Annotated in this window: 59 protein-coding genes and 1 pseudogene (2 of these 60 only partly in view); 24 read left to right on the forward strand and 36 right to left on the reverse strand. The window is 62.8% G+C overall.

Annotated elements, in window-relative coordinates:
• From NKI54_RS02600 to NKI54_RS02630, 7 genes are all read right to left on the reverse strand, one after another.
• Positions 1-70: the 5' portion of a DUF2333 family protein gene (locus tag NKI54_RS02600; protein WP_352690595.1), read on the reverse strand. 1,055 nt of this gene lie to the left of the window's left edge; 70 of the gene's 1,125 nt are visible here — the first part of the coding sequence; the start codon lies at positions 68-70; its stop codon lies beyond the left edge, outside the window.
• A gap of 15 nt (positions 71-85) precedes the next feature.
• Positions 86-1,390, reverse strand: a complete 1,305-nt coding sequence (locus tag NKI54_RS02605) for a DUF6638 family protein (RefSeq protein WP_352690597.1) — start codon at positions 1,388-1,390, stop codon at positions 86-88.
• Positions 1,391-1,588: 198 nt separating this feature from the next.
• A complete protein-coding gene (locus tag NKI54_RS02610) occupies positions 1,589-3,499 on the reverse strand; it encodes an AAA family ATPase (protein WP_352690599.1) in 1,911 nt (636 codons plus the stop codon).
• Positions 3,500-3,523: 24 nt separating this feature from the next.
• Positions 3,524-4,669 (reverse strand): hypothetical protein, encoded by a 1,146-nt coding sequence (locus NKI54_RS02615; RefSeq protein WP_352565770.1) that lies wholly within the window; start codon positions 4,667-4,669, stop codon positions 3,524-3,526.
• A gap of 35 nt (positions 4,670-4,704) precedes the next feature.
• Positions 4,705-5,793 (reverse strand): hypothetical protein, encoded by a 1,089-nt coding sequence (locus NKI54_RS02620; protein ID WP_352450536.1) that lies wholly within the window; start codon positions 5,791-5,793, stop codon positions 4,705-4,707.
• A 215-nt stretch (positions 5,794-6,008) separates the two neighbouring features.
• On the reverse strand, positions 6,009-6,398 hold the full coding sequence (locus tag NKI54_RS02625; protein WP_023679507.1) for a c-type cytochrome: 390 nt from the start codon (positions 6,396-6,398) through the stop codon (positions 6,009-6,011).
• A 127-nt stretch (positions 6,399-6,525) separates the two neighbouring features.
• Entirely contained in the window at positions 6,526-7,137 is a 612-nt protein-coding gene (locus tag NKI54_RS02630; protein ID WP_352690600.1) for a thymidine kinase, read from the reverse strand.
• A gap of 237 nt (positions 7,138-7,374) precedes the next feature.
• On the opposite strand from NKI54_RS02630, the gene NKI54_RS02635 reads away from it, so the two are divergent.
• The 3 genes from NKI54_RS02635 to choV all read left to right on the forward strand — a co-directional run bounded on the left by NKI54_RS02635 (position 7,375) and on the right by choV (position 10,461).
• Entirely contained in the window at positions 7,375-8,310 is a 936-nt protein-coding gene (locus NKI54_RS02635; RefSeq protein ID WP_023679505.1) for a choline ABC transporter substrate-binding protein, read from the forward strand.
• 118 nt (positions 8,311-8,428) lie between these two features.
• Complete coding sequence (choW, locus tag NKI54_RS02640) at positions 8,429-9,283, forward strand: choline ABC transporter permease subunit (protein WP_254819158.1); 855 nt, start codon at positions 8,429-8,431, stop codon at positions 9,281-9,283.
• Positions 9,280-10,461 (forward strand): choline ABC transporter ATP-binding protein, encoded by a 1,182-nt coding sequence (gene choV, locus NKI54_RS02645; RefSeq protein ID WP_023679503.1) that lies wholly within the window; start codon positions 9,280-9,282, stop codon positions 10,459-10,461. The genes choW and choV overlap by 4 nt, the downstream gene beginning before the upstream one ends.
• 236 nt (positions 10,462-10,697) lie before the next feature.
• Here choV and NKI54_RS02650 read toward each other — a convergent pair whose 3' ends face one another.
• Positions 10,698-12,107: an ATP-binding protein gene (locus NKI54_RS02650; protein WP_352575764.1), complete on the reverse strand. Its 1,410-nt coding sequence runs from the start codon at positions 12,105-12,107 to the stop codon at positions 10,698-10,700.
• Positions 12,104-12,820: a response regulator gene (locus NKI54_RS02655; protein ID WP_352690602.1), complete on the reverse strand. Its 717-nt coding sequence runs from the start codon at positions 12,818-12,820 to the stop codon at positions 12,104-12,106. Before NKI54_RS02655 ends, NKI54_RS02650 begins: the two co-directional genes overlap by 4 nt.
• A 237-nt stretch (positions 12,821-13,057) precedes the next feature.
• Between NKI54_RS02655 and NKI54_RS02660 the strand changes: the two genes are divergently transcribed.
• From NKI54_RS02660 to clpS, 3 genes are all read left to right on the forward strand, one after another.
• Positions 13,058-13,402: a hypothetical protein gene (locus NKI54_RS02660; protein WP_352469825.1), complete on the forward strand. Its 345-nt coding sequence runs from the start codon at positions 13,058-13,060 to the stop codon at positions 13,400-13,402.
• A 36-nt stretch (positions 13,403-13,438) separates the two neighbouring features.
• Positions 13,439-13,654: a hypothetical protein gene (locus tag NKI54_RS02665; protein ID WP_352450529.1), complete on the forward strand. Its 216-nt coding sequence runs from the start codon at positions 13,439-13,441 to the stop codon at positions 13,652-13,654.
• A gap of 257 nt (positions 13,655-13,911) precedes the next feature.
• On the forward strand, positions 13,912-14,217 hold the full coding sequence (gene clpS / locus NKI54_RS02670) for an ATP-dependent Clp protease adapter ClpS (protein WP_352690604.1): 306 nt from the start codon (positions 13,912-13,914) through the stop codon (positions 14,215-14,217).
• 172 nt (positions 14,218-14,389) lie between these two features.
• Here clpS and NKI54_RS02675 read toward each other — a convergent pair whose 3' ends face one another.
• The 4 genes from NKI54_RS02675 to NKI54_RS02690 are packed head-to-tail and all read right to left on the reverse strand — an operon-like array spanning position 14,390 to position 21,218.
• A complete protein-coding gene (locus NKI54_RS02675; RefSeq protein ID WP_352690606.1) occupies positions 14,390-16,477 on the reverse strand; it encodes a hypothetical protein in 2,088 nt (695 codons plus the stop codon).
• A gap of 3 nt (positions 16,478-16,480) precedes the next feature.
• Positions 16,481-19,303, reverse strand: a complete 2,823-nt coding sequence (locus NKI54_RS02680) for a DUF4159 domain-containing protein (protein WP_023679496.1) — start codon at positions 19,301-19,303, stop codon at positions 16,481-16,483.
• A complete protein-coding gene (locus NKI54_RS02685; protein WP_352456454.1) occupies positions 19,300-20,214 on the reverse strand; it encodes a DUF58 domain-containing protein in 915 nt (304 codons plus the stop codon). Before NKI54_RS02685 ends, NKI54_RS02680 begins: the two co-directional genes overlap by 4 nt.
• Complete coding sequence (locus NKI54_RS02690) at positions 20,214-21,218, reverse strand: AAA family ATPase (protein WP_352690608.1); 1,005 nt, start codon at positions 21,216-21,218, stop codon at positions 20,214-20,216. The genes NKI54_RS02685 and NKI54_RS02690 overlap by 1 nt, the downstream gene beginning before the upstream one ends.
• Before the next feature lie 146 nt (positions 21,219-21,364).
• On the opposite strand from NKI54_RS02690, the gene NKI54_RS02695 reads away from it, so the two are divergent.
• Genes NKI54_RS02695 through NKI54_RS02705 form a run of 3 tightly spaced genes read left to right on the forward strand, consistent with a single transcriptional unit; the run spans position 21,365 to position 23,905 of the window.
• Positions 21,365-21,994, forward strand: a complete 630-nt coding sequence (locus NKI54_RS02695) for a DUF1285 domain-containing protein (protein ID WP_352456465.1) — start codon at positions 21,365-21,367, stop codon at positions 21,992-21,994.
• A 13-nt stretch (positions 21,995-22,007) separates the two neighbouring features.
• Positions 22,008-22,640, forward strand: a complete 633-nt coding sequence (locus NKI54_RS02700) for a CoA pyrophosphatase (protein ID WP_352690610.1) — start codon at positions 22,008-22,010, stop codon at positions 22,638-22,640.
• Positions 22,637-23,905 carry a CCA tRNA nucleotidyltransferase gene (locus NKI54_RS02705; protein ID WP_352690612.1) on the forward strand — a complete coding sequence of 423 codons (1,269 nt, stop codon included), beginning with the start codon at positions 22,637-22,639 and terminating at the stop codon, positions 23,903-23,905. The genes NKI54_RS02700 and NKI54_RS02705 overlap by 4 nt, the downstream gene beginning before the upstream one ends.
• Positions 23,906-23,908: 3 nt before the next feature.
• Here the strand turns inward: NKI54_RS02705 and NKI54_RS02710 are convergent, their stop codons facing one another.
• The 3 genes from NKI54_RS02710 to hemF all read right to left on the reverse strand — a co-directional run bounded on the left by NKI54_RS02710 (position 23,909) and on the right by hemF (position 25,807).
• Positions 23,909-24,094 (reverse strand): DUF1059 domain-containing protein, encoded by a 186-nt coding sequence (locus NKI54_RS02710; protein WP_023679490.1) that lies wholly within the window; start codon positions 24,092-24,094, stop codon positions 23,909-23,911.
• A 280-nt stretch (positions 24,095-24,374) separates the two neighbouring features.
• The gene (locus NKI54_RS02715; RefSeq protein ID WP_023679489.1) at positions 24,375-24,635 is read right to left on the reverse strand and encodes a DUF1344 domain-containing protein; all 261 of its coding nucleotides are present in this window, start codon (positions 24,633-24,635) and stop codon (positions 24,375-24,377) included.
• Positions 24,636-24,892: 257 nt separating this feature from the next.
• Positions 24,893-25,807: an oxygen-dependent coproporphyrinogen oxidase gene (gene hemF, locus NKI54_RS02720; RefSeq protein WP_023679488.1), complete on the reverse strand. Its 915-nt coding sequence runs from the start codon at positions 25,805-25,807 to the stop codon at positions 24,893-24,895.
• A 103-nt stretch (positions 25,808-25,910) separates the two neighbouring features.
• Here hemF and NKI54_RS02725 point away from each other — a divergent pair, with 103 nt between their 5' ends.
• Positions 25,911-26,168 (forward strand): hypothetical protein, encoded by a 258-nt coding sequence (locus tag NKI54_RS02725; RefSeq protein WP_023679487.1) that lies wholly within the window; start codon positions 25,911-25,913, stop codon positions 26,166-26,168.
• A gap of 36 nt (positions 26,169-26,204) precedes the next feature.
• On the opposite strand, the gene NKI54_RS02730 is transcribed toward NKI54_RS02725, so the two are convergent.
• The 3 genes from NKI54_RS02730 to NKI54_RS02740 form a co-directional block, all read right to left on the reverse strand.
• Complete coding sequence (locus NKI54_RS02730) at positions 26,205-26,555, reverse strand: hypothetical protein (RefSeq protein ID WP_156937440.1); 351 nt, start codon at positions 26,553-26,555, stop codon at positions 26,205-26,207.
• A 119-nt stretch (positions 26,556-26,674) separates the two neighbouring features.
• Complete coding sequence (soxR, locus tag NKI54_RS02735) at positions 26,675-27,118, reverse strand: redox-sensitive transcriptional activator SoxR (RefSeq protein WP_352690614.1); 444 nt, start codon at positions 27,116-27,118, stop codon at positions 26,675-26,677.
• 170 nt (positions 27,119-27,288) lie between these two features.
• A complete protein-coding gene (locus tag NKI54_RS02740) occupies positions 27,289-27,747 on the reverse strand; it encodes a tRNA (cytidine(34)-2'-O)-methyltransferase (protein ID WP_352690616.1) in 459 nt (152 codons plus the stop codon).
• Positions 27,748-28,030: 283 nt separating this feature from the next.
• Here NKI54_RS02740 and NKI54_RS02745 point away from each other — a divergent pair, with 283 nt between their 5' ends.
• The 5 genes from NKI54_RS02745 to NKI54_RS36445 are packed head-to-tail and all read left to right on the forward strand — an operon-like array spanning position 28,031 to position 32,693.
• On the forward strand, positions 28,031-28,573 hold the full coding sequence (locus tag NKI54_RS02745; protein ID WP_352586760.1) for a hypothetical protein: 543 nt from the start codon (positions 28,031-28,033) through the stop codon (positions 28,571-28,573).
• 26 nt (positions 28,574-28,599) lie between these two features.
• Positions 28,600-30,489 (forward strand): ABC transporter ATP-binding protein, encoded by a 1,890-nt coding sequence (locus tag NKI54_RS02750; protein ID WP_352586762.1) that lies wholly within the window; start codon positions 28,600-28,602, stop codon positions 30,487-30,489.
• Entirely contained in the window at positions 30,486-32,366 is a 1,881-nt protein-coding gene (locus NKI54_RS02755; RefSeq protein ID WP_352690617.1) for an ABC transporter ATP-binding protein, read from the forward strand. Before NKI54_RS02750 ends, NKI54_RS02755 begins: the two co-directional genes overlap by 4 nt.
• A gap of 22 nt (positions 32,367-32,388) precedes the next feature.
• Positions 32,389-32,514 carry a hypothetical protein gene (locus tag NKI54_RS36440; protein ID WP_502898195.1) on the forward strand — a complete coding sequence of 42 codons (126 nt, stop codon included), beginning with the start codon at positions 32,389-32,391 and terminating at the stop codon, positions 32,512-32,514.
• The gene (locus NKI54_RS36445) at positions 32,511-32,693 is read left to right on the forward strand and encodes a DUF6665 family protein (protein ID WP_502898196.1); all 183 of its coding nucleotides are present in this window, start codon (positions 32,511-32,513) and stop codon (positions 32,691-32,693) included. The genes NKI54_RS36440 and NKI54_RS36445 overlap by 4 nt, the downstream gene beginning before the upstream one ends.
• A gap of 27 nt (positions 32,694-32,720) precedes the next feature.
• On the opposite strand, the gene NKI54_RS02765 is transcribed toward NKI54_RS36445, so the two are convergent.
• Positions 32,721-33,071: a cupin domain-containing protein gene (locus NKI54_RS02765; protein WP_352690619.1), complete on the reverse strand. Its 351-nt coding sequence runs from the start codon at positions 33,069-33,071 to the stop codon at positions 32,721-32,723.
• 281 nt (positions 33,072-33,352) lie between these two features.
• On the opposite strand from NKI54_RS02765, the gene petA reads away from it, so the two are divergent.
• The 4 genes from petA to NKI54_RS02785 all read left to right on the forward strand — a co-directional run bounded on the left by petA (position 33,353) and on the right by NKI54_RS02785 (position 36,951).
• Complete coding sequence (gene petA, locus NKI54_RS02770; RefSeq protein WP_023719206.1) at positions 33,353-33,913, forward strand: ubiquinol-cytochrome c reductase iron-sulfur subunit; 561 nt, start codon at positions 33,353-33,355, stop codon at positions 33,911-33,913.
• Positions 33,914-33,929: 16 nt separating this feature from the next.
• Positions 33,930-35,231 (forward strand): cytochrome b, encoded by a 1,302-nt coding sequence (locus NKI54_RS02775; protein ID WP_352586768.1) that lies wholly within the window; start codon positions 33,930-33,932, stop codon positions 35,229-35,231.
• Positions 35,232-35,319: 88 nt separating this feature from the next.
• A complete protein-coding gene (locus tag NKI54_RS02780) occupies positions 35,320-36,192 on the forward strand; it encodes a cytochrome c1 (RefSeq protein ID WP_352690622.1) in 873 nt (290 codons plus the stop codon).
• Between the two features lie 213 nt (positions 36,193-36,405).
• A complete protein-coding gene (locus NKI54_RS02785; RefSeq protein WP_254819181.1) occupies positions 36,406-36,951 on the forward strand; it encodes an adenine phosphoribosyltransferase in 546 nt (181 codons plus the stop codon).
• Between the two features lie 46 nt (positions 36,952-36,997).
• Here NKI54_RS02785 and NKI54_RS02790 read toward each other — a convergent pair whose 3' ends face one another.
• The 7 genes from NKI54_RS02790 to NKI54_RS02820 form a co-directional block, all read right to left on the reverse strand.
• Positions 36,998-37,468 carry a MaoC family dehydratase gene (locus NKI54_RS02790; RefSeq protein ID WP_352690623.1) on the reverse strand — a complete coding sequence of 157 codons (471 nt, stop codon included), beginning with the start codon at positions 37,466-37,468 and terminating at the stop codon, positions 36,998-37,000.
• Positions 37,465-37,926, reverse strand: coding sequence for a MaoC family dehydratase (locus tag NKI54_RS02795; protein WP_352690624.1), 462 nt, complete (start codon positions 37,924-37,926; stop codon positions 37,465-37,467). The genes NKI54_RS02790 and NKI54_RS02795 overlap by 4 nt, the downstream gene beginning before the upstream one ends.
• Before the next feature lie 133 nt (positions 37,927-38,059).
• Entirely contained in the window at positions 38,060-39,034 is a 975-nt protein-coding gene (gene corA / locus NKI54_RS02800) for a magnesium/cobalt transporter CorA (RefSeq protein WP_352637247.1), read from the reverse strand.
• 217 nt (positions 39,035-39,251) lie between these two features.
• A complete protein-coding gene (ychF, locus tag NKI54_RS02805; protein ID WP_352637245.1) occupies positions 39,252-40,355 on the reverse strand; it encodes a redox-regulated ATPase YchF in 1,104 nt (367 codons plus the stop codon).
• 77 nt (positions 40,356-40,432) lie between these two features.
• Positions 40,433-40,996: a hypothetical protein gene (locus NKI54_RS02810; protein WP_352645069.1), complete on the reverse strand. Its 564-nt coding sequence runs from the start codon at positions 40,994-40,996 to the stop codon at positions 40,433-40,435.
• A 3-nt stretch (positions 40,997-40,999) separates the two neighbouring features.
• The gene (pth, locus tag NKI54_RS02815; protein ID WP_352568009.1) at positions 41,000-41,725 is read right to left on the reverse strand and encodes an aminoacyl-tRNA hydrolase; all 726 of its coding nucleotides are present in this window, start codon (positions 41,723-41,725) and stop codon (positions 41,000-41,002) included.
• Positions 41,726-41,748: 23 nt separating this feature from the next.
• Positions 41,749-42,393, reverse strand: a complete 645-nt coding sequence (locus NKI54_RS02820; protein WP_352575776.1) for a 50S ribosomal protein L25/general stress protein Ctc — start codon at positions 42,391-42,393, stop codon at positions 41,749-41,751.
• A gap of 224 nt (positions 42,394-42,617) precedes the next feature.
• On the opposite strand from NKI54_RS02820, the pseudogene NKI54_RS02825 reads away from it, so the two are divergent.
• Positions 42,618-42,713 (forward strand): annotated as a pseudogene (locus tag NKI54_RS02825) (alpha/beta fold hydrolase); the annotation flags it as partial.
• A gap of 65 nt (positions 42,714-42,778) precedes the next feature.
• Here NKI54_RS02825 and NKI54_RS02830 read toward each other — a convergent pair.
• Positions 42,779-43,528 (reverse strand): SDR family oxidoreductase, encoded by a 750-nt coding sequence (locus tag NKI54_RS02830; protein WP_352456918.1) that lies wholly within the window; start codon positions 43,526-43,528, stop codon positions 42,779-42,781.
• Between the two features lie 207 nt (positions 43,529-43,735).
• On the reverse strand, positions 43,736-44,980 hold the full coding sequence (locus tag NKI54_RS02835; RefSeq protein ID WP_352586780.1) for an MFS transporter: 1,245 nt from the start codon (positions 44,978-44,980) through the stop codon (positions 43,736-43,738).
• Positions 44,981-45,108: 128 nt separating this feature from the next.
• Here NKI54_RS02835 and NKI54_RS02840 point away from each other — a divergent pair, with 128 nt between their 5' ends.
• A complete protein-coding gene (locus tag NKI54_RS02840) occupies positions 45,109-45,990 on the forward strand; it encodes an AraC family transcriptional regulator (RefSeq protein WP_352690626.1) in 882 nt (293 codons plus the stop codon).
• Between the two features lie 97 nt (positions 45,991-46,087).
• On the opposite strand, the gene NKI54_RS02845 is transcribed toward NKI54_RS02840, so the two are convergent.
• The 6 genes from NKI54_RS02845 to lgt all read right to left on the reverse strand — a co-directional run bounded on the left by NKI54_RS02845 (position 46,088) and on the right by lgt (position 51,982).
• The gene (locus NKI54_RS02845) at positions 46,088-47,023 is read right to left on the reverse strand and encodes a ribose-phosphate pyrophosphokinase (RefSeq protein WP_023678427.1); all 936 of its coding nucleotides are present in this window, start codon (positions 47,021-47,023) and stop codon (positions 46,088-46,090) included.
• 253 nt (positions 47,024-47,276) lie between these two features.
• Positions 47,277-47,897, reverse strand: coding sequence for a hypothetical protein (locus NKI54_RS02850; protein WP_352568005.1), 621 nt, complete (start codon positions 47,895-47,897; stop codon positions 47,277-47,279).
• A gap of 54 nt (positions 47,898-47,951) precedes the next feature.
• Positions 47,952-49,103 carry a M24 family metallopeptidase gene (locus NKI54_RS02855; RefSeq protein WP_023678425.1) on the reverse strand — a complete coding sequence of 384 codons (1,152 nt, stop codon included), beginning with the start codon at positions 49,101-49,103 and terminating at the stop codon, positions 47,952-47,954.
• On the reverse strand, positions 49,103-49,975 hold the full coding sequence (pgeF, locus tag NKI54_RS02860; protein ID WP_352586942.1) for a peptidoglycan editing factor PgeF: 873 nt from the start codon (positions 49,973-49,975) through the stop codon (positions 49,103-49,105). The genes NKI54_RS02855 and pgeF overlap by 1 nt, the downstream gene beginning before the upstream one ends.
• Before the next feature lie 70 nt (positions 49,976-50,045).
• On the reverse strand, positions 50,046-51,134 hold the full coding sequence (locus NKI54_RS02865; protein ID WP_352568004.1) for a class I SAM-dependent methyltransferase: 1,089 nt from the start codon (positions 51,132-51,134) through the stop codon (positions 50,046-50,048).
• The gene (lgt, locus tag NKI54_RS02870) at positions 51,131-51,982 is read right to left on the reverse strand and encodes a prolipoprotein diacylglyceryl transferase (protein ID WP_352450498.1); all 852 of its coding nucleotides are present in this window, start codon (positions 51,980-51,982) and stop codon (positions 51,131-51,133) included. Before lgt ends, NKI54_RS02865 begins: the two co-directional genes overlap by 4 nt.
• 131 nt (positions 51,983-52,113) lie before the next feature.
• Here lgt and NKI54_RS02875 point away from each other — a divergent pair, with 131 nt between their 5' ends.
• The 3 genes from NKI54_RS02875 to NKI54_RS02885 all read left to right on the forward strand — a co-directional run bounded on the left by NKI54_RS02875 (position 52,114) and on the right by NKI54_RS02885 (position 53,614).
• Positions 52,114-52,416, forward strand: coding sequence for an accessory factor UbiK family protein (locus NKI54_RS02875; RefSeq protein WP_352469829.1), 303 nt, complete (start codon positions 52,114-52,116; stop codon positions 52,414-52,416).
• Between the two features lie 331 nt (positions 52,417-52,747).
• Positions 52,748-53,248 carry a type III secretion system chaperone family protein gene (locus NKI54_RS02880; protein WP_352690628.1) on the forward strand — a complete coding sequence of 167 codons (501 nt, stop codon included), beginning with the start codon at positions 52,748-52,750 and terminating at the stop codon, positions 53,246-53,248.
• A gap of 6 nt (positions 53,249-53,254) precedes the next feature.
• Positions 53,255-53,614, forward strand: a complete 360-nt coding sequence (locus tag NKI54_RS02885) for a tRNA-binding protein (RefSeq protein WP_352568003.1) — start codon at positions 53,255-53,257, stop codon at positions 53,612-53,614.
• A 12-nt stretch (positions 53,615-53,626) separates the two neighbouring features.
• Here NKI54_RS02885 and NKI54_RS02890 read toward each other — a convergent pair whose 3' ends face one another.
• Positions 53,627-54,619, reverse strand: partial view of a glycosyltransferase family 4 protein gene (locus NKI54_RS02890; protein ID WP_352568002.1) — the 3' portion only. It continues 30 nt past the right edge of the window; only the last 993 of its 1,023 coding nucleotides appear in the window; its start codon lies off the right edge, out of view — the gene reads right to left on this strand; it ends in the stop codon at positions 53,627-53,629.

Consider the following 54,619-nt stretch of genomic DNA (forward strand, 5'->3'; position numbering starts at 1 on the left):
TAAGCAGGCCGATGCCGCGGCCAATCCACTGGAAAATCCGGGTGAAGAAATTCACAATCGGATCAAGCATGGCGATGTCACCCCCTCAGTCAGTCAAGCCGTAGAGGCGTGTGCGAAACGCCACCTTGTCCTTCAGATATGTGGTTTTCAGAACGTCCACAACATGCGATCGCCAGGCGTCGCTGAAGCCTTCATAGTCCCTGTAGAAGCCCGGCTTGTTGAAGACGTAACGCGAAACGAAGTCCTGCGGCACGAAGTCCGAAATCAGCTGGTTGGTCAGCCAGGCGTCGGGATGATCCGGCTTGGCGCGGATGACCAGGAAGCGCTGCTGCGGGAACACGTCCTCGATCTTGAGATGGCCGAGCTGGGCGATCTCGCGCTTGGCGGCGTTGAGGAAGGGAAAATTGCCGTCCCTGGTGATCAGATCGGTATGGCCGTGGATCCAGGTCTGCAGCCAGACCTTGTCGACGTCGGTCAGATTGCGGTCGGGATCGGCGTCGCGGATCAGCGCGCGCACCACCATTTCGGCGCGATGCTCGAGATAACCGGAGGTTTCGATCCATGAGGCGCGCGGCAACTCGAGGCGGCCGGTCGAGGCGAGGAACTTGAATACCTTGTCGGCGTCGTGGATCGAAAGGTAACTCACCTGCCATGGCCGCGAGCGGCGGAAGCCCGGCGCTGCCGGGTCGCTGATCACCGTCGTCACGTCCGGATCGACAAACACATAGAGCCCGCCGAAATGGCTGGTCCAATAGGCATTGTGGCGGAAGATCACCTGGTCCGGCACCAGCGCATTCTCGCGGATGTCGCCGCAGATCTTCGCCAGGTCGACCATGTGGGCCAGCATGGCGTTGTCGCGCCAGGCATCCGGCTCCTGCTTCAGCCGGTCGACCAGCTTGCCGAGTTCGGCGGCCTTGCCGAGCACATCCTCCGCCGACAACACCTTGAACTCGACCTGATTGATCGACAGCAGGTCCTCGATGTCGTCGACCTTGGGGACTGAATCCTCGATCTCGCCGTAGATGACGTCCTTGATCGTCAGCGCATCGATGGCGCGCTGGTTCTTGGACATGAACTCGTACATCAGCAGCGAAGTGTTGGAGAACGCCGTGTGCACCACCGGCAGGTCGATCTGCGACGGCGTCAGGATGATGAAGCGACGGTTGACCTCGTTCGGATCGAGGTAGCTGTAGTCGCCGCATTCCTCGGCGACCTGCGGCGAGAAGCCGGTGCGATCGATCTCGAAGCTTTTCAGCTTGGTCGGCTTCAAGCCGAACGCGACCATCGCCTTGTTGTAGCGCTGGATCAGGTGCGGCTCGTCGATCGTCAGCAGCCGGCCGTAGATCAGCTCGTTGTCGCGCAACAGATCGGGCTTCTTGGCGGGGCTCATGCTTTCTTCTTCCCGTTCACGGGGAGAAGGTGTCCGAACGGCGGATGAGGGGCGCGAACGCTCCTTCTCCCCTTGTGGGAGAAGGTGGCCGACCAAAGCTCGGTCGGATGAGGGGTGTTCCAGCTTGACGAATACCCCTCATCCGTCGCCTTCGGCGACACCGTCTCCCACAAGGGGAGAAGGGGGCGTCGGCGCATCTCACGCATTCCACAGCCCCTTTTTCTTCATCTCCTCGATCTCGCGCACGGCACGCTCCCGCAGACGGGTGTCGCGGATCATCTTGGTCACCGTCGCATCGTCGGACTTGTCGGAATAGCGGAATTCGGAATCCGCATAGCGGTTGATCTCCTGCATGACCATGTCCATCGAGAATGGCCCGCGCAGCTCCTCGATCATCGCTTTCTTGTCGTCGTAACCCTTGTGCATGAAGGCTTCCGGCTTTTCGAACCACTCGTCCGGCAATTCGATGTCCATGGCGCGCATCTTGATGGCATCGGTAACGTTCTTGATGGCGCGACCGGTAAAGCGCGGCTCGGCATCCTTGATCATATGCAGATAAGTGCCGATGTCGGCCATCGTCTTTGGCGCGCCATTCTCCTTCATGTAGCGCTCATAGACGTTCATCAACCCGTCTTCCTGTGGCTTCTCATGCTCCTCGTAAGCTTCCATCACCGCGCGCTGGATCTCTTGCGCCGCATAGAGCTTGTGGTCGCCGAGCGGGATCTTGTGGTTCTTGCCGGCGAGCAGAACGAAGATGTCGATGTAGTCGTCGCGGCTCTGCGGGCCGTCGACCAGCCAGCGCGCGCCGGCGCGCTGGCGTAGCGCGTCGTCGACGTTTTCGGGATAGTTGGAGAACATGCCGAACGAGCAGTTGCCGCGCACCACGGTCGCCGCACCTCCAAAGGCGTCCATCAGGACGCCGGTGATTTCCTGCTGGCCGGCCGAGGCGCGGTCGTCGGACCGGCGTGCCGCCACCTGGTCGATATCGTCGATGGTGCCGAAGCCGATGACGCGCGGGTTCAGCACATTGTTGATGAACTGGCGGCAGTTCTGGCCCGACTTGCCCTGGTAGGAGGAGATCTGGTCGACGCCGAAATTCTCGTAGGCGAAGGGATAACCGGCGAGCTGGCAATAACCATTGAGAAGACCGGCGATCATCTGGATCAAGGTTGTCTTGCCGGTGCCGGGCGCGCCATCGCCGATGAAAGTGAACAGGAAGCCGCCGAGCTCGACGAACGGGTTCAGCTCGCGCTCGAAGTCATAGGCCATCAGCATCTTGGCAAGCTTGACCGACTGGTATTTGGCGATGTGGTTGCCGACGACCTCTTCCGGTTTTTTGAAGGTCATCACCAGCGGCTTTGCCCGCTTACCCGGCGCGACGTCGAAACCGTCAAGGGTAAAATCGTCGACGTCGATGCGGATATGCGCGTTCTCGAACGGGCCGATGCCGTCGAAGCGGCCCTTTCGCGCCAACAGCCCGTCGATGGCGACGCGGGCAAAGGCGCGGGCGCGGGTCATCAGCTCGGCATCGTCCTTCGAACCTGCTATCGCCCTGTCGAGCCCGGCCACGATCGACTTCACCGCATCCTGTGGCGTGTCGAACAGAAAGTCCGGCTCGGGCGTGTCGTTCGGCGCCTCGCCGTCGCTGTCGATCAGCTGGAACAAATAGGAGGCAAGGCTGAAGGCGGAGATGTAGGCAGAGGCCGACAGCAGCTTCTTGAAGGTGGCAGCTTCATCGCCTTCGAGCGGCGCGCGGGCGTTTTTCGCCTGCAGACTTTCGAGGTCCGAGCCTTCGGCGAAGACATCCGATATGGCCAGCGCTATCGCTGTGCCGCGCCGGGCGCGAAACAACAGCGTGTGCTGCTGGATGGTCAGCAACTGGTCGTCGGAATGGACGGCGGCGACGGTTTTGGCGAGCTCGACCTCGCGCGTGCGGCGCACCGAGCCGACCGAGACGGTAGAGACGAAGCGGCGGTTGGTGCCGGCAAGCGCGGTGCCGGACTCGCGCGATGGGTCCTCCAGCACGACGATGCGAGTGATGAAACTTTGCGCAGTGGCACGGTGCTTTTCAATTGCCGCTTCCGGGATGGTGGTCAGGCCGGTGTCCATGGAGGATGCTCCGCGATTTGATGGTCAGACGTCGCTGATGACCTGCCCTTTGGACAGGATGTGGACCTTGTAGCCCGAAAAGATCTTCTGCGCCTCGCCGGCGGCATAGAGCGCCTGATAGGCCTCGTGCGGAATCAGCGCATGGTTCTCATAGCTCGACACGCCTTGCCGCGCGGCCTCGAGATCGTCGGTATTGATGAAGAATTCCTGCGTCGTCTTTTCGCTCGAAAACAGCCCCTTGCGGCCTGGCTTTTCGGCCTTGGAAAAGACCTCCTGGATGGTCCAGGTCAGCAGCCAGGCGTTTTCCGGCTTGCGCACCTTGGCCAGCACTTCGCTCACCGTCGAATTGTTGTCGGTAATCCCTGCAGAATAGAACGGGCCGAGCACGACGCGACGCAGCTGCTTGGGATGCAGCGGCTCGAAATCCTTGTCGAGGTTGACCGCGATGGTCGCCGGCGACAGCGCGTAGGCGGAATTCTTCTCGGTGAAATCGTCGAAACGGTGGGCAAGCTCGGGATTGAGCAAGCCGTCGACCGGCAGCGGAATGTCGACCCTCTCATTAAGTTTGCCACTGGAGTCGACAAGCTGCCGGATCATGTCGTCCGAGGAATCCTCGACCGTCACCATATAGACAAGCGGCAGGTTGGCGCTGCCGTCGAAGCAGGCCCAGTGGACCAGATAATAGGGGCGCAGCGTCTTCGGATTGACCGACACCTTGACCGTCTGGGCCAGCGTGAACGGGCCGAAGGTGGTCTCGCTCTTGACGTCCTCGAGGTAAAGCCGCTCGGCCATCGACTTCTGCAGCGCTTCGGGAAATTCCTTGTGGCGCAGGATGAAGTCCGCCATTTCCTCGCGCAGCTCATCGGCCAGCGGGAGATTGGCGAGGCGCGCATCGGCCTGGAGTCGGTCGTTTTCCAGCTCCAGCAGGTTCTGGAAGACCGGGAAACCGCTTTCGGCGCGCGAGATGCGGAACGTCTCGGTGAAGCCCAGCCGGTTGCGCCAGCACGAGAACGACTTGTCGAGCCGCGCAATATATTCGGCGACGACCTTGGCGACGATGCCGTGCCGGTAGAGCGGCGAGCGATCGTCGCGCATGAACACTTCGAGGCCGCCAAGTGCCGCCGCGATCGCCGAGAAATAGCGCGCCGCAGCTTCGTTTTCGGGGGTCATGCTGCCAGCCCTTGGGAGCAGTGCACGTGCAGCAATTACGACTGCACGTAATTTGCCGAATTGTGCTTCTTCATCACATCGTCGAAGCGGCGGGCGAAGGCATCGTCGGCGAGCTTCTTGCGGCGCTGGATGTCGGCGGTGGCGACCATGTTCTTCTCGTGCATTTCAAGCAGATCGCCGATGTGCTTTTGCGAGGCGGCACCAATGCCGGCCATGGTCTCTTCGGCGGTGTTATCGACCTGGCTGCCCAGCGTGTTGATCTTGTGGGCGACATCCTGTTGGGCGGCGGTCTTCAGCGAATCTTCCAGGGCCTTGTACAGAACGATGCGCTGTTCGGTATCGATGGTCAGCTTGTTGATCAGCGTCGATTGCGCCGCGATCTGGTTGTTGAGCGAATCAACGAAGGTCTGGAACATCGAGGTGTAGCGCTCCAGCGTCTGGCTTTCGGCCAGCAATTCCTGCTCCTTGGCCTGCTTCTCGTTGTATTCCGTGGCCAGTTTTGAGCGTTCGCCTTCAAGCTGCGTGCGCTCCTTCTGGCTGGTCGAGGCGGCGATCTTGTTCTCGATGTCGAGCAGCATCGGGTTGAGTTCTTCGATGCGTTTCTGCACGGTCTCGAGATTGGACATGGTGGTCTTGCGGCGCTCGATCACCTGCGACAGGCTGGCCTCGGAGGTCTTGTAGCGCGTGTCGAGAACCTGCTTCTGCGCCTTGAGGATGCCGACGATGGTGTCGGATTTCGCCAGCAGCTCCTGCAGATTGCCGGCCAGCGACATGTTGCGGACGCGGTCGGTGCGCAGGCGCTGCTTGCGCTGGCTGGAGAAGACACCGACGAAATTTTCCCAGCCGGTGTAGTTCTTCATGCTCTCGAATTCGGCGCCGAAGACGTTGGTGGCGTCCTCCAGGCCGATAATCAGGTCGGCGATATTGCCTTCCATCACCTTCTGCTGCTTCAGCACGTCCTCGATGCGGGCATTCTCGATGTCGAAATTGGCGTCGCCGATCTTCTTGTCGGCGGTGGCGAGCGTGTCGAGCACAGTACCGGACTGCTCGATCTTGGTGCGCATGTCCTCTACGACCTGCTTGGTCTTGGCAATCTCGGCATCGAAATTCTGCAATGTCGCCATTGGGGCCTCCCGCTTCGGCATCGGTTTCGTTTCGCAAACCGCCGCGAATATATGTGCCGGGTTTGGCGAATGAAAGACGGAAGACATGGGATTACAGGAAAACAAAAGAATTTCAGGAGGCCGACCGCAGGATAGTCAGGCAATGATTACGGTGTAACTGCCGTCTGGTCAGACACCGCTTCAACCGCGGCTGGACTTTAGGTCGGGAGCGACGCTCAGGGCTTGGGATCGGCCTTGAGGTAGGCGATGACATTGGCGATGTCGTCGTCGCTGGTCAGGCCGGAGAAGGCCATTTTGTTGCCGGGGACCTTCTGCCGCGGCGCCCGCAGGTATTCGGCGAGGTTTGCTTCGTCCCAGACCAGGCCGGCGGCGCCGGCGTCCTTCATCCCCTGCGAGTAGCGGCTGAGATAACTGTCCGCGGTGCCGGCGGTGCGGCCGACGACACCCAGCAGATGCGGGCCGACCTTGTCGTGGTCGCTCGTGGCCTCATGACAGGCCATGCATCTGTTGAAGACTTTCTTGCCGAGAGCGGCATCGCCGTCGGCATGCGCGGCAAGAGCGCCGGCGATGAGGAAAGCAGCGGCAGACGAAATGGCTCGAAGCATGGGAACTCCCCGACGGCTCTGGCTGAGAGGTTCTGAAATAGCAAGCAGGCCTTAAACAAGCGCCGCACGATGGCGCGATTGGTGAACGAATGTCGGCCGGGAGGTCGGATGAAAGCAATAGCGCTGGTCAGGTTTTGGTGAAGCCGATGAAATCGTCGGGCACGGCGCGGCCCATTTCTTCTTCCCAATGGCGGCGGCAGAGCGAGACATAGACATCCTTGCCGATCGCCACCTGTTCGCCCTGTTTCGCCACCTTGCCGTCGGCGCCGAGGCGCACCACCATCGTCGCCTTGCGGCCGCAACGGCAGATGGTGCGCACCTCGCGCAGGTCGTCGGCGATTGCCAGCAGGGTGCGCGATCCGGAAAACAGCTTGCCTTGGAAATCGGTGCGCAGGCCGTAGCACATGACCGGGACGTTCAGCCGGTCGGCGATGCGGGCGAGTTGCCAGACCTGCTCCTCTTCGAGGAACTGCGCCTCATCGACGAAGACGCAATGGACCGTGGCGTGGTCGTGATGCTCGGCGACCCGGGCAAACAGATCGTCGCCGTCGCGGAACATCTCGGCTTCCGTCTCCAGGCCGATGCGCGACGAGATCAGCCCGGTATCGCCCTTGCGGTAGTGGCCGGCGATGAACAGCATCGTCGTCATGCCGCGCTCGCGGTAATTATACGAGGCCTGCAACAGCATCGTCGTCTTGCCGGCATTCATCGTCGCATAATGGAAGTACAGCTTGGCCATGCCGTCCTTTTAAGCCGAGTTGCAACAAAGCGGGGAGGGGGAGCGCCTACATTCCACCGGGAAAAGGCGACTTCCATCCGGAAAGCGGCGGGCGTGTCGCTGATCGGCCAGCCTGCGCCGTTGTTCGTGATTGCCTTAGTGCTTGAAACCGCAGCAGAATGATGTTTGGCTGACGGAACAAAGGCGGAGATAAAACCGTCGCTTCGCTTCACCGAGAACTGAAATGGGAGAATTTTCATGTCGCGTATGAGTTCATTCGTCGCCGGCCTCGGCCTGGCGGCTTTTCTATCCACGACTGGGGCCTTCGCCGGCGATCCGGAAAGCTGCAAGACGGTGCGTCTGTCCGATGTCGGCTGGACCGACATCCAGGCGACCACCGGCGTCGCCTCGGTGCTGCTCACGGCGCTCGGCTACGAGCCGCAGGTGATCCAGCTTTCGGTGCCGGTGACCTATGCGTCCCTGAAGAACAAAGATCTCGACGTGTTCCTCGGAAACTGGATGCCGTCGATGACCAACGACATCAAGGACTATGCCGCCGAAGGCTCGGTCGAGACCGTCAGTGAAAATCTCAGCGGTGCCGGCTACGGCATCGTCGTTCCGACCTATGTCGCCGATGCCGGTGTCAAGACGCTGACCGATCTCGGCAAATTCAAGGACAAGTTCGACGGCAAGATCTACGGCATCGAGGCCGGCAATGACGGCAACCGCATCATCCTCGACATGATCAAGGATCCGAAGACCAATCTCGAAGGCTTCGAACTGGTCGAATCTTCCGAGGCCGGCATGCTCACCCAGGCCGACCAGTCGATGAAGAACAATGAATGGATCGCCTTCCTCGGCTGGACGCCGCATCCGGTGATGGGCGCCATGAAGATCACCTATCTCGAGGGGATGGGAGATAGCGGCTTTGGTGCTGCCACCGTGCATACCAATGTACGCAAGGGCTACATGAGCGAATGTCCGAACGCCGGCAAGTTCATCGCCAATCTGAAGTTCAACCTGGACATGGAAGGCGAGATGATGGACGCGATCCTGAAGGGCGGCGACGCCAATACGGTCGCGACCGACTGGCTGAAGAAGCACCCGGACGCGGTCGCTCCCTGGATCGCCGGCGTCACCACCTTCGACGGCGGCGATGCGGCGGCTGCGGTGAAAACGGCGCTCGGAAGCTGACCCGACCATCTGGCATGACGAGACAAGGGGCAGCCACGGTAGAAATGGCTGCCCTTTTTCATATCCTGTGACAAGATGACCGTCCGGCGAAGGACGGCGCCGGTAGAAGAGGGGCTAGATGGATCCGATCTCCAAATTCCTGGTCAGTTACAAGATTCCCATCGGGGCATGGGGGAAGGCGTTTTTCGGCTTTCTCACCGACAATTTCGACACCATCTTCAGGGCTTTTTCCAACAGCCTCAACTTCCTGCTCGACGGCATCGTCGACGGGCTGCTGTTGCTGCCGCCGGTTCTGCTGATCGCGCTGATCGCTCTGCTCGCCTATTTCCTGCAGCGCTCGAAAGGCCTGGCTTTGGCGGTATTCATCGGATTGCTGTTCATCCTCAACCAGAACCTGTGGAAGCAGACGGTGGAGACGCTGGTGCTGGTGGTCGCCGCCGCCGCCGTGTCGATGGCCATCGGCGTGCCGCTCGGCATCTGGGCCGCGCACAAGCCGAAGGTGTATCGCGTCATGCTGCCGGTGCTCGACCTGATGCAGACATTGCCGACCTTCGTCTACCTGATCCCGGTGCTGACCCTGTTCGGCCTCGGCAACGCGCCCGGCCTGATCGTCACCATCATCTTCGTCATCCCGACCTCGGTTCGGCTCACCCATCTCGGCGTCACCTCGGTGCCGAAATCGATCGTCGAGGCGGGCGAGGCGTTCGGCGCCACCAAGCGCCAGCTGCTGTGGAAGGTCGAGCTGCCTTCGGCGCTGCCGACCATCATGGCTGGGCTGACCCAGTCGATCATGCTGTCGCTGTCGATGGTGGTGTTCGCCGCCCTGATCGGCGCCGGCGGCCTCGGTACGGAAATCAACCGGGCGCTCGGTTCGCGCAGGATCGACCTCGGGCTTGAGGCAGGGCTGGCGATCGTCGTGCTCGCCATCGTGCTCGACCGGATGACGCGCATCGGCGTGGGAGGCAAGAAATGACCGTCGCCGTCGATTTCAGGAATGTCGACATCGTCTTCGGCGCCGACCAGGCAGGCTCGCTGGCGCTGATCGACAGTGGTGCCACCCGAGCCGAGATCCTCGAACAGACCGGCAACGTACTGGGCTGCGCCGGCGCCAGCCTCACCGTGAACGAGGGCGAGATCTCGGTGCTGATGGGGCTTTCCGGCTCCGGCAAATCGACGCTGCTCAGAGCCGTCAACCGGCTGAACGTCGTCTCGCGCGGCCAGGTGCTGGTCAAGGACGGCGACGGTACGGTCGACGTCGTCACCTGCGACGAGGCGACGCTTCGGCGGCTGCGGCAGAAGCAGGTGGCGATGGTGTTCCAGCAGTTCGGGCTGCTGCCGTGGCGCACGGTGGAGGAGAATGTCGGCCTTGGCCTCGAGCTCGCCGGCGTACCCGAAGCCGAGCGCAAGGAGCGGGTGAACAGGCAACTGAAGCTGGTTCATCTCGACCAGTGGTCGAAGAAATATGCGCATGAGCTTTCCGGCGGCATGCAGCAGCGCGTCGGCCTGGCGCGCGCCTTTGCCACCGAGGCGCCGATCCTGCTCATGGACGAGCCGTTCTCGGCGCTCGATCCGCTGATCCGGACCAAGCTGCAGGACGAGTTGCTGCAGCTCCAGGCCGAGCTGAAGAAGACCATCATCTTCGTCAGCCACGACCTCGAGGAGGCGCTGAAGATCGGCACCCATATCACCATCATGGAAGGCGGGCGCATCGTGCAAACCGGCGCGCCGGAAGACATCGTGCTGCGGCCCGCCAACGACTATGTCCGCGACTTCATCGCCAATGTGAACCCGCTCTCGGTGCTGACCGCGTGGAACGTCATGCGCGACCGCCGCGACCTCGAACACGGCGAGAACGGCTGGGTGTGGCTCGACCGGCGCAGGACGACGCGTTTCAAGATCGACGAGCATGGGCTGGTGGCGGCGGCCGAGCGCGACGGCAAGCCCGCGGTATGGGTGTCCTGCGCCGATGTCGAAGCCCAGCCGGAGGAGACGGCGCAGGTGTTCTGGGCCAATCCCGGCACCTCGCTGAAGACCGTGATGCTGGCCATGCATCGCTCGCAGACGGCACCGGTGGCGCTGTTCGACGACCAGTCGCGCTTTGTCGGCGCCATCGGCGTCAGGGATGTGCTGAGCGCGGTGTTGAGAAGGTAGTTTTTCTCCTTGGGGAGAGAACCAAGACCAAACGCCGAGTTCTGTCGCGCCCCCCTCTGTTCTGTCGGACATCTCTCCTACTTGGGGGAGATCGGCGGTTTCGCGGACGGCTCTCACATTCCAACGTTTGTAATTGGCGAAATCGGCGACGACGGCCAATCTTCCCACCTGTGGAGGAGGTGTCCAGCAGAACAGAGGGGGCGCGAAGGAACGCCGGCTTAGCCCGATACCGCAAGCTAAACCGCAAGCGGCAGGCGCAGCTCCGTCATCAGGCCGCCATCGGGATGGTTGGACAGGCTGACTTCGCCGCCGGCGCTACGGGCGATGTTGCGGGCGATGGTCAAGCCGAGGCCGAGGCCGCCGGTCTGACGGTTGCGCGACTGTTCCAGGCGCACGAACGAGCCGAACACGGCGTCGAGCTCGGCTTGCGGTATGCCCGGACCCTCGTCATGGATCGCCAGCGTGATTGTCTTGCCTGATTGACGCAGGCTGAGATGCGCCCTCTTGCCATAGGTCACCGCGTTCTGGACGAGGTTGGTGACACAGCGCCGTAGCGCGACCGGCCGCGCGACGCAGATCAGGCCGCGCGAGCGCGCGTCCTCATTGTCGAAGGAGACCTCGTCGAAGCCGTCGGCGATCGATTCTACCAGCGACCAGAAATCGATCCTCTCGCTCTTCTCCTCGGTCACCTCGAAAGTGGCGAAGTCGATGACCGAGCTGGCAATGCCTTCGATGTCGGCGAGGTCGTGCGCCAGTGCGGCGCGCACGGACGAATTCCTCAGCAGTTCGAGGCGCAGCCGCATCCTGGTCAGCGGCGTGCGCAGGTCGTGCGCCAGTGCGGCCGCAAGATGCTCGCGGTCCTCGACGTAGGCGCGCAGCCTCGCCTGCATGGCATTGACCGCCTTTGCCGCGGTACGCACCTCGCGGCTGCCGCTCTCGGCGATCGGCGGGCTCTTCAGGTCCTCGCCGATCCGCTTCACCGCGGTCTCCATCATCCGGTAGGGCGCCGTCAGCCGGCGCAGCGACCAGATCGAGGAAGCCACCACCAGCCCGGCGATCAAGGCATAGAGCGGCAGGCTATCGAAGCTCAGTATCGGCCCGGCCGGCGTGTTCGGCTCGGTGAAGTTCAGCCATTGGCCGTCGGCAAAGCGAAGCGAAGCCGTCAGCTTGTCGCTCTGGGCGAAATCGGCGGCCAGCACCAGCAGGTCGCGCTCGACCTGGCCAATATCGGGACCGGCGACCGTCCCGCCGGGAGCGTCGGCTTCGTGCGTTGCCGGGTCGCGGCGGACCCGCGCGTCGGTGATGCCGAACTTCGATAGCCGGCCGACCAATATGTCCTCCAATTCGGCCAGCTCGTCGTCGCCGGCTATCGAGGAAGTAACGGCGGGCGTGTTGGAAACGGTGAGCGCATAAGTGGCGTTGAACAGGCCGGAGGCCGTCGCCTTGCGCTGTTCGGGGGTGGCGTCATGCATCAGCTGTACCAGCGAGAAGGCGCGGTCGTTCAGCCGGTAGAGATCGACGACGTCATTGGCGGCGGCACGGTCGCGCGAAACGATGTAGAGGGTCGCGATTTGGCTGATCAGCAGGCCGGCGATGACGATGAGCAGCACCCAGACCGGCAGCGTTTGCGGCAGAATGCGTCTCATTCGGCGGTCGTCTCAGGCAGGAACTGGTAGCCGCCGCTGCGCACAGTCAAGATCAGCCTCGGCGTTTTCGGGTCATCCTCCATCTTGCGCCGCAGCCGGCTGACCAGAATGTCGACGCTGCGATCGAAGCTGTAGCCGCTGTCGCCGCCGGACAGCTCGATGAGCTGCTCGCGGCTCAGTACGCGCTGCGCGCTCTTGACGAAGGTCTGCAGTAGATTGAATTCGGCCATCGTCAGCTCGATCCTGACGTCGCCGGGCGCCATCAGCCGGCGGCGCGAACAGTCCATCGTCCAGCCGGCGAAATGGTAGATCTGCCGCGAGGCGGCGCGTCGCGGTTCGGCGGCGCCATTGCGTCTCAAGACGGCACGAATGCGTGCGAGCAACTCGCGCGGATCGAAAGGTTTCGGCACGTAGTCGTCGGCGCCCATCTCTAGCCCAACCACGCGGTCGGTAGTTTCGGTAACCGCGGTCAGCATGATGATCGGCGTCGAATAATTGGCGCGCAACTCGCGGCAGAGCTCCAGCCCGCTCTTGCCAGGCAGCATGACGTCCAGGACGATCAGGTCGACCTGGGCGCGGCGCAGGATGGTCTCCATCTCGGTGCCGTCGGCGGCGACCGATGTATGCAGCCCTCGCTTCTGGAAGAATTCCTGAAGCAGGTCGCGAATGCCCTTGTCGTCATCGACGATCAGTATGTGGGGGTCGGATTTCACAGGGAACCTGTCATTTGTGGATCGCCCAAGCGCTGCTTCGGCCGTCAGCCAGACGATAGAATTCAGGCCATAAGTTGGCCAGTGGAGATCGGCGGCCCGATCCGGGCTGCCCAGAAACAATCCAGAAACAAAATTCTACAATCCGGAAAAACTGCCGAAAAAAATCAAAGGCATAAGTGGTGCCGTGGCGGTCAGGTCATCGGCTGCGACACGCGTTACGGGATTACGGACAGACCAATGCAAAGGTTCTCGATCAGTCTGATGGGTGCGTTGCTTTCCATTTCGCTCGTCACGGTCGCGGTCGAACATGCCGATGCAAAACTGGCCGATGCGAAGGTGGCCAATGCAAAGGCGGCCGATGCAAAGGTGGCGACCACCCGCAGCGAGCGTTGCATCGATCTGAACCGCCAGTTTGACGAAGCCCTCGAAACCCATGCCGCGGCAACGCAGGTCACCGCGGCGAAAGCACTTCAAAGAAAGGGAAACCGGTTCTGCGCCAACAAGAAACAGGCACAGGGAATCCGGATGCTCGCGAACGCTTTGAAGCTGCTTGGAGTGACACCGATCGATCCCGTTCAGTGACACTCAATCCGATCTGCACAAAAAGGAAGTGAAGCCATGAAAAAGTCCCTCCTCTCCGCCCTCGGTCTCGCCATCGCGCTGGCCGTCTCGATGCCGGTTCTCGGCGCCAGCAGCGCCAATGCCGCGACCACCACCCCGGCTGCGACGACAACGACGACCGCTGCGCCGGCCAAGGCCGTGAAGAAGGTCGCTGCCAAGAAGACCGTCAAGAAGCACAAGAAGCACGCGGTCAAGGCAGCTCCCAAGGCCTGATCAAGCGACATCTTTCTACCCTATGAGAAGACCGCTCCAGTTGCGATTTGCCTGGAGCGGTCGTCTTTTTTGTTGCGTGCGGACAGTAGGGCCAGTCCCGGCCCACACCCCCGGTTGAACGCCAGACGGCAGTTCCCACATAGGCACGGACTTTTGAACTGCGCCTGCCGGCAAGCCGATCGCGCGCGGTTGAATGGACGACCGCTTTTGCCCATGTCAAAATAACCGCAAAGCTGTCGTACGCAATTGCCGGTCCAATGCCTGAAATCACGACAAAACCCCGTACCAGCACGAAGCCGAAGGTCGAACGGCCGAAGCTCTACAAGGTCATCCTGGTCAATGACGATTTCACGCCGCGCGAGTTCGTCGTGGCGGTGCTGAAGGCCGAGTTCAAGCTCAGCGAAGACCAGGCGCACAGGATAATGATCACCGCGCACCGGCGCGGCGTCTGCGTTGTCGCCGTCTTCACCAGGGATGTCGCCGAGACCAAGGCGGCGCGGGCAACCGATGCCGGCAAGGCCAAGGGCTACCCGCTGATGTTCACGACGGAGCCGGAGGAGTAGGGCGGTTCGCTTTCTTCCTTCTCCCCTTGTGGGAGAAGGTGGCCGAGCGAAGCTCGGTCGGATGAGGGGTGTTCCAGCTTGGCAAGGACGGCACTCCGTCCAGCACCCCTCAACCGTCTTGGCGCTGCGCGCCAATCCACCTTCTCCCACAAGGGGAGAAGGATAAACCGCGTTACCGCCCTTCGCGGTACCACATCGAGCCCATCGCCAGAAGCAGCAGGCCGAGCCCCAAGAAGCCACCGAACAGCGGCACGCGCGAGACGGCCTTGAGTACGCTGTCGTCGGTGGTGCGCAGGCCGATCCAGTCATCGCCGGAAGCCGCGCCCGAGGAACGGACCGGGACTACGGATGGCAGCGTGACCGTGCTGGTCAGGCTGCCAATGGCCGATGCCGGCGCCAGCCGGCGAACGCTGCCGCCGGTTGCCTCAGCCGGTGGTTTCAGCCGGTTCTCGGTGGAGACGACGTCGGTGAATTCCGGCGCGTTGACCGGCCCGACATGGGCCAATGCCGTCAGGTCGCCATTGCCGACCTGATAGAGACCGATTTCGTTGGTCTCGACGCTGCCGAGGAAGACGCCTGGTTCGGATTTCTCGAGCCTGACGATCAGTGCCTTGCCGGACGGCGTGATGACTTGCGCCGGGCCGGGGTCGTCGCTCATCGTCTGGCGGCGGATTTCCAGCACCATGCCGCGGCCGTCGGCGGTCAGCCGCTCTTCCTCGAGTTCGGGCTCCTTCATCAGCCAGTGGGCGATGCGCCGGTAGAGCTGGACGTGCGGGCCACCGCCCTCGAAGCCGCGCGCCCACAGCCAGCCCTGATCGGACAAAAGCATGCCGACGCGGCCTTCGCCCTTGCGATCGAGCAGCAGCAGCGGCCGGTTGTCGGCGCCCTTCATCACCACCTCGCCCTCGGGGTTCTCGACGCCGATGGTGCGGAACCAGCGGCTCCAGTGCGGCGGCTCGGTCGCGGAGCCGTCGAGCCCACGCGTTACCGGATGACGCTGGCCGGTATCGGTGAGGCGCGGATAGAAGGGCTTGTCGATGACCTCGCCGGTCGGCATTGCCGGCAGCGCCGACATCAGCGGCGTGCGGGCGATCGAGCTTTCGCCGGCATATTCGGGGCCTGCCGCGATCAGTAGCGCGCCGCCCTTTTCGACATACTCGGAGATGTAGTCGTAATAGAGGATCGGCAGCACGTCGCGGTGCTGATAGCGGTCGAAGATGATCAGGTCGAAATCCTTGATCTTCTCGACGAACAGCTCGCGCGTCGGGAAGGCGATCAGCGACAATTCGTTGATCGGCGTGCCGTCCTGCTTTTCCGGCGGGCGCAGGATGGTGAAGTGCACGAGGTCGACCGAAGCGTCGGATTTCAGCAAATTGCGCCAGGTGCGCTCGCCGGCATGCGGTTCGCCGGAAACAAGCAGCACGCGCAGATTTTCGCGGATGCCGTCGATCAGCGCGATGGCGCGGTTGTTGGTGTCGGTGAGTTCGCCCGGCTCGTGGTTGATGGCGAGTTCGACGATGTTTCGCCCGGCGCTGGGAATGGTCACCTGCAGCGGCATCGCCTGGCCGATGTTGGCGTGCTCGACCGATACCTGCTCGCCGTTGACCGATACGCGGACATCGACCGGGCCGGTTTCGTTGTTGGTGGCGATGACGCGATACGTCATTTCGAGCGGCTTGCCGACCAGCCCGAATCGCGGCGCATTCTCGAAGCGGATGCGGCGGTCCTTCTCATGCTCGTTGCCGGTAATCAGCGCATGCAGCGGGGCATTGAAGTCAGGTGCGCCAAGCGGCGCGTCATGCACCTCGCCATCGGTGATCATGATGGCGCCGGCGATGCGCGATGGCGGCACGTCGCGGAAAGCATTTTCGAGCGAGGAAAACAACCGCGTCTCGGTGCGCTCGTCGGCGGCTTCGGACTTGCCGGCCTCGACGACACGGACGTCGAACTGCTTGAAGCGGCCGAGACGCTGCTGAAGCCCGGCCAATGCCGCGTCGGTCTGCTTGGTGCGGTCGCCTATATCCTGGCTCTGGCTGCGATCGACGACGACGGCGACGATGCTTTTCAGCGGCTCGCGCTCTTCGTCGAGGAACACCGGATTGAGCAGCGCCGCAGCCAGCGCAATCAGGGCTGCCAGGCGGAAGACCGCGCCGCGCTGGCGAAACCAAAGGCCGGCGAGGGACAGCAGCAGCAGCGGCACCAGAACCACGGCGAGCAGCGGCCAGGTGATGAGCGGTTCGAAGGCGAGCGACCAGTTCATGGTCTATTGCCCCAACCGTTCGAGCAGCACCGGGACGTGCACCTGGTCGGATTTGTAGTTGCCGGTCAGCATATACATCATGATGTTGACGCCGGCGCGCAGCGCATAGATGCGCTGCATCGGATCCGAAGGCACCGTCGGCAATAGCGGGTCGCCATTCTCGTCGACGGCCCAAGCGCCGGCGAAATCATTGGCGGTGATCATGATCGGCGAAACGCCGTCGCCGGTGCGCACCGGGCGGTTCTCGGTGTTGCTGGCTTCGAGCGATGCCTCGACCCAAAGCGGGCTGCCGGCAAAACGGCCAGGAAACTCCGGAAGGATGTAGAAGGATTTGGTCAGCACGTGGTCCGACGGCACCGGCTCCAGCGGTGGCACGTTGAGGTTGCCGAGGATGTCGCGCAGCCGCTCCGTCGCCGGGCTGGTCGAATCCGCACCAATACCATTGGCGAACTGGTCGCGGGTGTCGAACAAGACCGTTCCGCCCTGCTGCATGTAGGCGTCGATGCGGGCGATGGCGGCCTCGCTGGGCAGCGGGGCCGAGGGATCGATCGGCCAGTAGATCAGCGGATAGAAGGAAAGTTCGTCCTTCGAGATGTCGACGCCGGCCGGTGCTCCGGGTTCGAGCGCGGTTTTTTCGATAAGAAAGCGGGTCAGGCCTTCGAGCCCGGCGCGGCTGATCGAATCGACACCCGGCTCGCCGGTCAGCACGTAGGCGATCCGGGTCTTTGAAATGTCCCCGATCGCCTCGGTATCTCCCGGTTTGGCGTCGTCGGCACGCGCGACGTCCGCGTGGCCAATCAAGGCGCCGAGCGCAATCAGCAGGACGGCTGCCGTCGCCGCAGCGCCGGCACGGCGCGGCCGGCGCGACAACAGGCCGCCCATCCAGAATACGGCAAGCGTGTCGAGCACCATCAGCACCAGGGCGGCCGTGACAAGCGGACCTTTGAGGTTGTGCTGCTCGTCGAAGGCATACTGGATGGTGGTGACCGGCACCGTGATTTCAGGCCGGGCCAGCGGCCTGAATGCGCTGTCGCCGCCGAGCAGATTGTGAGCGAACACTCCAGTCTCGGAGCCGTAGAGGCCGGGCGGGTTTTCCAGCGTCACCGGCAGCGGGCCGGCGCCGGGCACCAGCGGCCTGGCATCCGGCGTCGGCGGCACCAGCGTGCCGTCGGCGGCGATCATACGATAGGGTGCCAGCGACGTGGCGGCGGCCTCGGCATTGGCGACAGCCGCGCCCTGGTTGCGCGACAATTGCACGATGCGCCGCAGCATCTCGACGAAGCTGCCGGAGATCGGCAGGTTGGACCACGTCGCCTCGGGGGTGACGTGGAACAGTACGAGGGTGCCCTTGTCCTTCTTCATCCCGGTCACCAGCGGCGTACCGTCGGCAAGCGTGGCCCAGGTGCGCTCGACGATGTCGGGCGTCGGTTCGGCCAGCACCTGCCTGGTGACGGTGACCTCGGTGGGCGGCGCGAGGTCGGCGAAGGGACCCGTTTTCGGGAATTCGGTGACCGGCTGCGGCGCCGTCCATGACAGCGCGCCGCCAAGCGATCGTTCGCCCGTGCGCAGCCGAACTGGCAGCAGGTCGTCGTCATTGCCGGCAGCGGCCAGCCGCGAACCGGCAAAACGCACCAGCGTGCCGCCCTTGTCGACCCAGTCAACCAGCCTTTGCCGCGCTTGTTCCGGAATGGTGCCGACATCGGCCATGAGGATCATCGCCGGCTTCTGGTCGAGCAGTTGCGGGATGGCGTCGGCGAGATCGACGCTCGACGGCTCGACCAGATCGGCGAACGGCTGCAGGGCGCGGCGGATGTAGTAGAGCGGCGACAGCAGCGGTTGCGCCTGGTCGGCCTCGGCCTGCGACAACAGCCCGACGCGGCGGCGTTTTGAGCTCTCATCGAGCACGCGGACGGCACCGGCCTGGCGCTCGCCATCGAGCGCGATGTAGGCGAAGTCGTTACGCAGTTCGAACGGCACCGCCACCGTGCCGGTGGCGGTGGTTCCGCCCGGGGCAAAGGTCAGCGTCGCGTCGGCAATGCGGCGCCCCTTGTCGTCGAAGGCGCCGGCCGTCACCTGTGCAGGTGCCGGATCGCCCGGTGCGCGGATGGCGGTCAGGGCGAAGCCGTCGACCTGGTTGTCGGCGCCGGTCAGGCCGGTCAGCGACAGCCGGTCGGAGACGGCCCAGACAACACGTGCCGCGTTCTTCGACAACAACGTGTTGAAGGCGGCTTCGTCGCCTTGCGCCGCCAAGCCATCGGCGAGCACCGCGACGCTGGCGCCAGGCAGCGACTCCAAGGCTGAAGCGACGCGGGCATAGACGGCGGGGCGGTCGGTCGGGATCGGCCGCGGCTTTGCCGCGCGCAGCCGGTCGAGCGCGGCAGCGGCATCGAAGGGACCGATCTCGGCATTCGGCTTCTCGGCGGTGAAAGCGATGAGCACCGGCACGCCGTTCGAATTGGCATCGGCGATCAGCCGCTCGGCGGTGGCGACCCGCTTGCCCCAGTCGGCGGCACTTGCCCAGTCATTGTCGATCACCAGCGCCAGGGCAGCGCCCTCGGCCGGCAGCTTTTCGCGCGGATTGAAGACCGGTTCGGCAAGTGCTGCCACGACAAGCGCGGCCATCAGCAGCCTGAGCAGCGTCAGCCACCAAGGGCTCTGCTGCGGCGTTTCTTCGCGCCTCAGCACGCGGGCGAGAATCCTGAGCGGCGGAAACACCTCGGTTTGCGGCCTGGGCGGGGTCAGCCGCAGAAGCCACCAGATCACCGGCAGCGCCAGCAGGCCCCACAGCACCATCGGCGCCCCGAAGGAGAGTGGCAGCCAACTCATGCGCGGGCCCTCCCGGCAAAGGCGCCTTCGCCGGTCATCGCCATGTGGATGCGCACCAGCGCCTCGGAGGCAAGGCGATCGGTATGATTGACGGTAAAGCTCCAGCCAAGCCGTTTGCACCAGGCGGCCAGTTCCTGGCGGCGGGCGGCATAAAGCAGGCGATATTCCTCGCCCAGCATTTCGGCGCGGCCGGCGGTCAGCTTGTCGCCGGTCTCAGGATCGGTGAATTCGGTGCGCCCGGCATAGGGGAAGCTTTCCTCGGCCGGATCGGCGACCTCGACCAGATGGGCGCGCACGCCGTGGCGGGCGAGCACGTCCAGCCACGCCATGGTGTCCTCGACCGGGTCGAGGAAATCGCTGACGAGGACGATGTCGCAGAACCGGCGAATGCCGGATAGGTCGGGCTTTGCCGGCAGGTCGGCGGCGTGCATCAGTTGCGCCGCGATGCGCTCGGCGCCATTGCGGGCGGTGAACGGGTCGGTCAGGCCCGGCCAGGCAATGCGCTCGCCGCTGCGCGACAAAAGCTCGGCCATGGCCAGCGCCAGCACCAGGGCGCGCGATTCCTTGGGAACGCTGGCTCCGGTCGATTTGTAGAGCATGGAAGGCGAGGGATCGGCCCACAGCCACACCGTGTGGGCGGCCTCCCATTCACGGTCGCGGACATAGGTGTGATCGTCGCGGGCGGAACGGCGCCAGTCAATGCGCGAGGAATCGCCTTCGACATAGGGCCGGAACTGCCAGAAATTCTCGCCGATACCGCGCTTGCGGCGGCCATGCCAGCCGGCAATTACCGTGTTGACGATGCGGCGCGCCTCGACCAGCAGGTCCGGCACCAACGAAGCCCGCAACCGGCCTCTGGCGAGCGCATCGCGCGTCGCTGCCGGTGCCTGCGCTTCACCGATGCGCGCCATCAAATCCCTTTCGCGAGCTTCGCCACAACATCGCGAACCGTGGTGCCCTCGGCGCGGGCGGCGAAGGTCAGCGCCATGCGGTGCTGCAGCACCGGCTCGGCGAGCGCGCGGACGTCGTCGACCGACGGCGCCAGCCGGCCGTCATAGAGGGCGCGGGCGCGGGTGCACAGCGTCAGCGCCTGGCTGGCGCGCGGGCCTGGGCCCCAGGCGACGTGCTTGTCGGTATCGGCGTTGCCCTGGCCGGGGCGCGCTGAGCGCACCAGCTTGAGGATCGCCTCGACGACGCTTTCCGGCACCGGCATACGGCGGATGAGCGTCTGGATGTCCTTCAGCCGCGCCGGCTGCAGCACGTTTTCAGCCTTGGCATCCTCGATACCGGTGGTTTCCAGCAGGATGCGGCGCTCCGCCTCGATCTCGGGGTAGAGGATATCGACCTGCATCAGGAAGCGGTCGAGCTGCGCTTCCGGCAGCGGATAGGTGCCTTCCTGCTCCAGCGGGTTCTGCGTCGCCAGAACGTGGAACGGTGACGGCAGATCATGGCGCACGCCGGCAATGGTGACGTGGTATTCCTGCATCGACTGCAGCAGCGCCGACTGGGTGCGTGGCGAGGCGCGGTTGATCTCGTCGGCCATCAGCAGTTGCGCAAAGATCGGCCCGGAAATGAAGCGGAAGGAGCGCTTGCCGAATTCATCCTGCTCCATCACCTCGGAGCCGAGAATGTCCGATGGCATCAGGTCGGGCGTGAACTGGATGCGGCGCGAATCGAGGCCGAGCACGATGCCCAGCGTTTCGACCAGCTTGGTCTTGGCGAGGCCGGGCACGCCGACCAGCAGTGCATGGCCGCCGGCCAGCAATGCGACGAGCGTGCGCTCGACGACGCTTTCCTGGCCGAAAATGACCCGGCCGACGCCGTCACGGACCCTCGCAATGTCGGCCAGCGCTTTCTCGGCCTGCGCCACCATGTCCTTTTCGCTGATCGGGCTTTCCTTGATCATAACGCTCATGCAGCATCGATCCTTCTGGTTGGAAATTCCGCTTGGCACCTTGGTGCCGCAGAGAATGCCGCGATTCGGCCTCGCATGGCGCCTGCAATGAACTTAAATCACAGACTTAGGCTGACAAGCGGAACAACAGTGACTATTTCGTGACCATGACGGAAGCCGCCGACTATCGTGAAGAGAGGCTGACGGCCGCGACCGAGGCGCGCGGGCTGGAGGCGCTGGTCTCGCGCGCGACGCGCGCTGGCAAGGGGCCGGCGCCGGTGGAACGCTGGAATCCGGCATTTTGTGGCGATCTCGACATGGAAATCAAGCAGGACGGCACCTGGTTCTATCTGGGAACGCCGATCGGCCGGATGCCGCTGGTGCAGCTTTTTTCATCAGTGCTGCGCAAGGACGCGGACGGTAGAACCTACCTGGTGACGCCGGTGGAAAAGGTCGGCATCCGCGTCGCCGACGCGCCCTTCATTGCCGTCGAGATGGACGTGTCGGGCGCCGGCGACGGACAAATCGTCACCTTTCGCACCAATGTCGGCGACGTGGTAGAGGCTGGGGCGGGACACCCGCTGCGCTTCGTCGATGAGGACGAGACAGGTGGCCTGAAGCCTTATGTGCTGGTGCGCGGGCGGCTGGAGGCGCTGGTGGCACGGCCGGTGATGTACGAGCTGGTCGAGCACGGCGAAGAGATCGACATCGGTGGCAAGACGATGTTTGCCGTCCGTTCCAAAGGCGAGGTCTATCCAATCATGCCGGCTGAGAAACTGAAACGGCTGAGCGCATGATGGACCGCCTATGATGGATCAGGTGATGCCGTTGCCGTTTTCCGCTGCCGGGTTTCGCCAGCGCGTCGCGGCGCAGCCGCTGGCGCATGCCGGCGACGATTTTGGCGACCACCGCTTCAATCCGGGCCGTCCCAGGCTGAAGCTGGCCAAGGCGCTGCGCGATGCCGCCGTGTTGATCCCGGTGGTCGATCATGGCCATGAAGCCACGGTCCTTTTGACCAGGCGGGCGGAAAAGCTGCGCAACCATTCGGGGCAGGTGGCTTTCCCCGGTGGTACCATCGATCCAACCGATGCGAGCCCGGAAGCGGCGGCGTTGCGCGAGACATCCGAGGAGATCGGTCTCGATAGTGATTACATCGAGATCATCGGCCGTCTGCCGGACTACGTTTCCGGCAGCGGCTATCGCATCGCCCCAGTGCTCGGGATTGTGCGGCCCGGTTTCAGCCTGACGCTGAATTCCGACGAAGTCGATGCCGTCTTCGAGGTGCCGCTGGGCTTTCTGATGGACCCCGCCAACCACACCAGAGACAGTCGCATGTGGAACGATCTCGAATGGTTCTATTACGAGATGCCCTATAGCGGCCAGCGTATCTGGGGCGTCACCGCGGGCATCATCCGTACGCTTTATGAAAGGCTCTATTCGTGAGCGATCCAGTGTCGATCGCGGGCAAGGCCGGGTGGCTCGGCGAACGCCACCTGCAGCGCCTGCTCGCCGCGCTGACTGATGGCGGCGAGGAGGCGCGTGTCGCCGGCGGTGCGGTGCGCAACGCGCTCATGGGCCAGCCGGTCGCCGACATCGACGTCGCCACCACCACGGTGCCCGAGGAAACCATCCGGCGCGCCGAGGCGGCAGGCTTCAAGACGGTACCGACCGGCATCGAGCATGGCACAGTCACCGCGGTCGGCCACGGCAAGGCCTATGAGGTCACCACGCTGCGTGCCGATATCGAAACCGACGGCCGGCGCGCCAAAGTGTCGTTCGGCCGCGACTGGAAAGCCGACGCTGAGCGGCGTGATTTCACCATCAATGCACTCTATGCCGAAGCCGATGGAACGGTCGTCGATCTGGTCGGCGGTATCGCCGATATCGAAGCGCGGAGGCTGCGATTCATCGGCGATCCGGAAGCGCGTATCCGCGAGGATTATCTGCGCATCCTGCGTTTCTTCCGTTTCTTCGCATGGTATGGCGACGGCAGGCCGGATGCCGAAGGGTTGAAGGCTTGTGCCCGGCTGAAGCAGGGGCTCGACCAGCTCTCGGTCGAGCGCGTCTGGTGGGAATTGAAGAAATTGCTGTCAGCGCCAGATCCGTCGCGGGCGCTGCTGTGGATGCGCCAGGCCGGCGTTCTGACCGCCGTTTTGCCGGAAAGCGAGAAATGGGGCATCGATGCCATCCACGGGCTGACCAAGACCGAGAAGGATCTGGCCTGGGCGCCGGACCCGCTGCTCAGGCTGGAAGCCATCGTGCCGCCGGATGCCGCGCGCATGAAAACGCTTGCCGAGAGATTGAGGCTTTCCGTGAGCGAAGCAAGCCGGCTGCGGAATTGGGCGATCACGGCTGCCGTCGATCCGAAAACGACCGAAGGAGAGTTGGCGAAAAGGCTTTATTTTGGCGACCGCCAAGGCTTTGTCGATCGGTTGCGGCTGTTGCTCGCTTCCGCTCGAGCCCGCGCGGTCGAAGACAATGACGCACTGCTCGAAGCCGGCGGCTTCTCGCGCCTGCTTGCCTTCGCTGCAAAATGGCAAAACCCTGTTTTTCCGGTCAAGGGCGCCGATCTGACGACGCTTGGCGCATCACCGGGGCCGAAGCTTGGTGCAACGTTGAAGAATCTCGAAAAGGAATGGGTCGAGTCCGGTTTTGCGCTTGATCGCGGCGCGCTGCTCAAGCGCGCCGCGGAGGCACTCGAATCCTGACCGTCACGCTGCGTCGCGGACCTTTTCGATGCGCGAGCGGATCGCCTCGATCATCGTCTCGCGGATCACCGTCTCGCCGTGCGTCTCGCGCAGATGCTCGACGGCACGGCGCATGACCTCAGCCTCCTCCTCGGCGCGTGTGTGCCACTCGCAGCCGGGTACGAGCGACCCGCAATGGAATTCCTTCATCGGCTTCTCCTCATTTCCTCCTTGGAGCGCCGCGCCGCGCAATGACACGGAAGCTCCAGACCTTTGACTGCGCGATCCGGAAACCGCATCCGGTATCCGGGCTACACGCTGGCCAGCTTAGCATAACACGATCGAACGGTTTTGGTTGCCTTAGAGTGCCGTGCGTCCAAGCCGACACGCGGCCCTCTAGTGATCGGGTTGCGAAAAGGCGGAGCATCGCTGCTCCGCCCTCTTATGCTACCCAGGAGTAAGACCTCGTCTTGCTCCAGCGGGCAGGACATCACTTCACGATCTTGACTGCCTCGGCAATTTTATCCTTGCCGCTCATATCCCACGTGACGCGGACCTTTTCGCCGACCTTCAGGCCAGGATCCTTGAAGGTCTGGGGCAACGTAAAGGTGGCTCCGTTATCCAGAACTAGGCTCATCGCCGTTCCATCAAAGCTTTTGATCGTGCCGGTGGTGTGCTTGACCGCAGCGAATGCGGCAGTACCAGAGGCGAGAACGGCAGCGGCGGCTGCGGTCATAATAAGCTTGCGCATGGCATGCTCTCCTGGAAAATGCGGGCACCGCTTGGGAAAGGTGCCCCATTCAATCATGGGCCGTCCGGTCACGTCGGGTCGCGGCTCTCGGGAGTAAAGAACCGCCGGCGTTTCCCGACCCGACGCGACAAATAGCCCAATCTTTACAATGGTATATTAGACGAAAAAGATATTTTCTGGCGCGCCTTGCGCCACATTCGCCGTCAAATTCTGGGGATTTGGACCCGATTGCGGCTCACGTCGTGCTCACCGAGATTTTACGGCCATTTCGCTTCTGGCGGCAGGCTGGACAGGATCGAGGCGACATTGCCGCCGGTCTTCAGCCCGAAGATGGTGCCGCGATCGTGAAGCAAGTTGAATTCGACATAACGGCCGCGGCGGATGAGCTGCTCGTCACGGTCGCCATCGGTCCAGTTGTCATTGAAGTTGGCGCGCACCAGATGTCCGTAGACGACGAGAAAAGATCGCCCGACGTCCTGGACGAAGTTGAAATCGGCGTCCCAGCCGCCTTTGTCCTCATCCGAATGCAGCCAGTCGAAGAAGATACCGCCGGTACCGCGTGGCTCGTCGCGGTGCGGCAGGTAGAAGTACTCGTCGCACCAGGCTTTGAATTTCACGTAGTCGGCGATCGCCGCGTTCTTCTCGCAGGCAAATTGCATCGCTCTGTGGAAGGCGATCGTGTCGGGGTCGTCCTGGCTGCGGCGGCGGTCGAGCACCGGTGTCAGGTCGGCGCCGCCGCCGAACCACTGGCGCGAGGTGACGACCATGCGCGTGTTCATATGCACGGCCGGCACGTTAGGGTTCCACGGATGGGCGATCAGCGAAATGCCGCTTGCCCAGAAGGAGGGGTCCTCTTCGGCGCCCGGCATCTGCTTCCTGAATTCGGGCGAGAACTCGCCGTGGACGGTCGAGGTGTGGACGCCGACCTTCTCGAAGACGCGGCCGTGCATCATCGACATGATACCGCCGCCGCCCTTGCCGGCATCGCGTTGCCACGGCGTCTTTTCGAAGCGGCCGGGCGACCAGCTAGCCTGCGGCCCCTGCAGGTCCTGCTCGATCTGCTCGAAGCTGGCACAGATGCGCTCGCGCAACGTCTCGAACCACAGCCGTGCCTTCGTCTTCTTCTGTTCGATGTCGGCTGGCAGCCCCGCCGGTATCTCGGGTCGTTGCAAATCCTGTCTCCGGTTGCGGGCGCGCCCGACAAATGACTCGTCTTTTCCGGCCGCGATCCCTAAACTCTTGGGTGCAAGGGTAAAGTGTGAATGGAGTTGTTTCGTGCGCACCCCGGCAAGACCGCCGCTGGATGGCCTGAAGAAGAGGCTCGACCGTTCGCGCGCCGAGAACGCGCGCATGCCGCGCGACGGCTTCCTGCGCGAGACCTTCGTGCTGCCGCGCTCCGATGCTCGTCTCAAGGCGAAGGAATGGTTCGAGCGCTTTCCCAAGCAGGCCTATTGGACCGAGATCGAAAGCTGGTTCGAGCGGCCGGGCGACGTCATCGAATTCACCATCAGGCGGCTGCCGGCGGCGGATTAACGCTCCGGTCTCGAGGCTGAACGTATCAGGGCTAGTTCATCTGCCCTGAACGATCTTGATAAACACGCTTCTGTCGCCCGTTCCTAGATGCGCTCTTTTCATCTCGGCATACGTCAGGCGCCCATTCGCGAAGGCCCGCACGGTTCTTCCGCACCAGACACGTGGCGCCGCGGCTGCGCTGACATTCATGATCTTGCCAGCTTCCTGCTTCGAACTGAGAGGCGATTGCTCCGAATGCCTGATGCATTCCGTAAGCACTTTCTTATACATGGCAGGACTGCCCTGAACCAAAGTCCTTGCCGTATTCCATTCACCTTCGCTCGGCATGCATCCAGCCAACACAATGGCGCCAAGCAACGCGGCGTAAGTCTTGTATGCAAATTTCAATTCTGCCCCCCAAGGTTAGTTGCAGGGGCGTATCAAGCACGGGCACATGAACTTCACAAGACTGTATAGTGACTAACGGACAGGATAAGTTCGCTGAACCCGTCCAGACCGTCATGGCTTCAACGCACGACCAGCCTGCGGGCGCCCGCGCCGTCCCTTGCCAGCCTGTCGTTCTTATTCCGCAGCGGACATTTGTCGATCGACATGCAGCCGCAGCCGATGCAGTCGCTCAGCCCGTCGCGCAGCTTCTTGAGCTGACTAATTTTCTTGTCGAGGTCGTCGCGCCAAGCCGTCGAAAGCAGGTTCCAATCCTCGCGCGTCGGCGTCCGGCCTTCAGGCAATGATCGAAGGGCTGTGCCGATCTCGGCCAGCGAAATGCCGACCTCCTGCGCTACCTTGATGATCGCCACCCGTCGCAGCACGTCGCGGCCGTAACGCCGCTGGTTGCCTGATGTGCGGTGGCTGCGGATCAGCCCGCGCGCTTCGTAGAAATGCAGCGCCGACACCGCCACGCCGCTGCGCATCGCCACCTGGCCGACTGTTAATTCCGTTGCCGCAGCCATCTCCGATTTTCCGCTTGACCTCAAGTTAAGTTGAGCTTGTAGCGAAGAAGCCCCGAAGATGCAAACGGCAGGAGAAGGCGATGGGCGTCTGGATGAGAATGACCGGAGAGGACGCAGTGTTGCGTGAGGACGACGCCTTGGTCGCTGCGGCCGGCGATCGCGTACACATCCTAGCGGAGCTGCCGGATCGCCTCGGCCGCCACCATCGCAACGGAAAGCGCGACGTTGATGCTGCGCGCGCCGGGCTGCATCGGGATGATCAGTCGCGCATCCGCCGCCTCGTGAACGGCGTCCGGCACGCCTGCGGATTCACGGCCGAACAAGAGAATGTCGTCGCCGGCAAAGGCAAAATCCGTGTAGGCGGTCGTGGCTTTGGTCGACAGCAGCACCAGCCGCCGCATGGCAAGCTTGCGCCAGTCCTCGAAGGCGTGCCAGTCGACATGCCGGGTGAGCGCCGCCATTTCGAGGTAGTCCATGCCGGCCCGTTTCAGCGCCCGGTCACCGAGCGGGAAGCCCGCCGGTTCGATGATGTCGACGCCGAGACCGAGGCAAGCGGCGAAGCGCAGGATTGTCCCGGTGTTGCCGGCGATATCAGGCTGGTAGAGCGCGATACGGAGACGGTCGTTCATTTCCGCGTCTTTCTAATAAGTGGCAGATCAGCCACAGAGCTCTCGCGGTTTTGGAAATTCCTGGACTGGCGGGTGGTCATTTTCTGCGAAGTCGGTTATACGGCCAGCATTGTCAACCCGAACCGATGGAGGGGTAATTCATGATGGCCATGCACATCCACCACCCCTCTCGTGGGCTTACCAGCCCGACGGCGGTTTCGGTACGACGATTCTCCTGACCTTTTAGACTTCAATCGCACCGATTCCCGCCGAAACCTTTTTCGGCCTTTGAAGGAATCCTGCGATGTTTTTCAAGCTGTGGAAGGGGCTGAACGCCCCACCTGAACACGCTTCGACCGATGCCACCTTTGCCGCGCCGCGCGTGCCCGCGGCCTGGGTTGGTTCACCCCTCTACCTGCATCTTCAACTGGAGGACGGACCGATGTTCGATCCCTGTAGAATACCCGGCTCAAGAAGCCTGCACGAGCGCAAGACTGCGACCTGGGCGCTTTTGATCGGCGAGACCTACTCGTCGGCGGTTCACGCCGAGACCCGCCGGCGTCCGCATCGCGGCATGCTGCCGGACGTCGATTTCTCGCGCGCCGTTCCGGACTATAGCCGGCCGTCGCTGGTGCGCCGGATCATCAGGCTGATCCGGCCTGGTGCAAAAACCGGCGCGAAAATCCGGATCGTCAAAACGTCGTCAGCATCGTCAAACGAGACTGTCGGCGAAAGGCCCGCGACAACCTATATAGCGCGAAGCAGGACCGGCGAGGCGGACGATTCCGTATCGCCGGTCCTTGACGCCATGCGGTCTGGGCACCTCGTCCGTTCGCGTGCCGCGTGAGCGGAAACAGTATTGTGAGCATCTCTATGTTTAGCTGGTTTGAAAAAAGGCTCGATCCGTTCCCTGCCAAGGAGCCGGTCGAGCCGCCGCGGACACTGATCGCCTTCTGCGTGCATTATACGCGCGGCGCGTGGCCCTACATCGCTCTCGATGCGGTACTGGTGACGGCCATCGCCCTTGCCGAGGTGTGGATGTTCGGCTTCATGGGCCGGATCGTCGACTGGCTGTCCGGACAGAATCGCGAGACGTTCCTGCAGACCGAAGGCTTGAAGCTGGTCGGCATGGCCTTCATCGTGGTTTTCGCGCTGCCGGCGACGGTCTGGTTCCATTCGCTGCTCAACCAGCAGACGCTGATGGGTAATTATCCGATGCGTATCCGCTGGCAGGTGCATCGTTACCTGCTCAAGCAGTCGATGAGCTTCTATCAGGACGAGTTTGCCGGGCGGATCGCGACCAAGCTGATGCAGACCGCGCTCGCGGTGCGCGAGTGCGTCATCAAGCTCATCGATGTGCTCAACTATATCGTCGTCTATTTTCTCGGCATGCTGTTCATTGTCGGCTCGGCAGACTGGCGGCTGGCTGCGCCGCTTGCCGTCTGGCTTGCCGGATATGTCCTGCTGTTGCGCTATTTCATCCCGCGGCTGGGCAAGGTCGGCGAGGAGCAGGCCAATGCGCGCTCAACCATGACCGGCCGTGTCGTCGACAGCTACTCCAACATCCAGACGGTCAAGCTGTTCTCGCATGCGCGGCGCGAGGCATCCTTCGCCAAGGACGGTATGGCCGGCTTTCTCGATACAGTCTACCGGTCGATGCGGCTGGTGACACAGCTCTACGGCCTGCTCTACGTCCTAAATTCGCTGCTGTTGTTTTCGGTCACCGCAATCTCGCTATGGCTGTGGCTCGGCCAAGCCGTGACGATCGGCGCCGTCGCCCTGGTCATCGGCCTCGTGCTTCGGCTCTGGGGCATGTCGCAATGGATCATGTGGGAGATGTCCACGCTGTTCGAGAATATCGGCACGGTGCAGGACGGCATCGCCTCGATCTCGCTGCCGCGCCTCGTCGAAGACCGGCCTGGCGCCAAGGATATCGCCGTGACCAAGGGCGAGATCCGTTTTGAGGACATCCGCTTCCACTATGGCAAGCAGAGGGGCGTGATCGAAAGCCTGTCGCTGACGGTGAAGCCGGGCGAGAAGGTCGGCATCGTCGGCCGTTCGGGTGCCGGCAAGTCGACGCTGGTCAATCTTCTGTTGCGCTTCTATGACCTCGAAAGCGGCAAGGTCCTGATCGACGGCCAGGACATTGCGGCGGTGACGCAGGACTCGCTGCGCGCCCAGATCGGCATGGTCACGCAGGACACCTCGCTGCTGCATCGCTCGGTGCGCGAGAATATCCTCTATGGCCGGCCGGACGCCAGTGACCAGATGCTGATCGAGGCGGCGCGGCGCGCCGAGGCGCTGGATTTCATCGCCGGATTGTCGGATTCTAACGGTCGAAAGGGTTTCGACGCGCATGTCGGTGATCGCGGCGTCAAATTGTCCGGCGGCCAGCGGCAACGCATCGCCATAGCCCGTGTTATGCTGAAGGACGCACCAATCCTTATCCTCGACGAAGCGACCTCCGCCCTAGATTCCGAGGCCGAGGCGGCCATCCAGGAGAACCTCTACAGACTGATGCAAGGCAAGACCGTCATCGCCATTGCGCACCGGCTGTCGACGATCGCCGCCATGGACCGGCTCGTCGTCATGGACAAGGGCCGCGTCATCGAGGAAGGTTCGCATGAGGAACTGGTTGCCAGCGGCGGGCTCTACGCCCAGCTCTGGCAGCGCCAGTCGGGCGGCTTCCTGCTCGACGACGGCCCCTCTGCCAACGATGCAGCCGCCAACGATGCACTCGTCAAGGGTGAAGCCGCCGAATGACTGCCATCTACCGCTGGTTCGAGAACTGGGTCTATCCATTCCGGGAGCCTGCGGACCTTCGGCCACCTGCCGGCGTCAGGGGTTTCCTCTGGCATTATGTCGGGCAGGCGAAGATCGCCTTCTTCGCCATGCTGCTGATCGGCGGCATCGCGCCGTTAGTCGAAGCCGGACTGTTCTATTTCGTCGGGCGGCTGGTCGACATCCTCGACCAGCTTCCCGGCGAACGCAGCTGGCACGCGTTGTGGACTGCCGCCGGCCCGGAACTTGTCTTCATGATCGCGGTGGTGCTGGTCATCCGCACCATCGTCGTCGGCCTGTCGGCGCTGGTCGACGAGCAGACGATCACGCCGGGTTTCTATAATCTGGTGCGCTGGCAGGCGCATCGCCATGTCTCGCGCCAATCCTACGCCTTCTTCCAGAACGACTTTGCCGGACGTATCGCGACCAAGGTCTGGCAGGCGGGACAGGCGACCGGCGATCTGATGGAAAGCTTCATCGAGGTCGTCTGGTTCATGGTCGTCTATACGGTAACGACGCTGGCGCTGGTCGCCGGGCTCGATCTCCGGCTGGCGGTGCTGGTGGTGATCTGGATTACCGCCTTCGGCTTGCTGGCCAGGCGCTATTTGCCGGCGATCCGCAAGCATGCCGAAGCCACCGCCGAAGCCGGCTCGATGATCACCGGCCGCCTTGTCGATTCCTATTCGAACGTCCAGACGCTGAAACTGTTCTCGGCCGATGGCGACGACCGCTACATCAGGAACGGCTTCGACATCTATCTCGACGCGCTGCGCCCGTTCACCCGCAGGCTGACCGGCGTGCGCATGGCACTGACGATGCTGTCGGGCATTATGATCACGGCGATCGCCTGCTTTGCCGTTTATCTCTGGGTCGAGGGTTCGATCACAGTCGGCGCCGTGGCTTTCACGCTGTCTTTGGTGCTGCGGCTGAACATGCTGCTCGGCCGGCTGATGATGCAGCTCAACGGCATCTTGCGGAACCTCGGCGTGCTGGAAAACTCCAAGGCGCTGATCTCACAGCCGCTCGGCCTGATTGATGCGCCGGACGCGAAAGAGATTGTCGTCGGCGGCGGGCGTATCGACGTCAGCAATGTCGAGTTCCACTACGGCAGGGGGTCCGGCGTGCTCGACGGCATCGACCTCGTCGTGCGGCCGGGCGAAAAGGTCGGCCTGGTCGGCCCGTCCGGCGCCGGCAAGACGACCTTGGTCAATCTGATCCTGCGCCTCTACGACCTCGAGAGCGGCAAGATCACCATTGACGGGCAGGACGTCTCCAGGGTCACGCAGAATTCGCTGCGCGCCAATATCGGCGTCGTCAGCCAGGATACGGCACTTTTCCACCGCTCGCTGCGCGACAACATCAAGCTCGGCATGCCGGAAGCGACCGACGCCGAGGTGGTCGCGGCAGCGAAGAAGGCCGAGGCGCACGAGTTCATCCTCGGTCTGCGCGACAATCGCGATCGTATCGGCTACGAGGCCTATGTCGGCGAGCGCGGCGTCAAGCTCTCCGGCGGCCAGCGCCAGCGCGTGGCGATCGCCCGCGTCTTCCTCAAGGATGCACCGATCCTGGTGCTCGATGAGGCGACCTCGGCGCTCGATTCCGACATCGAGGCGGCGATCCAGGAAAATCTGGCAAGGCTGATGGAAGGCAAGACGGTCATCGCCATCGCGCATCGGCTGTCGACCATTGCGGCACTCGACCGGCTGGTGGTGCTCGACGAGGGCCGCATCGTCGAGCAAGGCACGCATGACGAGCTGGTCGGGCTCGACGGGCTCTATGCCAGGCTGTGGAAGCGGCAGTCCGGCGGCTTCCTGTTCAACGAGGAGAGCGCGCTGGCCGAGACCCGGCCGGCGGAGTAGTTTCTAAAAACCGGAGTAGACCATGGCGGTGAGAATGCCATCGAATTTCGGACGGTCCGGCGCGCAGGAGAGCGCGTTGGACCTGCTTGGCCATGAAATCCTCGGCGAGAAGGCGGCCGCGCCGGCCGGCGCGTCGAGGAAACATTGACGAGGCTGCGCGAGAATGGCGACAGCGACGATCGAGCCCGGCTGCTCAGGGATGCAGCCGAAGCGGTGCACAGCTATTTCATCCAGCGCGAACTCTGCGGCCTGCGCAAGCACGACGCGGTGATCCGGGAATACAATATTCCCAAGGCCGTGCTGGCCAGGCTCGGCGCCAGCGCATGATCCGAACCGAAATCGGTTTGGGAGGCGCTATTCCAGCCACTCGGTGATGAAGCTGCCGTTCTCGTGTATGTCGGTGGTTTCCAGCGGGCCTGGATTGGTGAATTTGTGCGGCGTGTTCGGCGGTACGACCAGGATCTGGCCGGCTGTGGCCTCGATCTGCCGGTCGCCGACGGTGAACAGACCGGTCCCGGTCCGGATGATAAAAATCTCGCAATAGGGATGGCTGTGCAGCCTGGGGCCGCCGCCGATCTCGGGCAGGTAGTTGAAGATCAGGCAGCTGCGGGAGCCGTAAGCTCCGCCTTGCAGCCCGCCCTGCCAGTGGTCGGGCCAGCGGTCGGGCGCTTCGGCCCATTTGTCGCGATCTATGACATGCGCCATAGGCCGAGGATAAACCGGGCCAGCGCCAGCTGTCGAGGCGAACGCAGCCAGTTGGTTTTGCTGCTGTTTTCCAATCGTTCCGCTGTGCGAATTACGCCCCCGCGACAATCTGCCCTTGTGCCTTCACCCGTCTGGACAAAAACAGGCTTCACGCATAAACCCAAGTCCCAAATGCCGGAGGAATTCGCTAGCCTGTTCGCCATGCGCAGTCGGGCCGGCGCGATTGAGCGGGGAACAAGGCTCGGCCGCCGGCACGGAAAAGGCGAAAGGATCAGGCACCCGTGAGCGCAACCGACACCCAGGATCCCAACCGTCGTGATTTTCTCTACGTCGCCACTGGCATGGCGGCGGTGGTCGGCGCGGGCGCTGTCGCTTGGCCGTTCATCGATCAGATGCGTCCGGATGCCTCGACGCTGGCCCTTGCCTCGGTTGAGGTCGACGTATCTTCGCTGACGCCAGGAATGTCGCTCGTTGTGAAGTGGCGGGGCAAGCCGGTGGTCGTGCGCAACCGCACCGAGCAAGAGATGAAGGACGGCGAGGCGGTCAATCTCGCCGAGCTCAAGGATCCAATCGCCCGCAACGCCAATTTGCCGGCCGACGCCCCGGCAACCGACGCCAACCGCACCACGCCGGGCAAGGAAGCCTGGATGGTGATGGTCCAGGTCTGCACCCATCTCGGCTGCATCCCGCTCGGCCAGGAAGGCGATTTCGGCGGCTGGTTCTGCCCGTGCCACGGTTCCGTATACGATACCGCCGGCCGCATCCGGAAGGGGCCGGCGCCCGAGAACATGGCGGTGCCGGTGTTCCAGTTCATTTCCGACACCAAGATCCGTATCGGCTGAGGCAAGGGATATTTCCATGAGCGAGGGACACTCGACCTATACGCCCAAGACCGGCATCGGACGCTGGTTCGATTCGCGCATGCCGCTGCCGCGGCTGGTCTATGACAGCTTCATCGCCTATCCGGTGCCGCGCAATTTGAATTACGCCTGGACCTTCGGCGGCATTCTCGCGCTCATGCTGGCGGCGCAGATCCTGACCGGTATCGTGCTGGCCATGCACTACGCGGCCGACAGCACTCTCGCCTTCGATTCGGTCGAGAAGATCATGCGCGACGTCAATTCGGGCTGGCTGCTGCGCTACCTGCATTCGAACGGCGCGTCGTTCTTCTTCGTCGCCGTCTACATCCATATTTTCCGTGGCCTCTACTACGGCTCCTACAAGGCGCCGCGCGAGCTGCTGTGGATCCTCGGCTGCATCATCTACCTCTTGATGATGGCGACCGGGTTCATGGGCTATGTGCTGCCCTGGGGCCAGATGAGCTTCTGGGGCGCCACCGTCATCACCGGCTTCTTCACGGCGATCCCGCTGGTCGGCGACTGGATCCAGCAACTTTTGCTCGGCGGCTTCGCGGTCGACAATCCGACGCTGAACCGCTTCTTTGCGCTGCATTACCTGCTGCCGTTCATGATCGCCGGCGTCGTCGTGCTGCACATCTGGGCGCTTCACGTCGTCGGCCAGAACAATCCGACCGGCATCGAGGTCAAATCGAAGACCGACACGCTCGCCTTCACGCCTTACGCGACCATCAAGGATGGGTTCGGCATGATCGTGTTCCTGTTCGTCTTCGCCTATTTCGTCTTTTATCTGCCGAACTATCTCGGCCATCCGGACAATTACACCGTTGCCAACCCCCTGAAGACGCCGGCCCACATTGTGCCGGAATGGTACTTCCTGCCGTTCTACGCGATCCTGCGCGCTATCACCTTCAATATCGGGCCCATCAACTCCAAGCTCGGCGGCGTGCTCTGCATGTTCGGCGCGATTGTCATGCTGTTCCTGGTGCCGTGGCTCGACACCTCGAAGGTGCGCTCGGCAGTCTACCGGCCCTGGTACAAGCTGTTCTTCTGGCTGTTCGTGGCCGACGCCATCCTGCTCGGCTGGCTGGGCTCGCAGCCGGCCGAGGGCAGCTATGTGTTCATGGCGCAGATGGCGACGCTGTTCTACTTCGCCTTCTTCCTGGTAGCGCTGCCGGTACTTGGGCTGATCGAGACGCCGCGGCGGCTGCCGAATTCGATTACCGAGGCGGTGCTCGGGAAGAACAAGGGTGGCGGTGGACATCCTGCCGGCGCCACGGCCGCGCCGGAAACCAAAGGCTGAGCATGATCCCGAAAAGTGGAAACCGGTTTTCGGACAAGATCATGCTCGAGACGATGACAGCGCGTCAGAGAATCTCAAGGGGATTTGCATGAAGAAGATTCTCACCTCGCTGGCGCTGCTTGGCCTTGTGGCCGCTGGCATTGGGGCCACAGGCACTGGAGCGCGCGCCCAGGAAGAGGCGCACAACGAGGCGGCGCCGACGCATTTCCCGATACACGAACCAAAGGAAATGGACTGGAGCTTCGCCGGGCCGTTCGGCACCTACGACAAGGCCCAGCTGCAGCGCGGGCTGAAGGTCTACAAGGAAGTCTGCTCAGCCTGTCATTCGATGAATTTGGTGGCGTTCCGCACGCTGGAAGGCCTTGGCTATTCGGATGCGCAGATCAAGACGCTGGCGGCCGAATACACGATCCACGACGGCCCGAACGATGCCGGCGACATGTTCGATCGCCCCGGCAAGCCGTCCGACCATTTCCCGGCGCCGTTCCCCAATGCGGAAGCGGCGGCGGCCGCCAATGGCGGCGCAGCACCGCCCGACATGTCGCTGCTGGCCAAGGCGCGCGGCGTCGAACGCGGCTTCCCGCGCTTCGTCTTCGACATCTTCACGCAATATGCCCAGGGCGGTCCCGACTACATCCACTCGCTGCTGACCGGCTACGACAAGCAGCCGCCGGCGGGCATGGTCATACCGGAAGGCACGCATTACAATCCGTACTTCCTGTCCGGCGTGTCGCTGAAGATGCCGAAGCCGCTCTCTGACGGCCAGGTTACCTATGATGACGGCGCGCCGCAGACGGTCGACCAGTATTCGCGCGACGTGTCGGCCTTCCTGATGTGGGCGGCCGAGCCACACCTCGAGGATCGCAAGAAGACCGGCTTTCGCGTGCTGGTCTTCCTGCTGCTGTTCGGTGCGCTGGTCTACCTGACCAAGCGCAAGGTGTGGGCCGGCGTAGCGCACTGAGCCCTGCGATATGCGAGAATGCGAGGGCGTCGAAAGGCGCCCTTTTCATTACAGGCATGTCGATTCATCGCTGCCGGCGCAGAGCAGGCCCTTTGCCGGACAATTTTCCGTCAGGCGTCACATGGCGGTAGCCGGACTTAGCTGCAGCGGGTTACGATTGGCCAATTCCCTTCACGTCTTCAGCCGAATCTGAAAGGCCCGGAGAGCCGCTTGATGAAATCCTCGCTCGAAGAGACGCTGCTTGCCGCGATCCGCACCATTCCGGATTATCCCAAGCCGGGCATCCTGTTTCGCGACATCACCACGCTGCTCGGCAATGCGCGGGCCTTCCGCCGCGCCATCGACGAACTGGTGCATCCCTATGCCGGCCTCAAGATCGACAAGATCGCCGGCATCGAGGCGCGCGGCTTCATCCTCGGCGGCGCCATCGCCCACCAGCTCTCGGCCGGCTTCGTGCCGATCCGCAAGAAGGGCAAGTTGCCTTACGAGACGGTGCGCGTCGCCTACAGCCTGGAATACGGGCTGGACGAGATGGAGATGCACAAGGACGGTGTTTCTCCAGGCGAGAAGGTAATCCTCGTCGACGATTTGATCGCCACCGGCGGCACGGCCGAGGCGGCCGTCAAGCTATTGCGGCAGATCGGCGCCGATATCCTCGCCGCCTGCTTCGTCATCGACCTGCCGGATCTTGGCGGCCGCGAGAGGTTAGAGGCGCTCGGCGTACCGGTGAGGACGCTGATCGGGTTTGAGGGGCATTGAGCGTTTCTTCCTTCTCCCCTTCTTGTGGAGAAGGGAAGAACTCCGCTCACTCCACCTTCACCAGCACGGCACTTTCGAATTCGATGACCTTGTCGCCGGTCGAATCGAAGGCCTCCGAGCGGAGCGTCAGCAGCCGCCAGCCCGGTCGCGAGGCGATGGGGCGATGGGCCAGCGCGGTGCGGGTGAAAGTCACGGTTTCCCCGGCATAGACAGGTTTGTGCCATTTGAGGTTCTTGAAGCCGGGCGAGGGACCGAATTCCGGCACCGGCCCGGGACCGGGCCAGCGGGCGACCTCTGCCTCTATGCCAGCCTGGAGGTTCAATTTCATCCAGGTGGCGGCGGTGTGCCAGCCCGAGGCGCAGAGCCCGCCGAATATGCTGTTCCTCGCCGCCTCTTCATCGATATGGAATATCTGCGGATCGTATTTGCGGGCGAACGCCTTGATCGCCTCCGGTTCGAATCGATGCGAACCGAGCGTGACGGTGATACCGATGCAGAAGAATTCGTCGAGGCTCACGCGTTGCCCTCGCGGGTGAGGAACATGACGGTGTTTTCGAGCTCGAAAACACCTTCGCCGCGCTGATTGAACAACTCGCTGCGCATGGTCACCAGGCCAAGGCGGGGTTTCGATCTGGACAGTCGCTTGGCAAGGACGGTGGTGCTGCCGGTCAACAGGTCGCCGGCCAGGACCGGCCGTTTCCATTTGACCTGGTCGACGCCCGGCGCGCCCTGGGAGGTCGAGTCGAGCAGGAAGGCATCGCACAGCATGCGCATGAACATGGCGCAGGTGTGCCAGCCCGAAGCCGCCAGCCCGCCGAGGATGCTGGCCTTGCCCGCGGCCTCGTCGAGATGCATCGGCTGGGCATCGAACTCGTTGGCGAATTCTATGATTTCAGCGGCGCTTACCAGCTTGGTGCCGAGGTCGAGCGAAGCGCCCTCGACAAAATCCTCATAAGCCCAAGTCTTTGTGGTCATGGTCTGGAAATCCTGTTCAGGATTGTACGATCGCTACGGGTCCGGTCCCGGATGCAGGCAGGGCGGCATTTGGTCAAGCAATTTCTAGTGCGCCAGCCCGCTGCGCCCAAGCCGCAGCGCGGTATTGACGACCCTATAGCCAGCCGCGGCGGCGGAAATACCAGAAGGGCAGGATTGCCGAAAGCACCATCATGCCGATGGCGAAGGGATAGCCAAAGTGCCATTTGAGCTCGGGGATGATGTCGAAATTCATGCCGTAGATCGAAGCGACAAGCGTCGGCGGCAGGAAGATGACAGCGGCGACCGAGAAGATCTTGATGATGGCGTTCTGCTCGATCGAGATCATGCCGAGCGTCGCGTCGAGCAGGAAGCTGATCTTCTGCGACAGGAAGGTGGCGTGGTCGGCGAGCGACAGGACGTCGCGCGACAAGGTCTTGATGCGAGCGCGGCTGTCCTTGCTCATCCTGCTTTGCGTGGAGGCATGGGCGAGAAAGCCGGCAAGGCGCTGCAGCGAGATCAGGCTGTCGCGGATCGAGGAGGCGAGGTCCTCCTTGCGGCCAATGCCTTTCAACAGCTCCTGGAAGTCGCGGTTGCGCTTGGAAACCTTGGTCGAGCGTGCCTCGAAGATGTCGCGCGAGATCGCCTCGACGTCGCGGCCGGCGCGCTCCAGAATGTCGGCGAGGCGGTCGACGATCGCCTCCAGCAGTCCGATCAGGATGGTGTCACCGCTGGTGCAACCGGTCGCCACCTTTTCGGCGCGCAGCGGAAAGGTCTTGAACGCCTTCGGTTCGTGGTACCGCACGGTGATCAGCCTGCTGCCGGCGAGCACGAAGGTAACCGGCGACATCAACGGATCGTTCACCTCGGTCTGCGCAGGCAGAATGGCGGTCATGAAGTAGGCGCCGTCCTCGACGTAGAGACGGCTCGAGATCTCGATCTCTTCCATCTCTTCGCGGGTCGGAACGGCGATGCCGAGCCAGGTCTCGATTGTCGTCTCTTCTTCCTTTGTCGGGTTGAAGAGGTCGACCCAGACGACAGTGTCGCTGTTTTGCAGGAGATCGTCGACCAGGCGCAGGCGATCATTGTCGACGACGAAGGCCTTGATCATCGCCGGGTCTCCCTTGCTGTTGCCAAAGAGCGTTCGTTTGGAGGGGGCGCGTCAGTCACATCGCACGGACACGGGCAGGCGAGGCGCGAGGCCGGTGCAGAGGCCCCTTAGACCCCGCACGATGGCCCGTCAAGCAGCGCAAGAGGCACTGCGACACCCTGCTTTGAAGTTTGTCATCGAGCGACGGCAATGGTGACCATTGGGCTTCCTCGCCGGTTCAGGTGTTGAACTTGAACAGCATGATGTCGCCGTCCTGGACGATATACTCCTTGCCTTCGTCGCGCGCCTTGCCGGCCTCCTTGGCCGCGACTTCGCCGCCCAGCCTGACGAAGTCGTCATAGGCGATGGTCTGGGCGCGGATGAAGCCGCGCTCGAAATCGGTGTGGATGACGCCTGCCGCCTGCGGCGCCTTGGCGCCCTTGTGCACGGTCCAGGCGCGTGTCTCCTTGGGGCCAACGGTAAAGTAGGTGATGAGCTGGAGCAGCTCGTAGCCGGCGCGGATGACCTTGTTCAGGCCGGGTTCGTCCAGACCGAGCGTTGCCAGGAATTCCATTTCCTCTTCGTCCGAGAGCTGGGCGACCTCGGCCTCGATCGCCGCGGAAATCACAACGGTGCGGGCACCTTGCGCGGCGGCCAACTTCTCGACCGCCCTGGTATGCGCGTTGCCGGTGGCGGCATCGGCTTCCGCGACGTTGCAGACGTAAAGCACCGGGTGTGAGGTCAAGAGATTCAGCCCCTGCAGGATGCGCAGATCCTCAGCCGAGATGCCGTTGAGCAGGATGCGGGCGGGCTTGCCGGCCTGCAGCAGTTCAAGCGCCGCTTCCATCATCGGAAGTACGGTCGCTGCTTCCTTGTCCTTGCCGGCGGCACGCTTGCGGATCTGCACGATGCGGCGCTCAAGGCTGTCGAGGTCGGCAAGCATCAATTCGGTTTCGACGGTCTCGGCATCAGCGACAGGATCGATGCGGCCCTCGATATGGGTGACGTCGTCATCCTCGAAGCAGCGCAGCACATGGACGATGGCGTCGACCTCACGGATGTTGGCGAGGAATTGGTTGCCAAGCCCTTCGCCTTTGGAGGCGCCACGCACCAGGCCGGCAATGTCGACGAACGAGATGCGGGTCGGGATGATCTCCTTCGACTTGCCGATCGCGGCGATCTTCTGCAGGCGCGGGTCGGGCACCGCCACCTCGCCGGTATTCGGTTCGATGGTGCAGAACGGATAATTGGCGGCCTGCGCCGCCGCCGTCCTGGTCAACGCATTGAAGAGCGTCGACTTGCCGACATTGGGCAAGCCAACGATGCCGCATTTGAAACCCATTTTTGTCTGGTCCTATCGGGAAATCGAAATTTGATCAGGGCTATGGGCGAAAGCGCCGATGATCGTCAAGGCGCAATTCAATTCAGACGCTGCGCGATGTCATCGGTGCCTATCGCCAACGAACGAACGCCGGACCTGCTCAGTATTTGTAGAAGATGCCAGAACGCGTCGACCTCAGCGGTTCCGAAATCGATGGTCAGTTGCCCGTCGAGCAATTGCGCACTGTGAATGACGTTTCCGACGGTCTCCGATGTTTCACGCTCGCCATCGATATCGAACCAGCCGCGAAACCATTCGTCGAAGAGATCGCCGTCGAGCTCATTTATAGGGAATTTAAAATGAACCTCATCCCACCTGAAAGGTGAGATGAGGACATCCATTCCACCCATCCCGGCGTGAATATCCGGAGAGAATTTCACATAGGAATCGCTGTTGATGAATTGCGGATTTGGCTGTCCGTCATTACTGACGAAATCAACCGCGATGAAATTTCGATAGAAGGAATCGACGTTCGAAAACTTGATTTCGGTCGCATGCGATCCTTGGCTGTTGCGAGCAAGTTCGCCGGCAGCGGCGACGAAATAATCAACATACTTCTGTCTGATGAGACGGACCAATTCCTGAATGTCATCCAGATCCATGGCTCAGTCCTTGCCGCCAAAAAGCTTCTTCAGCATGGCCGCCATCGGGCCGGTTTCGGGCAGCTTGGCCGCCGGCTGCTGCGGCCGCGCCTGGCGGACGTGGCTTTGCGCCTTTGGCGCCTTGGGCGGCGGGCGATCGTCGTCGTCCGTCGGCGTGAGCTTGTCGCGCAGCGCCAGCGTCACGCGGTTCATGAACGAATTGTCGTCGCCCTTGGCAAGCAATCCGGCACCATCGGCGATTGCGTCGAGCAGCACGTCCAGCCATTCGCGGTCGCCCTTGGCGAAATCGCCAAGCACATGGCCGTGCACCATTTCCTTGACGCCGGGATGGCCGACGCCGATGCGCACACGGCGAAAATCCTTGCCGACGTGCTGGTCGAGCGAGCGGATGCCGTTGTGGCCGCCGGAACCGCCACCGACCTTGACCCGCACCTTGCCGGCGGCAAGGTCGATCTCGTCATAAAAGACAGTCAGCGCCGAAGGGCCGAGCTTGTAGAAGCGCAAGGCTTCGCCGACCGACTGGCCGGACAGGTTCATGAAGGTCTGCGGCTTGATCAGGATCACCTTTTCGCCGGCAAGCGTGCCTTCGGCGATCAGACCCTGGAATTTCTTCGACCAGGGCGAAAAGGAATGGCGGCGGGCGATCGCGTCCGCCGCCATGAAGCCGACATTGTGCCGGTTGTTGGCGTATTTCGCGCCCGGATTGCCGAGGCCTGCAAAGACAAGCATCGTCGCCTCCGGGCGGGAAGGGGTTACTTCTCTTCGGCGGCAGGAGCCGCTTCGGGCGCAGCCGCTTCAGTCGTCTCTTCCGCAGCCTCCGGCTTCATCGCCGAGGAGCCGGCAATGGTCGCGATGGTGAAGTCGCGGTCGGAGATCACCGGCTTGACGCCGGCCGGCAAGGTGACGGCCGAAATGTGGATCGAATCGCCGATATCGGTACCGGTGAGATCCACGATGATGAAATCCGGGATCGCATTGGCCGGGCAGTGGAACTCGACCTCGTGGCGCACGATGTTGAGCACGCCGCCGCGCTTGATGCCGGGCGACTTATCTTCATTGATGAAGTGCACGGGCACATCGACGTTGACTTCGGTATCCTTGCCGATGCGCAGGAAATCGACATGGACAGGGAAATCCTTGACCGGGTCGAGCTGAAAATCCTTGGGCAGAACCTGGATCTTGTTGCCGTCGACATCGATCGTGGCGACCGTGGTCAGAAACCCGCCGCCATGGATCTTGTAGTAGATATCCTTGTAGGTCAGCGCAATCGCCAGGGGAGGCTGCTTGTCGCCGTAAATCACTGCAGGCACTTTACCGTTGCGGCGAACTGCACGGGCGGACCCCTTACCGACCTGTTCGCGCGCTTCGGCCTTGAGCTCGTAAGTATCGTGGCTCATGGCATTTCCTTTCGCGTTGTTCTGGAGCGCTCACGGCCGGCAACGTGCCGGGGCCGTAAACGTCGAAAGCCGCCGGGCCTGCATATCCGAAAGCCGGCAGCCGCATAAGCAAGCGGACCTTTGTTCGGGATCACAAGGGAAGGCAGCCTTCCGCCGCGTTGCCTCCAAGGGTGTCTACGCGGGTGGCGGCTCTATAGCCGAAGGCGGGAAAGGGTGCAAGTCATGGCAGGCGACAGGTCTACAAGGGTTTCCCCCATAGTATGGCGACCACCCATGCCGATGTTATAAACACCGACATGCTGGCCTTCTTCAGGGCGTAAGGCCTTTCAGAACGCAACAAAAAACCCGCCATCTGCGGGTGATCTCGTGTCAGGTCGTGCCGATGTCAGGCGATGCTCAAGCCGCCATCGATCAGCATTTCCGCACCGACCATGAACGGGCATTCGTCCGAAGCAAGAAAAACCACCGCGTTGGCAATTTCCTCGGCGGTTCCGAAACGACGGGCAGGCACCAGGCCGACCACAGCTTTCGCACGCGCCTTCGCCGCTTCGGGGTCCAGCCCAAGTTTGTCGTTGAGCGGAGTGTCGATCGGACCCGGGCTGATCACATTGGCGCGAATACCGCGTTCTATCAGTTCGCCCGAGAGCGTCCGGGCGAGCGAAATCATGCCGGCCTTGGCCAGCGCATAGACGTGCGTTCCAGCCATTCCCATATGCGCGTTGACCGAGCCGCTGAGGATGATCGACGACGGGTTCGAAAACAGCGGAACGAGCGCCTTGACCAGGAAGTACGGCCCCTTGAGGTCGACGTCGATGCTCCTGTCAAACGCGGCCTCGGTCCAGTCGCCAAGCGGGCGCAGGTCGGCGATACCGGCATTGAGGAAGAGAGCGTCGAGCTTGCCGAAGGTTTCCTCGATCCGCCGCGCTATGTCGTTCTGGGCAGCAGCATCTCCGGCGTCGGCGGCAATGACAAGCACATCACTGCCGAGGATGGTGCGCGCCTCCTCGAGACGGCTCGCATTTGTTCCGGTGATAGCGACGCGCGCACCTTCCTCGATGAAACGTCGCGCCGTCACCAGGCCGATGCCGCTGGTGCCGCCGGTAATCAATGCGGCCTTGCCTTTTAGTCTGGACATAAGCGAATTGCCTTTCCTGGCGCGGAGCGCTGCGCAGCATCAGGGTTGAGCCCGGTGTATGTTCAACTTGAAGGCGCTGCTGACCAAAATTTTGCCTTCAGGGGTGACCCTCTCTAACAGGCTTTTCACCCGGCGTATGGTGAAAGAGTCATCGAGGGCGCGGCAACTGTCGCGCACTCGTATCAATTCCGAAAGATGAACTGATTTTTAGCTGGCCGCCGCCTCCATCTTCCTCGCTTCCTTCATGTTAGGCAGGAGGACCGTCAGCAGCCCGAGCAGCGGCAAATAGGAGCAGACCTGGAAGACGAAATCGATGCCCTTCATGTCGGCGACGACACCAAGCACGGCGGCGGCGATGCCGCCCATGCCGAAGGCGAAGCCGAAGAAGATGCCGGCGATCATGCCGACGCGGCCGGGCACCAGTTCCTGCGCGAAGACGACGATGTTCGAGAAGGCCGAGGACAGGATCAGGCCGATCAGCACGGTGAGAACCATTGTCCACTCGAAATTGGCGTAGGGCAGGGCCAGGGTGAAGGGCAGCACTCCGACGATCGAGAACCAGATCATCGCCTTCTGTCCGTAGCGGTCGCCGAACGGGCCGCCGAGCAGGATGCCCAGGGCCGAGGCGCCGAGGAACAGGAACAGCATGACTTGCGACATCTGCACCGAAACGCCGAATTTATGGATGGCATAGAAGGTGTAGTAGCTGGACAGGCTGGCGATGTAGGCGTTCTTGGTCAATACCAGCAAGGTCAGCATCGCCAGCGCGCCCAGGACCTTGCGGCGCGGGAAAGGCGAGACGAAGCCTGCCCCCTTGCGGGTGCCCTGTGCGGCGCGCAGGCGGCTGTACCAGCCGCCAACCTGCCACAGCACGATGATGCCGATCAGCGAGCCGCCGGCAAACCAGGCGATGCTGGTCTGGCCGAAGGGCACGACGATGAAAGCTGCCAGCAGCGGACCCATGGCCTGGCCGAAATTGCCGCCGACCTGGAACAGCGACTGTGCCAGACCGAACCTGCCACCAGAGGCGAAGCGGGCGATGCGCGAGGATTCCGGGTGGAAGATCGCCGAGCCGATGCCGATCAGCGAGGCGCCGATGAGGAGCAGCGAGTAATGTCCGGCATAGGCCAGCACGACCAGCCCGATCAGCGAAGAAGCCATGCCGTAGGGCAGCGAATAAGGCATCGGCCGCTTGTCGGTAATCATGCCGATCACCGGCTGCAGCAAGGATGCCGTCACCTGGAAGGTGAAAGTCAAAAGGCCGATCTGCCAGAAATCGAGACCGTAATTGTCCTTCAGCAGCGGATAGATCGCCGACAGCAGCGACTGCATGATGTCGTTGATGCAATGGCAGAAGCTCACCGCCAGGATGACGGTGAAGGCCGTCGCCTGAGCTGAAATGTGGCTGGCCGCTGCCGGCTTGGCGTCGGCGGTTGCTGTGGTATCGGTCAAGGCAGGCTCCGTGGTCTTTTTAGCGGGCGCTTCCGCAGGCGGTCTTATAGGCCGCAGCCTTATACGTTGCTTGTCACGCGACTTCTTTCGTGGTTTGGTCCAATAGTTTCGCAAGTGGGCCATAGCTGATGCCGCATGGCAGGGAAATGTTCAGAGCGGGCGACACCGATCTCGGGCTGTTGCATGAGCGTCGCTGGCAATGGCTGGAGCAGGCCGTAGGGCCGGCAGTGGCGCTGCCGACCGAATATCCGGACGGCTACCATGTGCCACGGCACCATCATAGCCGCAGCCAGTTGCTGCACGCGCTGGTCGGTGTCGTGCTGGTGACGACGCGGCATGGGCGCTGGATGGTGCCTCCGGACCACGCGATGTGGATCCCCGCCGGCACCGAACATTCCGTCGAGATGCTGGGCGACGTCAGCATGCGGTCCGTCTATGTGATGCCGGAGGCCATTCCCGGCCTGCCGGACGGGTTGCGTGTCGTCGGCATCACCGACCTGATGCACAGCCTGATCGTGGAATCGGAAAAGCTGCCGCAAGGCGCCGAGCTGGAGGGGCGGGGCGGGCTGATCATGAAGCTCCTGCTGCACGAAATCCCGCACCTGCCGGAACGGCCGCTCGGCCTTCCGTTCCCGTCCGATGCAAGGCTGGCGACGCTGTGCCGGCGCTTCGTCTCGGCACCGTCACCGCATGCGACGATCGACGAGTGGGCCGCTATCGTCGGCATGAGCCGCCGCTCTTTCACCCGCGCGTTCCACCGCCAGACCGGATTGTCGCTGTCGACCTGGCGTCAGCAGGCCTGTCTGTTCGCGGCGCTGCCACGGCTGGCCGACGGCGAGCCGATCACGAGGGTGGCGCTCGATCTCGGCTATGACAGCGTGCCGGCGTTCATCACCATGTTCAAGCGCATGCTGGGAGCCTCGCCACGCGGTTACATGCGGGGCGCCCGTGATGCTGGCGAAGGTGTGCGACGAATAAGCGGTCCGGCTCGGCCTGAGTCGCAGCCCTGAAGGGCGTCGCGTTCGACCGGCCTCATGCGAGGCGCTTTGGGTTCTTGATTTTATGCATGTCGTTATCGCAAAACCGCTGCACTTTGCGCGACACGCATCAATCGAACAGGCTCGACACCGATTCCTCGGTCGCCGTGCGCGAGATCGCCTCGCCCATCAATTCGGCGATGGAGATGACGCGGATATTGGCGGCGTCCAGCACTGCCTGGGTCGGCTGGATGGAATCGGTGATGACCAGTTCCTGCAGTTTCGAGGCGCCGATGCGGGCGATGGCGCCGCCGGACAAAACGCCATGGGTAGTATAGGCGGTGACACTGGTGGCGCCGTCGGCAAGCAGCGCATCGGCCGCATTGCACAGCGTGCCGCCCGAATCGATGATGTCGTCGATCAACAGGCAATCCTTGCCGCGCACGTCACCGATGACGTTCATGACTTCCGATTCGCCGGGGCGCTCGCGGCGCTTGTCGACGATGGCAAGCTGGGCGTCGATGCGCTTGGCGAGCGCGCGGGCGCGGACCACGCCGCCGACATCCGGCGACACCACCATGACATTGGCAAGCTGCTTGTATTTCGCTTTTACGTCGCGGGCCATGACCGGCACGGAAAACAGATTGTCGGTCGGGATGTCGAAGAAGCCTTGAATCTGGCCGGCATGGAGATCCAGGGTCAGCACCCGGTTGACGCCCGCCCTCGTGATCATGTTGGCGACCAGCTTGGCCGAGATCGGTGTGCGGCCCGAGGCACGGCGATCCTGCCTGGCATAGCCGAAATAAGGAATAACCGCAGTGATGCGCTTGGCCGAAGAGCGCATGAAGGCGTCGATCATGATGAGCAGTTCCATCAGATGATCGTTGGTCGGGAACGAGGTGGACTGCAGGATGAAGACGTCCTCGCCGCGCACATTCTCCTGGATCTCGACGAAGATTTCCTGATCGGCGAAGCGCCTGACGCTGGCCTTGCCCAGCGGAATGTTGAGGTAGCGGGCGACTGATTCGGCCAGCACCCTGTTGGAATTGCCCGCGAAGAGCTTCATGCACCGTTCCTGGCGAAGGATTGAGAGACTCCGATAGCACTCCAGCCTCTTAGTCGGGCTTTTAGCGGCCCGCGCCGGTATTGCAAGCGTCGTGAATGGGAATCCGCCGGCTAATCTCAATAAACGCTTACGGCTTGAGCATGCGGCGATAGAGCCAGTTCCATGCCGACGGAATCGGGATAGCTTCTAACTTTCAGTCTGAGCATGCTCTTTTCCGAAAACCGGATTCCACTTTTCGGAATCACGCTCCAGGTCAGCCGGCGCCGCCGCCAAGCCAGGTGGCGAACTGGTCGATTGTCTGGTCGGCAATTGCCTGCATGGTCGCCGGCTCGACCGCCGCCCAGCCTTCGCCGCCGCCAACAGAGGGCGCCTTCTGTTGGCCGTTGATGCGATGCAGCCGGTTGCCGGCCGGGTCATAGATGTCCCAGACGTAGATGACGGTGGTGTCCTTGCCTTCCGTCATGGTCGAGAAATAGCCCTTGAGCACATGCGTAGGGGTCTGGTCGGTGCTGCCGGCCAAGGTGATGCCGCGCTGCCTGGCGCGTGTCTGAAGCTCGGCGGTCAGCGGTGTCGCGGCTTCTACTGAGGCGCCGACGATCGGCGCCACCTGCAGCCGGGTCCGCGCAATGGCAGCCGCGCTTTTGGCGGGCGGCACGGCTGCTGCAGCGGAAGGCTGCGCTGTATCTGCGGTTTGCGCGGTGCCGGCAGGCTGAGCCGGAGTTGCGGGGGGCGTTGCGGCACCTCCGGCTCCGGAGAGCGATTGCGTCGATTGCGGGGCAATGGCCGAGGGTTCGAGAACGTCCTTCGCATTGGTGCAGGCCGCCAGTGCCAGCGCCACGAGCAATGACACGGTCGTCACATGCGATCGTCTCATTAGCCTGAAAACTCCTTGGCGACGAACGCCCCTCACACTCTTTCCATTATGGATTCACTGCACGATCAAGTCGAGATCATGGCGGGACAGCGGCTTCGGCTGGGATTCGGTGGTCAGATAGGTGCGGCCAAGCGTCATCGCGGTTTCGGTTTCGGAGTCCATGATGATCATATGGGCGAACAGCGTCATGTTCGGTGCAATCGGTTCGGGATTACCCTGATAGAACATCGGCATATCCATCCAGGACGGGGTGAAGCGGGCGCCGAGCGAATAGCCGCAGGCATTGAGCCGGTGCTTGGTCAAATTGTGGGCTTCGAGGGTGCGGGCATGGGCGTCGAACACGTCGCCGAACGTATTACCGGGCGTCATCGCCTTCTCGACTGCAAGTAGCGCGGCGCGGGCGGCATCGAACAATTCCTGGTGGCGTTTCGATACCTTGCCGGTCAACACCGTGCGCATCATTGCCGCATGGTAGTGGTGGAAGACACCGGCCCATTCGAGCGTCAGCTGGTCGTTCTTGGTGAGCTTGCGGCGACCGGCCTTGTAGCGGCAAAGCAGGGCGTCGACTCCGGAGCCGATGATGAACTCGTTGGCCGGATAATCGCCGCCGCCGGCAAAGATCGCACCTTGCATGGCGGCGAGGATCAGCGCCTCATCGCCGCCCTGCTTGATCAGCGGCAGTGCTGCGTCCAGCGCGTCGTCGGCCAGATTTGCGGCTTTTTCCGCCTTGGCGATTTCTGCCGGGCTCTTGAACAGCCGTAGCCGGCTGACAATGCCGGAGGCATCCGCGATCTGCCCGAAGGTCTGCAACTGCTCGTCGAGGCGCCGGCCATTATAGGCGGTCAGGCCGTGGGTGTCGTATTCGACGCCGATCCGGGCGCCGAGCAGGTCAAGCTCGTTGAGCAGATTGCGCAGATCTACCGCCGGATTGGCGCCGTTGCGGTCCGTCCACAAAACGATGTTGTCGATGATCGAGGTGTGGCGCGCCTGGCGCAAGTCGGCCGAACGCGTCAGCAGCACCATCGAGCCGTCGGCCTTGACCACCAGGCACTGGAAAAAGCAGAAGCCGAAGGTGTCGTAGCCGGTTAGCCAATACATGCTTTCCTGGGCAAACAGCAGGACGGCGTCGAGCTTCTTTTCGGCGATCTCGATCATCAGTCGATCGCGCCGCGCGTCGAATTCCGAGCGTTCGAAATGCAGCGCCATCAGTCAGCCTCCAAAACGATTGCCGAAACCTGCCGCCCGTAGTCGGGCTCGTTGCGATGCGTGCTGCGCCGATAGGAGTAGAAAAGCTCTTCCTCGGCATAGGTGCAGCGGCCAAGTCCTTCGGCGTTGACGCCGCCCTTGGTCAGCCGGTCGACCGTGTAGCGGTTGAGATCGAACATCGCGTGTCCGGCATTTGCGGAGGGCGCGAAATAGCGAGCATTGCCGGCATCGGCGTCGACGAAACGGGCGACGAATTCCGGTCCGACTTCGTAATTCCGTGGGCCGATCGAAGGACCGAGCACTGCGACGATGCGGTCGCGCCGGGCGCCGAGGCTTTCCATTGCCGCGATGGTGTTTTCCAGCACTCCGGTGAAAGCGCCTTTCCAGCCGGCATGGGCGGCGCCGATAATGCGCGCCTCGGCGTCGGCGAAGAGGACCGGTCCGCAGTCGGCGGTCGAGGCACCGACGGCAATGCCCGGCCGGTCGGTGACAATGGCGTCGGCCTTGGGCCGCTCGCCGGCAAAAGGCTCCCTGGCAATGACGACGTCCGGCGAATGAACCTGGTGAGCGGTCAGCAGATGGTTTGCAGGCACGCCCATCCATTCGGCGACCCGGCGGCGATTCTCGCGCACCAGCGTCTGGTCGTCGTTCGAGCCGGTGCCGATGTTGAGGCCCCGGTAGATGCCGCTGGAAATGCCGCCGACTCGCGTGAAGTAGCCGTAGCGGATGCCTTGCGCCGTTTCCAGCAAGGGCGACCGAACGGGATCCGGTTTGGTCTGATTCAGCATGGCGGCTTTGTTGTCCGTATGGGTGATTTCGTCAAGCGAGTTGAAGGGGCGCAGTTGAAGGCTGGTCAGTTGAAGGCTGGTCAGTTGAAGGCTGGCGCAGTTGATGTCGGGCGCTAGTCGGAGACGGGAGAGTGAGAGAGGCGGCAGCGAAAAGTCAATCCGTGCTTGGAAACGGCGGAACGGCAATGCCGGCGGGGAGGACGGCAAGCACCTTGAAGAGTTCGCCCATGGCCAGCGGGCCGGCCAGGCGCTCGACGTCGGCCGCGATCTTTTCGCGAGCTGCCTCATCGGCATTGGCGCCGAGCCGGCCAGCTCGTTCGAGAAGCCCCATCTTGAGCAGGAATTCACCTTGCGTTGAGAGGTGGGCATCGAGGCTGTGTGCCCGAACGGTTGCCGCGAGGGCAGCGAAATCGACATGGGCTGTGAGATCGGCCTGCCCCGGATTGGCCAGCACGTCCTCATGACCATGCTTGCGCAAGGCCTGCAAGGTGTCGCCGATCCCGGGCTGGAGGTGACCATAGTCGAGAAACAGGCCGGCGCCGCCAAATCCGGCAAGTCGCCCGGCGATGGCCGCCATCAGGGCGGCGCGGGCTGGCGCCACCTCGACGATGGCACCTTGCGGCGCATTCTCGGCACCCTCCGGCAGCAGCATCGGGTCAAGCGAGCCAGCGCCGACGAAAAAGCGCAGCCGGTTCGCATCGTCGAGACCGATCATCCGCTCGCGCCAGCCGGCCCCAGCGCGGACGAACTGGCGGATGGGCACCGCGTCAAACAGCTCGTTACCAACAATCAGAAGCGGCCCCTGCGGTAGTGTGTCGACGGCCTCATGCCAGGCGATGGTGGCCGACGTCCCGGCAAGCGTTCGTTTCTGGACCTCGGTCAACCGCAGACTGGTCTCGATCAAGGCGAACGATGCGCTGGCGGTAAGCGTCGGATCGAGCCGCGAAAGCGTGCGCAGCATATCTCTCATCAGCGTGCCGCGGCCGGGGCCTATTTCGGCGATGGCGACCGGCGTCGGCCGGTGGATCGCCAGCCACGCCTGATAGAGCCAGATGGCGACCAGCTCGCCAAACATCTGGCTGACCTCCGGCGCGGTGACGAAGTCGCCGGCGGCGCCGAACGGCTCACGTGTCGTATAATAGCCGTCCTGCGGATCGAACAGGCAGAGCGCCATGTATTCGCTGATGGGGATCGGTCCCACGGCACCGATCAGCTCGGCGATGCGGGTCTTCAGCCGCGTCATGCCGGCTGCGGTTTTGTCACCGGCTTGGCTGTAGCCATCGCCCAGATGCCGGCCAGCACCATCGGCAGTGACAGCACCATTCCCATGGTCAGCCAGCTCGTGCCAAGGAGGTAGCCAAGCTGCTGGTCGGGCTCGCGAAAGAATTCGACGAAGATGCGCGAGGCGCCATAGCCGGCGATGAAGGCGCCGCCGACGAAGCGCGGCGCCTTCAGCTTGAGCCGCGAATGGGTGAGGAAGCGCAGGACAAGGAACAACACCAGCCCTTCGAGCAGCGCCTCGTAGATCTGGCTCGGATGGCGTGCAAATGGGCCGCCATTGGGGAATTCGAATGCCCATGGAACGTCGGTCGGCCGGCCCCATAGTTCGGAATTGATGAAGTTTGCCAGGCGAACGAGGCCAAGCCCCACCGGCACGCCGGCGGCAACCACGTCGAACAGCGACCATGTGCGGATGCCACGAGACCGGGAAAACAGCGTCATTGCGAGAATGACGCCGATCAGGCCGCCATGAAACGACATCCCGCCCTGCCAGACGGCGACGATATCGAGCGGATTGGCAATGTAGCGCGGCAGGTCGTAGAACAGCACGTAGCCGGTGCGTCCGCCGAGCACCACACCGATGGCTGCCCAGACGATGAAGTCATCGAGGTCGACGGGCTTCATCGGCAGGGTGCCGTCGGGCCACAGTTTTGGGTTGGTGACGAGGCGCTTGGCATACCACCAGGCGAACAGAATGCCGACGATGTAGCCGACGCCGTACCAATGCACCGCCAGCGGTCCGATCCGGACGATGACCGGGTCGATGTTGGGAAAGGGCAGGGCGGCCAGCGGCAGCAAATATTCGCTCAACAGGGTCTCCGGGTTCCCAATCAGGTTCGGGCGCGGACCATGCGGCAGGCTTTTGGCGCGGTCAAGGCAAGCATATGCTTGCATTCCGAATCGCGCGCCACTACGTCAATTCGACCAAGCGAGGATTTGCCATGGCGACCGGACCGAACCGCATTCTCGATGAATTCGCCAAGCTGATGACCGATGCAGCCGGTGCCGCGCAAGGCGTGCGGCGCGAGGTGGAGACCGCCTTCAGGGGCCAGGCCGAGCGCATACTCAACTCCATGGACGTGGTGCAGCGCGAGGAATTCGAGGCCGCTCGCGACATGGCGGCGAAGGCCAGGGAAGAAAACACCCGCCTCGCCGCTCGCATCGAGGCGCTTGAGGCCAGGCTTGCCGAATTGACCGGTCAACCAGCGCCTGCGGCTGCGTCAAAGCCGCGTGCAAAAAAATAACAAGAAATAAATCGTTAAACTTTTCCACAAAGCCGGATCGCAAAAAGCGCTTTGTCGTGAATCGCTTACCGGTACTGCGTGAATCTTTGTGACAGCGCCTTTCCACATGCGAATGACGCAGTGCGAAAAATTTGGCTGGTCACGCGACTCCCGATCAATAGACTGAATTTGTTGCATGATTCGGAGCAGGGTCATGCGCCGGGCGGTGGGGTCCGGTCCGGGGTCTTTGCGTTGACGAAGTCCTGGCCGTCCGAGTTCTAGGCAGAATTGTTCGAGTGTGCCTCTCCAGCGGAGCGTGTGGTGGCGCTCCCAGAACGACAGGAAGCATTTCATGGAACTTCTCGAACTCGAATTCTCCCGCGAAATCCATCCGGTGGATGTTATCGAGCAGGTGGCGCACAACAACGATTGGTCCTTCGAGCGGGCCGGCGACGACGAGATCTCGATCTCTGTTGCCGGAAGCTGGACCGACTACCACGTTTCATTCTCCTGGATGGAGGACTATGAGGCGCTGCACCTGGCCTGCGCCTTCGACATCAAGGTCCCGGAGGCGCGCGCGCTCGAGGTGATGCGGCTGCTTTCGCTGATCAACGAGCAGATGCTATTTGGCCATTTCGACCTCTGGGAGCAGGAAGGCGCCATCATGTTCCGCCAGTCGCTGCTGCTGGCCGGTGGGGTCGAGCCGTCGAGCCAGCAGGTCGAGGTGCTGCTGTCGTCGGCGCTGGAGGCCTGCGAATGCTATTTCCAGGCGTTCCAGTTCGTCGTCTGGTCAGGCACTTCGGCCAAGGATGCGTTGGCCGGCGTGCTGTTGGAAACCTACGGAAACGCCTGACCGTCGATGAGTTCGAGCAACGCGCGAAAACCCGAGATCAGCTTTGCCGATTTCGACCGCATCGACATCCGCGCCGGCACGATCGTCGAGGCCGAGCCTTTTCCCGAGGCGCGCAAGCCGGCGATCAAATTGAAAATCGATTTCGGTCCCGTGATCGGGGTGAAGAAATCCTCGGCCCAGATCACGAAATATTATACGCCCGAAACCCTGATCGGCCGGCAGGTGTTCGCGGTGGTCAATTTCCCGCCGCGTCAGATCGGGCCATTCATGTCGGAAGTGCTGACGCTCGGCTTTCCTGACGAGGAGGGCGCCGTCGTCCTTGGCGCGATCGAGCGCAAGGTGCCGGACGGCGGCAGGTTGTTCTAGCTGCGCTGTTGTTCACGCAGCCAGTTTACGCCTGGTACCCAGCGCCTCTTCGACCGTTTCCATGAACATTTCCGCGCAGGCCTTCCAGCTGTAGCGCATCGCGCGTTGCCGCGCCTCGGCGCGGTCGACGTGAAGGGCGGCGAGCGCTGCTTGCCGCAGGTCGTCCGACACCGCGCCGCCGATGCCGTCGCCGACGATATCGATTGGTCCGGTGACGGGATAGGCTGCGACCGGCGTGCCGCTGGCCAGCGCCTCGATGATGACGTTGCCGAACGTGTCGGTACGGCTGGGGAAGACGAAAACATCGGCCGAGGCGTAGATCTCGGCCAGTTCGTCGTTCGGACGATGGCCGAGGAAATGGGCATCGGGATATCTGGCCTTCAGCTTCGCCAATTCCGGCCCTTCGCCTACGACCAACTTGCTGCCGGGCAGGTCGAGGTCGAGGAAGGCCGGCAGGTTCTTTTCGATCGCGACGCGGCCGACGCAGAGGAAGATCGGTCCGGGGAATCCCAGGTCCTTTCTTTTGTCCGGCCGAAAATGATCGGTGTCGACGCCGCGCGTCCACGGCCGGAGCTTGGTGAAACCGCGCGCCGCAAGATCGTTGGCAAGCGACTGTGTGGCAACCAGCGTGCCCTGTCCTGAATTGTGGAAATCGCGCAGCCAGCGATAGGCCCATGCTTCAGGCACCGGCAGGCGTGCGCTCAGATATTCCGGAAAACGTGTGTGATAGCTGGTCGTGAACGGGCGGCCGGCGTTGCGGCAGTAGCGCCGGGCCATAATGCCGAGCGGTCCTTCGGTGACGATATGGATGTGGTCCACCTTGCGCGCCTCGATCAGCCGCGCCACGCGGTGCGGCGTCGTCAGCGCCAGCCTGATATCGGGATAGGTCGGCAGAGGCAGGGTGCGAAAGATATTCGGCGTCAGGAAGTCCGTCTCGATATCGAAGGATTTCAGGGTCTCCGAGAGGCGCTCCAGCGTGTGGACGACGCCGTTGACTTGCGGGCG

Origin of the sequence: Mesorhizobium sp. M0663 (assembly GCF_040320585.1) — a bacterium.
In the GTDB taxonomy this organism is placed as follows: domain Bacteria; phylum Pseudomonadota; class Alphaproteobacteria; order Rhizobiales; family Rhizobiaceae; genus Mesorhizobium.

What these genes read in the sequence shown, in the direction of transcription:
- choV (WP_023679503.1), top strand. Translation starts at nt 9,280, where the DNA reads ATGACCGTCGCCGTCGATTTCAGGAATGTCGACATCGTCTTCGGCGCC.
- NKI54_RS02620 (WP_352450536.1), bottom strand. Translation starts at nt 5,793, where the DNA reads ATGGCGACATTGCAGAATTTCGATGCCGAGATTGCCAAGACCAAGCAG.
- NKI54_RS02700 (WP_352690610.1), top strand. Translation starts at nt 22,008, where the DNA reads ATGGATCAGGTGATGCCGTTGCCGTTTTCCGCTGCCGGGTTTCGCCAG.
- clpS (WP_352690604.1), top strand. Translation starts at nt 13,912, where the DNA reads ATGCCTGAAATCACGACAAAACCCCGTACCAGCACGAAGCCGAAGGTC.
- NKI54_RS36440 (WP_502898195.1), top strand. Translation starts at nt 32,389, where the DNA reads ATGGCGGTGAGAATGCCATCGAATTTCGGACGGTCCGGCGCGCAGGAG.
- NKI54_RS02685 (WP_352456454.1), bottom strand. Translation starts at nt 20,214, where the DNA reads ATGGCGCGCATCGGTGAAGCGCAGGCACCGGCAGCGACGCGCGATGCG.
- NKI54_RS02625 (WP_023679507.1), bottom strand. Translation starts at nt 6,398, where the DNA reads ATGCTTCGAGCCATTTCGTCTGCCGCTGCTTTCCTCATCGCCGGCGCT.
- NKI54_RS02605 (WP_352690597.1), bottom strand. Translation starts at nt 1,390, where the DNA reads ATGAGCCCCGCCAAGAAGCCCGATCTGTTGCGCGACAACGAGCTGATC.
- NKI54_RS02755 (WP_352690617.1), top strand. Translation starts at nt 30,486, where the DNA reads ATGACTGCCATCTACCGCTGGTTCGAGAACTGGGTCTATCCATTCCGG.
- NKI54_RS02635 (WP_023679505.1), top strand. Translation starts at nt 7,375, where the DNA reads ATGTCGCGTATGAGTTCATTCGTCGCCGGCCTCGGCCTGGCGGCTTTT.
- NKI54_RS02615 (WP_352565770.1), bottom strand. Translation starts at nt 4,669, where the DNA reads ATGACCCCCGAAAACGAAGCTGCGGCGCGCTATTTCTCGGCGATCGCG.
- NKI54_RS02765 (WP_352690619.1), bottom strand. Translation starts at nt 33,071, where the DNA reads ATGGCGCATGTCATAGATCGCGACAAATGGGCCGAAGCGCCCGACCGC.
- NKI54_RS02660 (WP_352469825.1), top strand. Translation starts at nt 13,058, where the DNA reads ATGCAAAGGTTCTCGATCAGTCTGATGGGTGCGTTGCTTTCCATTTCG.
- NKI54_RS02845 (WP_023678427.1), bottom strand. Translation starts at nt 47,023, where the DNA reads ATGAAGCTCTTCGCGGGCAATTCCAACAGGGTGCTGGCCGAATCAGTC.
- NKI54_RS02785 (WP_254819181.1), top strand. Translation starts at nt 36,406, where the DNA reads ATGAAATCCTCGCTCGAAGAGACGCTGCTTGCCGCGATCCGCACCATT.
- NKI54_RS02875 (WP_352469829.1), top strand. Translation starts at nt 52,114, where the DNA reads ATGGCGACCGGACCGAACCGCATTCTCGATGAATTCGCCAAGCTGATG.
- NKI54_RS02650 (WP_352575764.1), bottom strand. Translation starts at nt 12,107, where the DNA reads ATGAGACGCATTCTGCCGCAAACGCTGCCGGTCTGGGTGCTGCTCATC.
- NKI54_RS02695 (WP_352456465.1), top strand. Translation starts at nt 21,365, where the DNA reads ATGACGGAAGCCGCCGACTATCGTGAAGAGAGGCTGACGGCCGCGACC.
- NKI54_RS02880 (WP_352690628.1), top strand. Translation starts at nt 52,748, where the DNA reads ATGGAACTTCTCGAACTCGAATTCTCCCGCGAAATCCATCCGGTGGAT.
- NKI54_RS02750 (WP_352586762.1), top strand. Translation starts at nt 28,600, where the DNA reads ATGTTTAGCTGGTTTGAAAAAAGGCTCGATCCGTTCCCTGCCAAGGAG.
- NKI54_RS02840 (WP_352690626.1), top strand. Translation starts at nt 45,109, where the DNA reads ATGCCGCATGGCAGGGAAATGTTCAGAGCGGGCGACACCGATCTCGGG.
- NKI54_RS02850 (WP_352568005.1), bottom strand. Translation starts at nt 47,897, where the DNA reads ATGAGACGATCGCATGTGACGACCGTGTCATTGCTCGTGGCGCTGGCA.
- NKI54_RS02830 (WP_352456918.1), bottom strand. Translation starts at nt 43,528, where the DNA reads ATGTCCAGACTAAAAGGCAAGGCCGCATTGATTACCGGCGGCACCAGC.
- NKI54_RS02780 (WP_352690622.1), top strand. Translation starts at nt 35,320, where the DNA reads ATGAAGAAGATTCTCACCTCGCTGGCGCTGCTTGGCCTTGTGGCCGCT.
- NKI54_RS02795 (WP_352690624.1), bottom strand. Translation starts at nt 37,926, where the DNA reads ATGACCACAAAGACTTGGGCTTATGAGGATTTTGTCGAGGGCGCTTCG.
- choW (WP_254819158.1), top strand. Translation starts at nt 8,429, where the DNA reads ATGGATCCGATCTCCAAATTCCTGGTCAGTTACAAGATTCCCATCGGG.
- pth (WP_352568009.1), bottom strand. Translation starts at nt 41,725, where the DNA reads ATGCTTGTCTTTGCAGGCCTCGGCAATCCGGGCGCGAAATACGCCAAC.
- NKI54_RS02775 (WP_352586768.1), top strand. Translation starts at nt 33,930, where the DNA reads ATGAGCGAGGGACACTCGACCTATACGCCCAAGACCGGCATCGGACGC.
- NKI54_RS02690 (WP_352690608.1), bottom strand. Translation starts at nt 21,218, where the DNA reads ATGAGCGTTATGATCAAGGAAAGCCCGATCAGCGAAAAGGACATGGTG.
- NKI54_RS02675 (WP_352690606.1), bottom strand. Translation starts at nt 16,477, where the DNA reads ATGAACTGGTCGCTCGCCTTCGAACCGCTCATCACCTGGCCGCTGCTC.
- NKI54_RS02740 (WP_352690616.1), bottom strand. Translation starts at nt 27,747, where the DNA reads ATGAACGACCGTCTCCGTATCGCGCTCTACCAGCCTGATATCGCCGGC.
- NKI54_RS02665 (WP_352450529.1), top strand. Translation starts at nt 13,439, where the DNA reads ATGAAAAAGTCCCTCCTCTCCGCCCTCGGTCTCGCCATCGCGCTGGCC.
- soxR (WP_352690614.1), bottom strand. Translation starts at nt 27,118, where the DNA reads ATGGCTGCGGCAACGGAATTAACAGTCGGCCAGGTGGCGATGCGCAGC.
- corA (WP_352637247.1), bottom strand. Translation starts at nt 39,034, where the DNA reads ATGATCAAGGCCTTCGTCGTCGACAATGATCGCCTGCGCCTGGTCGAC.
- NKI54_RS02810 (WP_352645069.1), bottom strand. Translation starts at nt 40,996, where the DNA reads ATGGATCTGGATGACATTCAGGAATTGGTCCGTCTCATCAGACAGAAG.
- ychF (WP_352637245.1), bottom strand. Translation starts at nt 40,355, where the DNA reads ATGGGTTTCAAATGCGGCATCGTTGGCTTGCCCAATGTCGGCAAGTCG.
- NKI54_RS02865 (WP_352568004.1), bottom strand. Translation starts at nt 51,134, where the DNA reads ATGACGCGGCTGAAGACCCGCATCGCCGAGCTGATCGGTGCCGTGGGA.
- NKI54_RS02820 (WP_352575776.1), bottom strand. Translation starts at nt 42,393, where the DNA reads ATGAGCCACGATACTTACGAGCTCAAGGCCGAAGCGCGCGAACAGGTC.
- NKI54_RS02710 (WP_023679490.1), bottom strand. Translation starts at nt 24,094, where the DNA reads ATGAAGGAATTCCATTGCGGGTCGCTCGTACCCGGCTGCGAGTGGCAC.
- NKI54_RS02885 (WP_352568003.1), top strand. Translation starts at nt 53,255, where the DNA reads ATGAGTTCGAGCAACGCGCGAAAACCCGAGATCAGCTTTGCCGATTTC.
- NKI54_RS02715 (WP_023679489.1), bottom strand. Translation starts at nt 24,635, where the DNA reads ATGCGCAAGCTTATTATGACCGCAGCCGCCGCTGCCGTTCTCGCCTCT.
- NKI54_RS02610 (WP_352690599.1), bottom strand. Translation starts at nt 3,499, where the DNA reads ATGGACACCGGCCTGACCACCATCCCGGAAGCGGCAATTGAAAAGCAC.
- NKI54_RS02680 (WP_023679496.1), bottom strand. Translation starts at nt 19,303, where the DNA reads ATGAGTTGGCTGCCACTCTCCTTCGGGGCGCCGATGGTGCTGTGGGGC.
- NKI54_RS02745 (WP_352586760.1), top strand. Translation starts at nt 28,031, where the DNA reads ATGTTTTTCAAGCTGTGGAAGGGGCTGAACGCCCCACCTGAACACGCT.
- NKI54_RS02855 (WP_023678425.1), bottom strand. Translation starts at nt 49,103, where the DNA reads ATGGCGCTGCATTTCGAACGCTCGGAATTCGACGCGCGGCGCGATCGA.
- NKI54_RS02630 (WP_352690600.1), bottom strand. Translation starts at nt 7,137, where the DNA reads ATGGCCAAGCTGTACTTCCATTATGCGACGATGAATGCCGGCAAGACG.